This window comes from Thioclava pacifica DSM 10166, assembly GCF_000714535.1.
Lineage (GTDB): Bacteria > Pseudomonadota > Alphaproteobacteria > Rhodobacterales > Rhodobacteraceae > Thioclava > Thioclava pacifica.
On record NZ_AUND01000042.1, the window covers coordinates 1 to 53,879 of the forward strand.

Consider the following 53,879-nt stretch of genomic DNA (forward strand, 5'->3'; position numbering starts at 1 on the left):
ACACCACCCGGTGGGACACTGCTGAGCTACAAAGGCCACCACTAAGGAAAGGCCGGATATAACTAAAGACCCGATGCCGATTCCACCGTTCGCATAAAACAGGAACTTGTTTTGATTTGAATTACAGACTGGGCAGATTTTTGCGCCGTCAGAAATCTGCTCACCACAAGCGTGACAGGTTTTTTTCATAACCACACAGTCGCTTTCTGATGTTTGTGAACCTCGGTTCTTGTTCACAAACGGAACGTTGAATAGGGACAAAAAAAGCACAAACATCTCTGGCTGTATAGGCTCGCCTTGGAGCCGGTGTGCGCGGCGAAAAGAAGATTTCTGCTGTGCGTGCAGCGAATCACCGCTTTCCGCCCGGCGCGCCGAGGCCCTCGCGCTTGCAGTGAGAATTGAGCATCTGCGGCGAAGGTCAGCTTAGTCCGCATAGCCGACATTCCACGCACCCCAACCAAAGAAAAAGGGCCCTGCCGGACCCCTTTCCGTCACTCCGCTCCACCACCCTTTCAGGCGACGTTTTCCAGCACCGCTTCGGGCGTCACACCCAGCGCGTGGCACACGTCGCGGGTCAGGCCGGGGCGGTTGAGCGTGTAGAAATGCAGGTCTTCCACGCCGCCCTCGATCAGCTTGTCGCAAAGCTCGGTGCACAGCGCGGTGGCCAGAAGCTGCTCGCGCCCGTCGCGGACCGCGGCCTCGAAGGCTTCCTCGACCCAGGCGGGGATGGAGGTGCCGCAGCGCTGGGCGAAGTTCTTAGCGCCCTTCCAGGACTGGATCGGCAGGATGCCGGGGATGATCTTGGCGGTGATGCCTTCGCGCTCGCAGGCATCGCGGAAGCGGAAGAAGGTCTCGGCCTCGAAGAAGAACTGGGTGATCGCCGAGGTCGCGCCCGCCTCAACCTTGCGCTTGAGCCAGCGCACATCGGCCAGCGGGTCGGCGGCTTCGGGATGCGGCTCGGGATAGGCGCCCGCGCGGATCGTGAAGCGGCCATCCTCGGCCAGCGCCTCGATCAGCTCGACCGACGACGCAAAGCCCTCGGGATGGGGAACAAAGCCTTTGGCGCCTTTCGGCGGATCGCCCCTGAGCGCCACGATCTCGGTCACGCCCACTTCGGCATAGGAGTTCACGATCTCCATCGTCTCGGCGCGGGTCGCCTCCACGCAGGTCAGGTGGGCTGCCACGTTGAGCCCGTAATTCTTGTGGATCGTGCCGACCGCCTCATGGGTCAGCTTGCGCGTCGTGCCGCCCGCGCCATAGGTCACCGAGACGAACTCGGGCTGCAGCGGCGCCAGAACCTGCGCGGTTTCCCACAGCCGGAAGGACGCGTCGAGCGTCTGGGGCGGGAAGAATTCGAAGCTGACCTTGGGCGTCGTCATGGGAATATGTCCTTTCGTTCGCTCTCTTGTGCCAGATCGGGCTTTGTGAGACAAACTCATAATCCTCAAAATGGTTATGAGTATAACTACAAGATGCATCTCGAGTTCCGGCACCTGCGCACCATCAAGGCGATTCACGATGCGGGCGGGCTCGCGAAGGCGGCGGATGTGCTGCACATAACACAATCGGCGCTGTCGCATCAAATCAAGGGACTGGAAGACCAGACCGGGGTGGAGCTGTTCGTGCGGCGCTCGAAGCCGTTGAAGCTGTCGGCGGCGGGGATGAAGCTGTTGCGGCTGGCCGAGCGTATCCTGCCCGAGATCGCCGCGACCGAGGCCGAGTTCGAGGCGCTGCGCTCGGGCCGTGCGGGGCGGCTGCATATCGCGATCGAATGCCATGCCTGTTTTGACTGGCTCTTCCCGGTTTTGGAGCGATTTCGCCATGCCTGGCCCGATATCGACGTGGATATCCGCCCCGGTCTGGCGTTCAAGGCGCTGCCCGCGCTTGCGCGCGAAGAGGTCGATCTGGTGATCTCTTCCGATCCCGAAGAGATCGAGGGCGTCACTTTCAACCCGCTCTTCGATTATGCGCCGACCTTCATCGCCGCCGCCAACTCGCCGCTGGCCGCGAAACCCTTTATCGAGGCCGAGGATTTTGCCGACCAGACGCTGATCACCTATCCGATCGACCGCGGCCGCTCGGATATCTTCACCCAGCTTCTCACGCCCGCGCGGGTCGAGCCGAAAGCCGTGCGGCAGGTGGAGCTGACGGCGGTGATCCTGATGCTGGTCGCCTCGAATCGCGGCGTGGCGGTGCTGCCCGACTGGGTGCTGCGCGAGGTGAAGTACCAGCCCGATTACATCACCCGCCCGGTGACCGAACAGGGCCTGACCAAGCGCCTCTATGCGGCAACGCGCACCGAAGACGCCACACAACCCTTCATGGCCCATTTCCTGCGCCTTGCCCGCACCGAACCGGTGAAACTTCAGCGCGCCTGAGGCGTCTTTCCGATCCAAGTATCTCGGGGGCGCTCGTCGCAAACGGGGCAGCGCCGCTCCGCAGACGCCAGCCTGCGCCAAAGCCCTTGGATTTTCCGCTCAACCCCTGTAAGGCAGCCGCTTGAAACGCGAAGGAGCCCTAAGATGCAAGGCAGCGCAAACCTCAACCTGATGATCAAGGCCGCCCGCAAGGCAGGTCGCTCGCTGGTCAAGGATTTCCGCGAGGTCGAAAACCTTCAGGTCTCCTCGAAGGGGCCGGGCGACTTCGTGTCGAAAGCGGACCGTGAAGCCGAGAGCATCATCAAGGAAGAGCTGCGCACGGCACGCCCCTCCTATGGCTGGGTCGGTGAGGAAACCGGCGAGGAAGAGGGCGAGGACCCGACGCGCCGCTGGATCGTCGACCCGCTCGACGGCACCACGAATTTCCTGCACGGGCTGCCGCATTGGGCGATCTCGATCGCGCTCGAGCATAAGGGCGAGGTCGTCGCGGGTGTCATTTTCGACGCCGCGAAAGACGAGATGTATTACGCCGAGAAGGGCCTTGGCGCTTTCATGAACGAGACCCGTCTGCGCGTGTCGGGCCGCAACCGGATGATCGAGTCGATCTTCGCGACCGGCGTTCCCTTCGGTGGCAAATCGACGCTTCCGGCGACGCTCCAGGACCTCGCCAAGCTGATGCCGCAATGCGCAGGTGTGCGGCGCTGGGGCTCGGCGGCGCTTGATCTCGCTTACGTGGCCGCGGGCCGCTACGAGGGCTACTGGGAGCGCGGATTGAATGCCTGGGATATCGCGGCCGGCCTGATTCTGGTGAAGGAAGCCGGTGGCTTCGTCGAGGCTGTTCGCGAAGGGCGTTCGATCCTCGAATCGGGGTCCGTGATCGCGGCTAATGCCGAGATGTTCCAGCCGCTCGCGAAAACGATCCGCGCAAACGACTGATATTTATCGGCTTTCTTGCATCCTTCGGAATGCATGCGAGCATGTTCACTTTTCGTTCATCCGCCTGTGCCAGCCTGATCGTGCTGCCATAGGAGGGATGCTGCCATGTTCCACCAGTTTCACCGGACCGACCCGGTCCGCCGTTCGTTCGATGCGTCTTTGGGTGCAAGCTTAGCGCCTGCGCCAATGGAACGGGTGCTTGACGACCTGCACAGGGCGTCTGCCGATCTCGCCCATGCCGAAGCTGCCGAAATCATCGCGCGGCATCGTCTGGGTCAGCTCGACGAGATGATTGCAGGCTGTGAAGACGACGCGGCCATGGTCGATGCCGAGACAGCGCAGGCCTTGATGGGCGCGGCCGAAGGTCTGCGCGAGGAACGCGACAGCCTCGTAGCGACCTTGCCGCTGGAGCTGGGCTTTCACGCCGACCGGCGCGATGCGGCCAGTGCCCAGATCCAGGCCGCCCAGCGCAAGCTGCGCACCATGATGCAGATGCCCGAGCATTTCGGCTGCCTCGCGGAAGATCGCGAACTGCTGGCCCAGGCGCGCGAGGCCGTGCGCCTCGACGCCCGGATGCTGGCCGACAGCGCACGGCAGGAGGCGCGGGCGCGCGTCAGCGACGGGCTGGCGGCGATGCCGCTGACGCCGCATCCGCAGGGCGATCTGCTGAGCTCGGTCGCAGGCGCGGCGCGCCGCCTCGTCGATGAGGCCCGGGACCGCTCTTGTTGAACGTCAGTCGCGCTTGGGAATGTTCAACCCGCGCTGGACAGCCGGGCGCGACAGGAAACGATCGAGATAGGCCGGGACGTTTTTCAGATCGTCCCAACCGGTGATCTCGGTGGCGTTGTAAACCTCCCGAAGTGTGCGCAGCCAAGGGCAGATCGCGATATCGGCGATGGTATAGTCCCCCACGATCCAGTCGCGCCCCTCAATCGCCCCGTCGAGCACTTTGAGAAGCCGCGTGACCTCGGCGCGGTACCGCTCTTTCGGACGTGGATCCTCGATCTCGGAGCCCGCGAATTTGTGGAAGAAGCCGAGCTGGCCGAACATCGGGCCGATTCCGCCCATCTGGAACATCAGCCATTGCAGCACCTCGTAGCGCTGCGCCTGCGGGTAAAACTGCCCGGTCTTCTCGGCAAGATAGATCAGGATTGCCCCGCTTTCGAAAAGCGGCAAGGGCTGACCGTCGGGCCCGTCGGGGTCGATGATCGCAGGGATCTTGTTGTTCGGATTGAGCGAAAGGAATTCCGGCGTCATCTGGTCGTTCTCGCTGAACCGTACGAGATGGGGCTCATAGGGCAGACCCGTCTCCTCGAGCATGATCGACACTTTCACCCCGTTTGGCGTCGGCAGGGAATAGAGCTGGATCACGCCGGGATCGGCGGCGGGCCAACGGCGGGTGATCGGAAATTGCGACAGATCGGACATGGGGCCTCCTGAATTTGCATCACCCAAGCAAATTTTCCCCGTAACGAAAAGGTGCCGCAGCGCGCAGCCCATGATACGCTCCTCACATCGCATCGTACGAACTGCAAATTGGGGGCAGCGAATGATTCAAGAGTTCAAGGATTTCATCGCCAAGGGCAATGTCATGGACATGGCCGTCGGCATCATCATCGGCGCGGCCTTCACCGCGATCGTGACCTCGCTGGTGGGCGATCTGATCAACCCGATCATCGGGGTGATCACGGGCGGGATCGATTTTTCGAACCTGTTCGTCAATCTCGGCGAGGGCGAGTTTGCCTCGCTTGCCGCCGCGCGCGAAGCCGGAGCGCCGGTCTTCGCCTACGGGGCTTTCATCACGGCCGTGATCAATTTCCTGATCATCGCCTTCGTCGTGTTCCTGCTGGTCAAAATGGTCAACCGGATCAAGGCTGCGGCGGAAAAGCCTGATGACGTGGCGCCCGAGGTGCCGACCGGCCCGAGTGAGCTGGACGTGCTTCTCGAGATCCGCGACGCGCTCAAGAAATAAAGCGTCAAACAGATGGAAAAGGCCCGGGTATCTCCCCGGGCCTTTTGCTTTGCGGTCGCGGCCGGTTTACTCGGCTGCGTGCAGCAGCGTCTGCGTTTCATTGAGCGGCAGATCGAGCGCCTCGGCCACCGCCGGATGGGTGATCATCCCGGCATGAACGTTGAGGCCCGCGGCAAGATGCGGGTCTTCGGCACAGGCTCGCTCCCATCCCTTGTCGGCAAGCGCGATCAGGAAGGGTTGCGTCGCATTCGACAGGGCCTTGGTCGAGGTGCGCGCCACCGCGCCCGGCATGTTGGCCACGCAATAATGCATCACGCCATCGACCTCGAAGACCGGATCGTCATGGGTGGTAGCGCGCGAGGTCTCGGCGCAGCCGCCCTGGTCGATCGCGACATCGACGATCGCAGCACCCGGCTTCATCGTCTTGAGCATCTCGCGGGTGATCAGCTTGGGCGCGGCCGCACCGGGGATCAGCACCGCGCCGATGACCATGTCGGCGCTCGCGACGAGCGCCTCGGTCTCGGCTTTCGACGAAAAGGCGGTGTGGAAGAGGCCGCGGAACGTGTCGTCGAGATAGCGCAGGCGCGGCAGAGACTTGTCGAGCACGGTCACATCCGCGCCCATCCCAGCGGCCACGCGCGCGGCATTGGTGCCCACGACACCGCCGCCGATCACCACGACTTTCGCAGGCGCCACGCCCGGCACGCCGCCCATCAGAACGCCGCGCCCGCCATTCGCCTTTTGCAGTGTCCAGGCGCCCATCTGCGGCGCAAGACGGCCCGCGACCTCGGACATCGGTGCCAGAAGCGGCAGGGTGCCGTCCTTCGCGGTCACGGTCTCATAGGCGATGCAGGTCGCGCCGGATTCCATCAGGTCCTTCGCCTGCGCCTCGTCGGCGGCGAGGTGAAGATAGGTGAAAAGGATCTGGCCCTTGCGCAGCATCTTGCGCTCGGAGGCCTGCGGCTCCTTAACTTTCACGATCATGTCGGCCTCGGCGAAGACGGTCGCCGCATCGGCCACGATTTTCGCGCCCGCCGCCTCGTAGTCGCTATCGGCAAAGCCCGCGCCCATACCGGCCCCGGCCTCGATGATAACCTCATGGCCGTGGGCCACGGCTTCGGCGGCTGCCGCCGGGGTCAGCCCGACCCGAAATTCCTGTGCCTTGATCTCGCGCACCGATCCGATCTTCATCGCGTTTCCTCCTCAATGCGATTGGAACGTCCTGACCCCAGTATCGGGTCCGTCACGTGCAAGTGCTTTGCCAATTCGCGATTGCTGCCGAGGGCTTGCGCCCGTATCTTCGAAGAAATGGCCCTAAACCGACAGGAAATTGCATGAGTGACAAGCTGGACGCGACGGATCGTCGGCTTTTGACGGTGTTGCAGAAACAGGGGCGAATCTCGAATGCCGAACTGAGCGAGAGGGTGAACCTCTCGCCCTCGGCCTGTCACCGGCGCGTGCAGCGGCTCGAGGAAGAGGGCTATATCCGCGATTACGTGGCGCTCTTGAATCCACGCAAGCTGGGGCGGACCACGACTGTCTATGTCGAGATCAAGCTGTCGAGCCAGGCCGACGAGGTTCTGGACGCGTTCGAAGCGGCAGTGCGCAAGGTGCCCGAGGTTCTGGAATGTCACCTGATGGCGGGGGCGGCGGATTATCTGCTGAAGGTCGTGGCCGAGGATGCGGAGGATTTCGCGCGGTTGCATCGGGCGAAGCTGGCGAACCTGCCGGGGGTGGCGCAGATCCAGTCGAGTTTCTCGCTCAAATGCGTGCTTTCGACGACGGCGCTGCCAGTCTAGCTGCGCCAGAACCGGGGCAGGAACACCACGAGGATCGCGAGCATGCCGATCCGGCCGAGTAGCATCGCCAGCGTCATCAGCCAGGTTGCGGCATCGTTGAAATCGACCATCGTTCCGGTGCGATCGGTCAGCGGCCCGATGCCGTAGCCGATATTGCCGAGCGCGCCCCAGGTTGCAAACAGTGCCGAGACGAAATCGGCCCCCGTCATCGAGATCCCGACGGAGATCACCCCGAGGGCGAGGATGTAGCCCGTGAAATAGAGAATGAGCGAGGACAGCACGTCCTCTTCGAGCAGCTTGCCGCCAAGGCGCGGCAGGATCACGCGGTGTGGCGCGTGCAACCGGCGGACGGCGGTGCGGATCACCGCGCCGAGCGCTTGCCAGCGAAAGACCGAGAGCGCGCCCGAGCTCGATCCGGTGCAGCCGCCGATCAGCCCGACCCAATAGGCCAGTACCACCGCGAAGCTGCCCCAGTTGGCGACATTCGCGGTGCCGAAACCCGTTCCGGTCATGATCGACGAAAGGTTGAAGGCGGCGGAGCGGAAGGTCGGCTCGATGCCCTTCGGGTCGTGGGTGTAGCGCCAGAGCAGAAGAGCTGCGAGCGCGATGGAGAACCAGCGCAGGAAGGCGTGGATCTGCGGGTCTTCCCAGAACGGGCCGAGATGACCGTGGCCCAGCTGGACGTAGCGGATGAACGGGAGCGCCGATCCGAGCATGAAGATCACGCCCGCATATTGCGCCGCGGGTGAGAAGCTCGCGAAGGAGGTGTCGTGGGTGCCGAAGCCCCCCGTCGCGATCGTCGCCATCGCGTAGCAGATCGCATCAAAGGGGCTCATTCCGGTTGCGGCGTAACTGAGCGCGCAGGCGGCGGTCAGCGAGAGATAAACCCACAGGAGCGAGCGCGCGATGTCGCCCGCGCGCGGCATCACCTTGCCGAGCGTGTCGAAACCTTCCGTCTGGAAATAACGCATGCCGCCGATGCGCAGCACTGGCAGGAAGATCATCGCGACGAAGGCGATCCCGAGCCCGCCGAACCAGTTCAGCATGCCCCGCCAGAGGAGGACCGAGCGCGGCATGTCGTCGAGATCGGAAAACACGGTATAGCCGGTGGTGGTGATCCCAGAAGCGGCCTCGAAATAGGCGTCGGTCCAGCTGGCATTCGGCGCGCCGTCGATGAAGGGCAGGCCCGCGAAGAAGGGCAGGCCGAGCCAGATCGCGGCGGTCAGCAGATAGGCCTGTCGGGTCGTCAGCCCGCCGGTGCGCTCGCCCTGGGTGGCCAGTGCGAGAAGCGTGCCCGTGAGGGTGGTCTCGATCGCGGCCTCGAAGAATTCGCGCCAGTTTCCCGAACCATCCAGCAGGTCGATCCCGGTCGGGACAAGCATCGAGACCCCGAGCGCCGCGAGGATCAGGCCGAAGAGGTGAAGAACGGGCCGGAAATCGGACATGGGTGTGAGCGGATCCAGCCAGGGCGATCGGTGATTGCCGGTAGGGTAGGGGGCTTGCGGCGCAAGGCAAGTGCAATCTGGTGTCGCAGGCTCTGGCCCCGAGAAACCAAAAACCCCCGCGGCCAGGCCTCGGGGGTCATCGGTGCGGGCAAGCCCGCCAGCATTTTCAGGCGCCTTTGCAGACGCGGAGCGGTGCGCTTAGAGCGCGCCTTCGCGCTGAGCCTTCTTACGTGCCAGTTTACGGGCACGGCGGACGGCTTCGGCTTTCTCGCGCGCTTTTTTGACCGAGGGTTTCTCGAAATGCTGCTTGAGCTTCATTTCGCGGAACACACCCTCGCGCTGAAGTTTTTTCTTCAGAGCACGGAGCGCCTGTTCGACGTTGTTGTCGCGAACGCTGACCTGCATGTGGTGTCACCACCTTCCTAAGTTAGAGTTGCAGTTGCTTGCAGGAGCGCTCCATATAGAGGCCAAAAGGCGGTTTGTCTACCGCCCAAACCGGAGGAAACGCGATGAAAAATGACCATCTCGACATGGACCGCGCCCGATCCGAGCTTTTGGCGGCGATCAAGCCGCATGTGCCCTTCGATGGCTGGTCGGAGCCTGCATTCAAGGAAGCTGTGGCCGATCTGGGCCTCGATCGGGGGCTGGCGCGGGTGATCTGTCCGCGCGGCGCGGTCGATCTGGCGGTGGCCTATCACCGCGAAGGCGATGCGGCGATGCTCAAGCGGCTGGAAGAGACGGACCTGTCGGGGCTCAAGTTCCACGAGCGAATCGCGACGGCAGTGCGGTTCCGGCTGGAGGCGTCCGATCCGGAACTGGTGCGCCGGGGGGCGGCGATCTTCGCGCTGCCGCAAAATGCCGCGACCGGGTCGAAGCTGATCTGGGAAACGTGCGACAAGATCTGGAACGTGCTGGGCGATCAGAGCCGCGACTATAACTGGTACACGAAACGAATGACGCTATCCGGGGTCTATTCCGCGACCGTGCTCTACTGGATGGGCGACGAGAGCGAGGGCCATGCCGATACCTGGGCCTTCCTCGATCGGCGCATCGAAGGCGTGATGCAGTTCGAGAAGGTGAAGGGGGCGGCGATGAAATTGCCGCTCTTGCCGAAGATCCTGAGCGGTATCCGCGCGCCGAAGGGCATGGACGATATGCCGGGCAAGGAGGCGCATTGATGGACGCCTTCGAAATGCCGACCGAGATGCGCTGTATCGAGATTTCCGAACCCGGCGGGCCCGAAGTACTGATCGAGGCGCGCCGCGCCGTGCCTGTGCCGGGGCATGGCGAGATCCTGATCGAGGTGGCCTATGCCGGGGTGAACCGCCCCGATGCGCTGCAACGCGCAGGCGCCTACAAGGCGCCGCCGGGCGCCTCCGATCTCCCCGGGCTGGAATGTTCGGGGCGGGTGGCGGCGCTTGGGCCGGGGGTGACGGGTTGGGCTGTGGGCGATCAGGTTTGCGCGCTGCTGCCCGGCGGCGGGTACGCGGAGTTCGTGACCTGCCCGGCCGAACATGCGCTGCCAGTGCCCGCGGGGCTCGACCTGAAATCGGCGGCCTGCCTGCCCGAGACCTGCTACACGGTCTGGTCGAATGTGGTGATGCGCGGGGGGCTGAAGGCGGGGGAGAGGTTCCTCGTGCATGGCGGGTCCTCCGGCATCGGCACCACCGCGATCCAGATCGCGAAAGCGCTCGGCGCGCGGGTCTTCACCACGGCGGGCAGCCCGGAAAAATGCGCAGCCTGCGAGGAGCTGGGCGCGACCGCGATCAACTACAAGACGGGCGATTTCGTGGATGTGCTGCGCGCTGAAGGCGGCGCGAACCTCGTGCTCGACATGGTCGGCGGGTCTTACATCGCGCGCAATATCAAGGCGATGGCCGATGACGCGCGGATGGTCTTCATCGCCTTTCTCGAAAGCCCCAAGGCCGAGATCAATTTCGCGCAGGTGATGCTGCGGCGACTGACGATCACCGGCTCGACGCTGCGCCCGCAATCGGATGCGGCCAAGGCCGAGATCGCGCGGCAGCTTCTGGCGCAGGTCTGGCCTATGGTAAATGCGGGCAAGCTGCGGGTGATCCATGACAGCACCTTCCCGCTAACGGAGGCCGCAGCGGCCCATGCGCGGATGGAAAGCAGCGAACACATTGGCAAGATCGTGTTGGAGGTGAAGGGCGGCTGAGCTTTTCGCGAGCGCCCGCAATCCCCATATATCAGGGACAGGAACCGGAAAGGAGACGACCATGAGTAAGGGTACGTTCGAATTTTTCACCGGCTATCCCACCGATGTTCTGGCCTTCGAGGCCGTCGGCGAGATCGACGCCGAAGCCTATGAGACGCAGCTGATCCCGGCGGTCGAGGCGAAGATCGCAGCCGAGGGCAAGGTCAAGCTGCTTTACGTTCTGGGCGATCGCTTCGAGGGCTTCACGATGGGCGCGGCCTGGGATGATACCAAGCTGGGGCTGTCGCACTTGGGCGATTTCGGGGCTCTGGCGCTGGTGACGGATACCGACTGGATTCGGCACGGGATGAAGATCTTTGCGCCGCTCGTGCATGCGCCGCTGCGGGTCTTTCACGTCGCGGAGCTGGAGGAGGCGAAGGCCTGGATCCGCGAGATCGGCCGTCCGGCGGAAGACCATTCGCATGATGCGGCGGCGGAGCGGAAGCTCTCGACGCTGGAAGACAAGATCCCGCCGGGCGCCTGAGCCTCAGCGCACCTTTTCCATCAGCGCGTCGGGCATGCGGCAATCGCGGATCGTGTCGGCCCCACATTTGCGCGGCTCGAGATCCTTGGTGAGGCAGATGCGGGCCTCCTGAATGCGGCCCGCCTTGCAGGTGATGGTGATCTCGTCGGCATCCAACCCCGGATTGGCCTCGAGGAAGGCCTGCTCGACCACCTTGGCGGGCAGCTTCACGTCGCGGTCGAGATGGGCGAGCACATCGGGGATCTTGATGCTCTCATAAGCGCGGCGCTCGAGCGCGAAGTAATCCGCCGCCGACAGGCCCGAGCAGCGCCCGTGCTTCTTCCACTCATACCACGCCAGGCCCGGCGCGCCGGTCAGGTCCTCCATCGCGGCCGTCTGCTGGCGCGAAGGGTCGCGATGCGGCGTGCGGCAATAGCTGGGCCAGCCGCTTTCATATTGGGGCCAGAGCCCGTGCAGGACGAAGGAATAGTCGTGCTTGGGGTCACATTGCGGGGAGTTGCGCGCGTCGCCTTCCAGCGCGCACCATGTCGGCGACCAGCTGAGCGACAGAACGTAATAGTCGAAATCGCCCGCGCGCTCGCCTTCGGCATGGGCGGGAGCGAGCGAAAGCGCGGCAAGCAGGGCTGCGGCCAGAAGGCTCAGACGAGTCATTTTCTCTTTTCTCCCGACGCGCGATTGACTATATGGGGCCGCAATTCCCCTTCCAGAAATGGACCGCGGCAGGGAATTCCCGCGCCGCAGCCGATTTCTCGGCCCGGGAGAGATATGTAAAGGATGGCTGCAATGACGAACAAGCCCCTGATGGCAAAGGCCACCGCCGTGTGGCTGGTGGACAATACGACGCTCAGCTTCAAGCAGATCGCGGATTTCTGCGGGCTGCACGAGCTGGAAGTGCAGGGCATCGCCGATGGTGACGTGGCCACCGGCGTGAAGGGCTTCGACCCGGTCGCTTCGAACCAACTCGATCAGGAAGAGATCGACAAGGCCGAGAAAGATCCGCTCCACAAGCTCAAGCTGAAGTTCAACAAGGCCGCTCTGGGCGAGGACAAGCGCCGTGGCCCGCGCTACACGCCGCTCTCGAAGCGTCAGGACCGTCCGAATGCGATCCTGTGGCTGGTGAAATTCCACCCCGAACTGGCCGATGCGCAGATCGCGCGTCTCGTCGGCACCACCAAGCCCACGATCCAGTCGATCCGCGAGCGCACGCACTGGAACATCCAGAACATGACCCCGATCGACCCGGTCGCGCTGGGTCTGTGCCGCCAGTCGGAACTGGACATGGAAGTGCAGAAGGCCGCGAAGAAGTCCGCCGCCGAGGGTGTGATGAGCGATGACGAGCGTCGTAAACTCGTTTCGACCGAGCAGTCGCTTGGGATGCCCGACGAGCCGCGCCTGCCCTCGGCCATCGCGGGCCTGGAGAACTTCACCTCCTCCGATCTGCGCGAAGAAAACGACGAAGACGACAAGCAGGATTACTCGGACGCGGACAGCTTCTTCAACCTGCCCGACAACGACGAGGATGACGAGGACGACGACAAGTAAGTCGCCTCGGCAAACCGTGATCAGGGCCGCACCTCCGGGGGCGGCCTTTTTCGTTGGCGCGCTCTGGACAGGGTCGGTGCGTGGCGCGATGCTCGCGCGGGAAAGAGTGGAGGAGCACATGCCGGATTTCGCGATCTATCCGAGCCTGAAGGGCAAGAGCGTCATCGTCACCGGGGGCGCCTCGGGGATCGGGGCGCTGATCGTCGAAAGCTTTGCCGCGCAAGGCGCGCGGGTCGGTTTCCTCGATCGCGATGCCGATGCGAGCGCAGCGCTCGCGGGGCGTCTCGATGGGGTGGCGTTCGAGCTGTGCGATCTGCGCGACATCGCGGCGATGAGGACGGCCCTGGAAGGTTTGCGCGCCAAGATCGGCCCGGCCGATGTGCTGGTGAACAACGCCGCACGCGACGATCGCCACGACTGGCGCGAGATCGACGCGGAATATTGGGACGAACGGCAGAACACCAACCTGCGCCACATGTTCTTCGCGATCCAGGCCGTCGCACCGGACATGATCGCGAAAGGGGCGGGGTCGATCATCAATATGGGGTCGAACTCCTGGTGGGAGGCGGGCAGCGGCTTTCCGGCCTATGCGACGGCCAAGGCCGCCGTGCACGGCCTGACACGGACGATGGCACGCGAGTTGGGCGGGCACCGCATCCGCGTCAACACGGTCGTACCCGGTTGGATCATGACGGATCGGCAAAAGACGCTCTGGGCCACGCCCGAAGCGCTGGAGGATCAGCGGCGCAAGCAATGCCTGCCCGATCTGATCCAGCCCGAATACGTGGCGCGGATGGTGCTCTTCCTCGCCTCGGATGACGCGGCGATGTGCACGGCGAACAATTACATGGTCGAGGCGGGCTCGATCTAACCGGCTTTGGACGCGTCGGGCTCGGGGTCTTCGGGCTCCGACAGGTCGATCGCAGACAGCTCGGTTTCGAGGAATTTCTCGAAGGCGTCGAAATCGACCGGCTCGAACTGACCGAAGCCCTGGATCCATGTCGTCGCCGCCGCCATCGCGATCGGTTCGAGCTTGCACCACTTCACCCGGCCACGCTTTTCCTGCGAGATCAGCCCGGCATTGGTGAGGATCGTGAGGTGCTTCGACACGGCGGCAAGCGACATCTCGAAGGGCTCGGCCACATCGGTCACCGCCATGTCATCCTCGAGCAACATCGTCAGGATCGCCCGCCGCGTCGGGTCGGCGAGGGCGGCGAAGATCGCGTCGAGAGAGGGCGGGGTGGGCGGTAGCATGGCCAAGTGATGGGGCTTCCGTTGAAAAACGTCAACCGATCGGTTGAATATGGCTTTGCTCGCATTTGCGTGAGCTTTGCGCAGGGCTGGAATCACGGCGTTTTTCAAAAACATTCAATTTCAATGGCTTAGATGATCAAAAAGGTGATCCATACGGAATTGACTCGCAAGGGGGGCGCAGCTATCACGGCTGAGACCTGAGTGGGGGCCGAACCATGCCTGATCACCGCTCCGACGAGCCCGATCCCGAACGCCTCGCCGCGTTGGAGAAACGGCTGTCTGAGGTGAGAAAGTCGCAGGAGCCGCCTCCGCAACGTGCCGATCATCATCTGTCCCAGGCGAATATGGCCTGGCGTATGGTGATCGAAATGGTTTCGGGGCTGGGGATCGGCTTCGGCATCGGATACGGGCTTGATGTGCTGCTTGGCACGATACCCTGGATGATGGTGCTGTTCACGCTTCTCGGTCTCGCGGCGGGGGTGAAGGTGATGCTTCGCTCTGCCAAGGAAATGAACGAAGAGCGTGCGGCCGAGATGGCCGATGAAGAGGAAGACGAACGTGGCAACTCTTGAACAGGAAATGCGCAGCGAACTGGTTTTCCACCCGATGGACCAGTTCATCGTTAAGCCTCTCTTCGGGGAGGGCCCTGTCCACTGGTACACGCCCACGAATGCGACGCTGTGGATGGCAGTCGCCGTGGTCGCGATCTTCTTCATGCTGGTGATCGGGACCCGTGGTCGTGCCGTGGTGCCGACCCGCGCCCAGTCGATCGCGGAGCTGTCCTACGGCTTCATTCACAAGATGGTCGAAGACGTGGCCGGCAAGGACGCTCTGAAGTTCTTCCCCTACATCTTCACGCTGTTCCTGTTCATCGTCTTCTCGAACTTCCTCGGCCTGCTGCCGCGCGCCTTCACGACGACCTCGCATATCGCGGTGACCGCGGTGCTCGCGCTGATGGTCTTCGTCACGGTGACGGTTGTTGGTTTCGTCAAGAACGGTGCGGGTTTCCTGAGCCTGTTCTGGGTGTCCTCGGCGCCGCTCGCGCTGCGTCCGATCCTCGCGATCATCGAACTGATCTCCTACTTCGTGCGCCCCGTCAGCCACTCCATTCGTCTTGCGGGCAACATGATGGCCGGCCACGCGGTTATGAAAGTGTTCGCCGCCTTCGCGCCGCTGATCCTGTTCTCGGGCGTCGGCATCGCCGTCACCCCGCTGTCGATCCTCGCGATCACCGCGATGTACGGGCTCGAAGTTCTCGTGGCCTTCATTCAGGCCTATGTCTTCACGATCCTGACCTGCGTCTACCTGCGTGACGCACTGCACCCGGCACACTGACGGGACAACGGATCGAACCGCTTCACAAAAGTTTCTGCCACTTCCAACCTCAAGGAGTACGACAATGGAAGGCGATATCGTTCAAATGGGTGCTTACATCGGCGCTGGCCTGGCCTGCATGGGCATGGGTGGCTCGGCTATCGGTGTGGGCAACGTTGCCGGCAACTTCCTGTCGGGCGCTCTGCGCAACCCCTCGGCGGCCGCTGGCCAGACCGCGACCCTCTTCATCGGCATCGCTTTCGCGGAAGCGCTCGGGATCTTCTCGTTCCTCGTCGCGCTGCTGCTGATGTTCGCCGTCTGATCCAACACGCTTTTCCTTGAGGGCGGGTGGGCTCATTCGGAGCCCATCCGTGACCCAAAAGGGGATTTGTGATCAGGGTCGAGGGACGACATGGCAAGCGAAACGCAAGATATGGCGCACGCAGCCGCTGATGCGGCCCATGGCGCTGCAGGTGCTGCACATTCCGCTGACGCGGGCGGCATGCCTCAGCTCGACTTCTCGAGCTTCCCGAACCAGATCTTCTGGCTTCTGGTCGCTCTGGTCGCGATCTACTGGCTGCTGTCGCGCATCGCGCTGCCCCGGATCGAGGCGGTCCTCGCCGATCGTCAGGGCACGATCGCGGGCGACATCGCCGCAGCCGAGGATTTCAAGCGCAAGGCCGAAGAGGCCGAAGCTGCTTACGAGAAGGCGCTGGCCGATGCCCGCGCCAAGGCTCAGAAGATCGCCGGTGAGACCCGGGCCGAGATCCAGAAGGACCTCGACGCCGCAATCGCCAAGGCCGATGCCGAGATCGCGGCCCGTTCCGCGGAATCGGAAGCCCGTATCGCGGAGATCCGCGACGGTGCACTGGCTGCGGTCGATCAGGTGGCCAAGGATACCGCTGGCGAAATCGTCGCGGCGCTTGGGGGCAAGGCGGATGCCAAGTCCATCAACGCGGCTGTCGATACGCGGCTGAAAGGGTAAGATGATGAAGAAACTTTCGCTTCTCCTCCTCCCGCTCGCCGTTGCCCAGCCCGCATTCGCGGCTTCGGGTCCGTTCTTCTCGCTGTGGAACACGAACTTCATCGTGACCATCGCCTTCATCCTCTTCGTGGGGATCGTCCTGTGGGCGAAGGTTCCGGGGACGCTGGGCAAGATGCTCGACAAGCGCGCGGACAATATCCGTGGCGACCTCGACGAAGCCCGCAAGCTGCGTGACGAAGCGCAGGCGATCCTGGCAAGCTATGAGCGCAAGGCGCGTGAAGTGCAGGGCACGGCCGATGAGATCGTCGCCGCCGCCAAGCGCGACGCGGAAGCCGCGGCCGAGAAGGCCAAGGAAGATCTGAAGGTCTCGATCGAGCGCCGCTTGAAGGCCGCTGACGAGCAGATCGCCTCGGCTGAGGCCCACGCGCTCAAAGAGGTCAAGGATCGCGCCGTTTCGGTCGCCGTGGCCGCCGCTGGCGAAGTTCTCGCCAAGCAGCTGACCGCCAAGGATCGTGCCGCGATGATCGACACCTCGCTGGGTGAAGTCGAGCAGCGTCTCAACTGATCTTCCCCGAACGGGTAAGTTACGAAAACCCCGGTCCGCGTGGCCGGGGTTTTTGCTTGGGTGGGGACGTGCCGAAGGTGTTCCGCCCGACGCGACGCTCTGGGTCGTGGGGCCGCTAAAGGCGCGGGGGCCGTCCTATCGCATGACCTTGTGCTGAAGCCGCAGCTTTGCGGTCGCCTCATTGCGCTCAGCGCGGCGCATTGCGGCCATTTCTTCCTCGACGAAATCCATATGCGCGGCAACCGCCTTACGTGCGCCAGAGGGATCACGGCGCTGGATCGCGTCATTCATCGCGCGGTGCTGGTCGAGCAGCTTGTCGCGCGTTGCCCGGTTCCGGAACATGATGGAGCGGTTGTAGAACACGCCTTCGGCCAGAAGGTCGAACATGGCGCGCATCATGTGGATCATGATGACGTTGTGGCTCGCCTCGATGATCGCCATGTGGAACTGCGCGTCGAGCTGCGCTTCCTCGGCCGGGTTGCGCTTGCTATGGGCGGCTTCCATCTGCTCGAAAAGCGTCTGGATCACTTGCAGATCGGTGGCCGAGCCGCATTGCGCGGCACGTTCGGCGGCAAGCCCCTCCATGTCGCGGCGAAACGAGATGTAATCGAACAGTGCCTGATCATTGCTCGCGAAGAGCCGGATCAGAGCGGGCGAGAACGCGGAGTCGAGCACATCGGCCACGAAGATCCCCGCACCGGCGCGCGTCGTCAGCAGCCCGGCATCCTGCAACTCGGAAACAGCCTCGCGCAAGCTCGGGCGCGACACGCCGAGACGGTCGGACAGCTCACGCTCGGAGGGGAGGCGCTCACCGGGGCGCAGGATCCCTTGCAGGATCAGCTCCTCGATCTGGCGTACGACCGCGCTGGCAAGCTTCTCGGATTCGATCTTCTGAAACGGCATTTCCCCCTCCATGTGGTCAAGATGTATGACCAGAGAGGGGGGCAGGCAATAAAAAAGGCCGGGTTTCCCCGGCCTTTCGAGTTTCGTGCGATACCGTTACTGGGTGGCGCGGATGATGAATTCCACGCGGCGGTTCGCCTGACGGCCTTCGGCGGTCAGGTTGCTCGCGATCGGCTGGTCCTCGCCGCGCCCGGTCGGCACGACGCGGTAGCTTGGCACACCCGCATTCACGAGGATATTCGCAACCGATTGGGCACGCTGGCGCGACAACCGCATGTTGTAGGCCGCGTCGCCGGTGTTGTCGGTATGGCCGATGACCTCGACGGTGGTGTTCGGGTAGCGGTTGAGGCTGCCCGCCAGCGTGTAGAGGTCGCGCTGCAGGTCGGGGCGCACGGCGGAGCTGTCGGTGGCGAAGAGCACGTCTTGCGGCATCGTCACGATCAGCTGGTCACCCGAGCGCACCACGCTGACGCCATTGGTGGTCAGGTCGCGGCGCAGCTCTGCCGCTTGCTTGTCGAGCTGGCTGCCGATGGCGCCGCCGATCAGGCCGCCGACGATGGCGCCCGCAGCCGCCTTGGTCAGCTTCTCGTCGCCCTTGCGGGTCGCGCCGATCGCGCCGCCGATCAGTGCGCCGGTGATGGCGCCGGCGTTGCGGTTCGCGTTGGGGTCGGATTCGTTGGCCGGGACGCAGGCGCTCAGCGCGATTGCGGCGGCGGCCCCCAGCAGGATGGTCTTGGTCTTGAGAAGGGTGGTCATTGCTCTGTCTCTGCCTTGTCTCATCGCCTCCCTCAGAGGCTTGCGCAGAGCATACGCCTAATTTTCGCGCTTGTTCCATCGTGATTTCAGGCCGCGCGAATTTCCGCCCATCACGTTTCGGGCAAGAGCTTGCGCGCTCAGCGTTCGGGCTGTGCCTCTGCATCGGCCCGCGCAGCCTCCCAGCCGAGAATCGCGCGTTTGACGCCGAGCCCCCAGTGATAGCCGCCGAGCCCGCCGGATTTGCGCAAGGCGCGATGGCAGGGGATCAGGAAGGAAATCGGGTTGCGTCCGATCGCGGTGCCGACCGCGCGCACTGCCCTGGGGTTGCCGATCGCTTCGGCGATGTCGGAATAGGTGGTGACATGGCCGGTGGGGATGGCGAGCAGCGCCTCCCAGACCTTGATCTGAAAGGGGGCTCCGATCAGCGTCAGTCGTGCCTCGCCGCGTCGCGCGAAAGCGGCCTCGACCCAGGGGCGTATCGGTTCGGGATCTTCGGTGAAGCGCGCCTCGGGCCAGCGGCGTGCGAGATCGTCGAAGGCCTCGCGCTCGCCCATCTCGGCCGCGAAGGCCATGCCGCAAAGCCCCTGATCTGTCCCCATCGCGATGGCGGGGCCGAAGGGGCTGTCGAAGCGGCCCCAGCGGATCGTCACCCCTTCGCCGCCGCGTGCGAAGGCGCCCGGTGTCATCGCCTCCCAACGCAGTACAAGGTCATGGAGCCGCCCCGTGCCCGACAGGCCCGCGCGGTCGGCGACCTCCTCGAGGGGCAGGCGGCGGCTAAGCAAATCGCGGACGAAATCGAGTGTGAGATATTGCTGGTAGCGTTTCGGCGAGACGCCGACCCAGGCCGAGAAGAGCCGCTGGAAATGCGCGGGGCTCATCGAGAGCCGCTCTGCCAGCGCATCGAGGGAGAGCGCCTCGCCCTCGGCCTGTGCCGCGTCGATCTCGGCCAAAGCGCGGGCGATGACCTGATAGTGATAGCGCGCGGAAATGTCGTCCTGTGCGGTCATGGTCGGGCCTTTCTGTTGACCCGATCCTAGGCCGGTGAGTGGCTTTTCGCGACCCGAAAGCTGCGCATCTAGGCGGCAAGCCCGACGCACTTGTCATCATTGAGGTGCAAGATCGCCTCCAGTTCCCAGGGGGCGAGCCAGCTGCGCGCGGCCTGACGATGCAACGCGCCGAGTTGCGGGCCCAGATCGGTGCGGATCTCGGGCGGCAGGAGCGAGAGATAGGCGCGATCAGCATGGACCGAGCCGAGCCAGAGCCCGCCTGCGGAGATGACCTCCGGCGCATCGAACAGGAGCGAATAGAGCACATGGCGGTCCGCCGGAGCGGCAGGCGTCAGCATGCGGGCGGGGGCGAGCATTTCCGACGCACCGAACCACAGATCAAGCTGGGCACTGGCCAGCAGAAGCCCGGTTGTCGGGCTCACCAGCAGGGCCTGATCGGGTTGCGTCGCTCCAAAGGCGTCCATCGCGATCCGGCGTGGGCGACAGATTTCGGGCGCGTCCACGGGCAGGACATGCTGGCCCAGCCAGAGCAGCGGCTGATAACCGTGATCGCGGGTCAGAACCCTGTCGCCGGAGCGCAGCCAGTCGACCGGCTGGGGACCGGCCTCGGTGGCGACCATCGTGCCCGCGCCGAGGCCAGGAATCGCGGCGGCTTCGTCCGGGCTGGCCTCGCGCCCGGCGGCCCAGTCGGGCTGCGCGACGGGATAGCCATGGCCGGGTTCGAGCCAATCTGACGGGATGAAGAGCATCAGTTCCCCGCCGATTTCGATCCGGTCGAGGCGGATTACATGTTCGGGGCCATCGAGGATCACCGGCAGGTCTGCACCCAAGGCGCCTTGCGCGATCTCGCGGCCCGCCGGGTCGATCAGCCGGACCTGTGTGCTGCCCGGCGGCCCGGCGACGATGCGCCACAGATCCATGTCATGGTCGAAATCCGGCGCCAGCCGCCAGCAATTGCGGACCCAGTCATGTTGAAGACTGCCCGGCGGGTAACCGAATTCCATTGCGCCCATCCCTTTTTCCATCGCCGTCACTTTCGCGCGGGCTAGGCAAAGAGGCGGTTAATTCGACCCCGACCAATTGCCGTCAATTTTCACCAATTCCGCCGTGACGGTGGGCCGCTCTTGCCCTCCGCGTGCGCGAGGGGCAAAAGAGCGCATGGTCAAGCAGTTCGATTACGCCACGATGAAAGAGGTCTTCGCCCGGTTCGAAGCCTCCGAGCCCCACCCCAAGGGAGAGCTCGAGCACGTCAACGCCTATACGCTGGTCGTCGCCGTCGCGCTGTCAGCGCAGGCGACCGATGCGGGGGTGAACAAGGCCACGCGCGGGCTGTTCGCCGTGGCCGACAGTCCCGAGAAGATGCTGGAGCTGGGCCTCGAGGGCGTGACCGAGCATATCAAGACGATCGGGCTGTTCCGGCAGAAGGCGAAGAACGTCATCAAGCTCAGCCAGATCCTCGTCGATCAATACAATGGCGAGGTGCCGTCCTCGCGCGCGGCGCTGCAATCGCTTCCGGGCGTGGGGCGCAAGACCGCCAACGTGGTGCTCAACATGTGGTTCGGCCATCCCGCGCAGGCGGTCGACACGCATATCTTCCGCGTCGGCAATCGCACTGGCATCTGTCCGGGCAAGGATGTCGATGCCGTCGAGCGTGCCATCGAAGACAACGTCCCCGTCGAATACCAGCGCCACGCGCATCACTGGCTGATCCTGCACGGCCGTTACATCTGCGTGGCGCGCAAACCCAAATGTCAGGCCTGCCCGATCCGGGACCTGTGCCAGTTTGAGGAGAAAACCCTTTGAAACAGTATCAGGTCGTCGGCATCGGCAATGCCGTCGTGGACGTGATCGCGCAATGCGATGACAGCTTTCTTGAGCATATGGGCATCGAGAAAGGCATCATGCAGCTGATCGAACGCGAGCGCGGCGAGACGCTTTACGGCGCGATGAAAGAGCGCACGCAGGCGCCGGGCGGCTCGGTCGGCAATACGATCGCGGGGCTGGGCAATCTGGGGCTGACGACCGCCTTCATCGGGCGGGTGCGCGACGATACGCTGGGGCGGTTCTACGAGGCCGCGCTGCATGGCGAGGGCACGGATTTCCCGAACCCGCCGGTGAAGGCGGGCGAGCTGCCGACCTCGCGTTCGATGATCTTCGTCACGCCGGATGGCGAGCGGTCGATGAATACCTATCTGGGGATCTCGGCGGAGGTCTCGACCGAGGATGTGAGCCTCGATGTGGTCGAGAATACGCAGGTGCTGTTCCTCGAGGGCTATCTGTTCGACAAGGACCACGGCAAGGCCGCGTTCCTGAAGGCCGCGCAGGGTTGTCACCGGGGCGGCGGCAAGGCCGGGATCGCGCTGTCGGACCCGTTCTGCGTCGATCGTCACCGCGCCGATTTCCGGCGTCTGGTGCGCGACCAGATGGATTACGTGATCGGCAACCAGCACGAATGGGAATCGCTCTATCAGACCGATCTGGAGTCGGCGCTGAAACAGGCGGCCGAGGAGTGCGAGATGGTGGTCTGTACGCGTTCGGGCGATGACGTGGTGCTTATCCGCGGCGAGGAGCGGGTGAGCGTGCCGGTCAAGCGCGTGGTGCCGGTGGATGCGACGGGGGCGGGCGATCAGTTCGCGGCCGGGTTCCTCTATGGCTACGCGACGGGGCAGAGCCTCACGACGGCGGGTCGGATGGGTTGTGCTGCGGCGGCCGAAGTGATCGGCCATTACGGCGCACGTCCCGAGGTGGATGTGAAGGCGATCTTCGCGGGCCAGGGCCTCATCTGAGCCTAGGTCGGGCGCGCCCGCATCAGGGCGCGCCGAGGAGCCTTAGCGCATCAGCAGCATCGGCCCGAGCGGGCGCCCTGCGAGGATATGCAGGTGGTAATGCGGCACTTCCTGCACGCCGTTCTCGCCTGCATTGGTGATGCCGCGGAAGCCATCGCCGCCATCGCCCGGACCCGCGCCGATCATCTTGCAGATCTCGGCCACGGCGCGGTGGAAATCGACGATCTCGGCATCGCTCGCCTCGGCGCAGAAATGATCGAGCGCGACGTAGGGCCCTTTCGGGATCACCAGGATATGCTCGGGCGCTTTGGGCGCGATGTCACGGAAGGCCAGCGTGTGCTCGGTCTCGAGAACGGTCTGGTTCGGGATCTCGCCGCGCAGGATTTTCGCGAAGATGTTCTGGTCGTCATATTGATAGGGCATGGCGGGTCTCCTCAGTCGCGGAAGATGTAATCGAGCTCGGCCAATTCCTGCGCCATATCCGAGGGGATGTCGAGCGCATGGGCCAGCGCGCGGGCGTTGTCCTCGAGATCGCCGCCCTCGCGCAGGAGCGCGTAATTCTCGAACTCGGCATCGCGGATCTGTTCGGACTCATGGGCGAGATCGGCGCGGATCGTGGGCAGGATCTTCTCGAGCACATGGGGCGGCGTGTTCTCGCCCGCAAGCCCGACGCGCTGCGCATGGCCTGTGAGATAGTCATCCGAGAAGTGGCATTCGATTTCGAGCAACCGGGTCTGGCAGCGATCCGAGACGAAATCCTTGATCACCGGCAGCGATGCGGGATCGACGCAAAGCACCATCCGGTCGGCCTTGTGATAGTCGAAGAGCATCCGCATCAGCGCCCGGCGGTGGCGATTGCGTTTTTCCTGACTCGTCTCGATTCCGCCGAGATCGGGCAGCGGGCCCATTTCGTTGAAGACATAGTCCAGCGCAGGGACATGGCTGCGTTTGCGCAGCTCGGCCAGCAGGCGTTTGGCGACATGCCACTTCTTGCAGATCACGAGGATCAGCGTGCGCTCGCGGCCAAGCGTCGCCTCCGCCTCCCAGAAGCGCGGGGCAAAGCGGCGCCCGATCCGTCCGCGCGCGGTGAGGAACCGATGCAGCTCGCGCCCCTCGTTCGAGATCGCGAAGTCCTTGCCCTCCTCCTGCCAGAGCGCCCCCAGGCGGGCCTTCAACTCGGTCGCCTCGGGGCTGATCTTGCGCGCGAAAAGATAGTCCTGCGACAGCAGAAGGTCGTAATGGTCGTTATAGAAATTCGCCGGCATCCCGTAATCGGTGAACATCAGGAAGGTCAGCGTGCGGGTGCGGATCTCGTTTTCGGGCACTAGATGACGCACGATGGTCTGGAAGAAGGTCTCGTCCGGGATCCATGTGGTGCGGAAGAAGCGCATCACATCGGGGCGGTCCTTGATGAAATCGAGTACCCATTCGATCGTACGTCGGCGCAGACACCACCATTGCGAGCCGATCATCATTTGCAGATCCGAGGGCACCTCGCGCGCGAGGTTGAAGCGCTTTTGCACCTCGTAGGTGAAATAGAACCGCTTGGGCTGGGTGCGTTCGTTGAACCAGTGGCGATAGATCAGCCGGTCTTCCTTCATCCCGGTCTTGATCCAGCCCGAGCTGTGGAAGTCGAAGCTCTCGATATAATCGACATCCTCGGCATCGAGGAAGCGATGCGCATATTCGGCCGATTTGATCTGCATGCAATCGCCCGAGAGCATGTAGAAATGGGTGGCGCGGGGAAACTCCTCTTCGGCAGCTTTTACCGCTTCGAGCGTGGCCGCGACGAGGCTCCACGCGCCCCATCCGCATTTGATACGCTTCTTCGCAAAGGTCACGTTCGGGTTGTCATCGAGCGCCTCGCGCAGCATCGCGTAATGGGCGGGTTTGGCGCGGGCGTCGAAATGGATCGCCACGTAATCACCCGTCGCGGTCAGCCGCTCGGCCTGGGCGATGATGCCTTCGGGATCTTTGTGAGTGAGCAGAATGAAGGCGATTCGGGCCATGAGGGAAACGATGCGGCGGCTCTTGTGGCGATTATCCGTCTTGTTACCGTCAATGTACGTTGAAAAGACAGGATTTCTTTGCTCTTTAGGGCATATTTATTACGACTGCGCTACCCGAGCCTGATCAGGGCGCTCTTGGAGGACGACGAATGGGATTTCCCGGAACCTGGATGACCGAGAGCGAAAGCGTCGTCTATCGCGTGGTGCCCAAATGTGCTTGCTCCTCGATCGGCCAGATCATGTTCTACTCCGATCACGGCCGGTTCTTCGATGGCGATATCCACGATTCCAAGGCGGGCCTGCACAAGTGGTCGCAGGAAGAAAGCCAGAAGCCGATCTCCGAGAATGTCAGCGCGCATAAGAGCTACGCCTTCACCTGCGTGCGCAATCCCTATCAACGCATCCTGTCGAGCTTCTTCGACAAGATCGCGGGTATCCAGCGAAACGGCAAACGCTATCGCGGCAATCTGGTGCCGCAACTGATCCAGAAATACGGGATCGAGGTCGGCTCGCCGGAGGATGATTTCGACTTCGACCAGATCGCCTCGTTCCGCCGCTTTCTGCTGTTCGCGCGCGACACGATCCGCTGGCGTCGCCCGATGGAGCCGGACATTCACTGGTCGGCCATGTCGGGTCATATCTCGACCTTCATCGTGAACGGTGGGCGCTACGACAACATCTTCTTCACCGAGAAATTCAACGAGGGGATGCAGTCGGTGCTCGACCATATCGAGACGCCGGTGAAGGTCGATCTGGCCAAGGTGCCGCGGTTCAACGAATCCGAGGGACACGGGCCGAAGCGCGCGCACAAGGTGAGCGACTATTTCGACGACCTGTCACGCCACCTGATCTGGGAAATCTACAAGAAGGATTTCCAGCTGTTCCAATACGATTTCGACGATCCGGACAACAAGCTGCCGATTGGAGAGGTCGATCTGGACGAAGTCCACGCCAAGCTGGGCGACTGATTACCAGCGCTTCAGGGCGTCCTCGTCCTCATCCTTCGCCGCGACCCAGGAGGTGCCCTCGGGCCCGTGTTCCTTCTTCCAGAAGGGCGCGCGGGATTTGAGGTAATCCATCAGGAATTCGGCCGCCTCGAAGGCCGCGACCCGGTGGCGGGCTGCAGTGGCGACCATCATGATCTGCTCGCCCACGCCGAGCCGTCCGTGGCGGTGGATGACGATGACATCGGCCAGTTTCCAGCGCTCGATCGCCTCTCCCACGATTTTCGCGATCGCACGTTCGGTCATGCCGGGGTAATGCTCCAGCTCGAGCGCGTCCATCGCACCGGTGTCGTCGCGCACGATGCCGGTGAAGCTGACGACCGCGCCCACATCCTCGCGCCCGGTGCCGAAACCGGCCATCTCGGTGCCCAGATCGAAGGGCTCGGTCTGAACCGAGATCTTCATCTCAGCCTCCCGTCATCGGCGGGAAGAAGGCCACCTCGCGCACGCCCGCAAGCGGTGCGTCGAACTCGGCCAGATCCTGATCGAGCGCCACGCGCAACGCAGACAGATCGGCAAAGGCCGCCTCGTAGCGCGGCTCGCGGGCCTTCAACTCCTCGATCAGATCGGCAACCGTTGCGGCTTGCGTCTCGACCGTTTCGCGCGGCAGGCCAATCCGTTCGCGCACCCATGCGAAGTAGAGAACGTCAATCATGGCCCGGCTCCTTCAGATAGGGCAGGGCCTTGCGGAAATAGTCCCAGCCGGTGATTGCGGTCAGGATGGCGGCGATCCAGATCAGCGCGAGCCCCACATGGGTCGCGATATCGGCGAGGCTCGCCCCCGTCGGGATGTCGCCTTCTCCTGCGCGCGGCGCGCGGCCCTGTTCGAGATAGGCGAGCCCCGTTCCCAGGAACAAGACGGCGATGGCGACCATCTGCGCGGTCGTCTTCCACTTCGCGAGCTTCGTCACCCGGAGCCGCCCGGCATCCGCACCCAGAAACTCACGCAGCCCGGAGACGAACACTTCGCGGAACAGGATCACGGTGGCGGGCAGGATCAGCCAGGGGTTCATTCCCGAATAGCCCGTGAGCACCACCAGCGCGATCACCACCATCGCCTTGTCGGCGATCGGGTCAAGCATCGCACCGAACTTGCTCTCCTGTTTCCACAGGCGGGCGAGATAGCCGTCGAACCAATCCGTGATCGCCGCGCCGATGAACAGCGCCAGCGCGAACCAATCGGCCCAGGGGCGCGAGAAATAGAGGAACATGACCGCCACGCCGGGGGCAGCCAGGAGCCTGAGCACGGTCAGGATATTGGGAAGGGTCCATCTCATGTGAGGCAACCTAGCGGCGCGGTTCAAAAAGCGGAAGAGGGCGCGTTAACGGGTCGCGGGGTCGCGATAGTCATGGGTCCTGCCGTTTCGGTCGGTGACGCGCCAATGGCCGGGGGTGTCGGCAGGGGTGAAATGGTCTGCGGTGATCGGCACCTTGCCATGCCCGCCAGGGATGTCGAGGACGTAGGCGGGGATCATCGTGCCCGAGCAGCGGCGGCGCAGCTCGGCCATCAGGGCGCGGCCCTCCGCGATGGTCGTGCGGAAATGCGAGGTGCCGCGCGCGAGGTCGCAATGGTGCAGGTAGTACGGTTTGACGCGGAGCTTGGTGAGGGCGCGGAACAGGGTTTCCAACGCATCGGCGCTGTCGTTGATCCCGCGCAGCAGAACCGTTTGCGAGAGCATCGGGATGCCGTGATCCACCAGCCGCGCGATGGCGGCGCGGGCGGCGGGCGTGAGTTCCTGCGCGTGGTTGGTGTGTAGCACGATCCATGCGGTGGGGGCCGCGCGAAGGATGTCGCAAAGCGTCTCGGTGATCCGCTCGGGGGCGACGACCGGCACGCGGGTATGCAGCCGGATCTGGTCGAGATGCGGGATCGTCGAGAGGCGTTCCAGCACTGTAGCCAGTCTGCGCGTGGAGAGCGTTAGCGGATCGCCCCCGGTCAGGATCGCCTCGCGAATGGCCGGGGTCGCGGCGATGTAGTCGAGCGCTGCGGTGAGTTGATCCTCGGGCAAAGGCCCGGTCTCGCCCACCGTCTCGCGGCGGAAGCAGAAGCGGCAATAGACGTCGCAGGTCTTGGTGATGTGCAGAATGACCCGGTCGGGGTAGCGATGGGTCAGCCCCGGCACGGGCGCATGCGCGTCATCGCCGATCGGGTCTTCCAGCTCTTCGGGGCGGGTGATCAGCTCTGCCGCCTGCGGCACGAATTGCGCGGCGACCGGATCGGCGGGATCGGCCATCGCTCCGCGCATCTCGGGGGTGACGCGGATGCGGAATTCCTCGGCCACGCGCTCCAGATCGGCGCGGGCCTCGGGTGCGGTCAGCCCCTCGCGTTCCAGATCGTCCACGCGGGTAAGCGCGCGGGGGTGGCGGCTGTGATCGGTCATCTCAGCCCTTCTCGTTGAAGAAATTGTGGATCGTCTCGGCCATCGCCTCGGAGATCCCGTCGACCTCCATCAGGTCGATGGGTGCCGCGCGGCTCACTGCCTTGGCCGAGCCGAAATGCGCGAGCAGCGCACGTTTGCGCGCCGCCCCGATGCCGGGGATTTCATCCAGCGGGTTTGCCATCTGCGCTTTGGCACGCTTTGCGCGATGCGTGCCGATGGCCCAGCGGTGCGCCTCGTCGCGCAGGCGCTGGATGTAGTAGAGGACCGGCGATTGGCGCGGCAGCGCGATCGGGCGCTGCCCGGTGCGGTGGAACTCTTCCTTGCCGTGGTCGCGATCCACGCCTTTCGCGACACCCACCATCGCGATGTCGCTCACGCCCATCTCGTCCATGATCTCGCGCACCGCCGAGACCTGCCCTGCGCCGCCGTCGATCAGAAGAAGATCGGGCCAGGCGTCGGTCAGGCGCTCGGGGTCTTCCTTTAGAAGCCGCGTGAAACGGCGGGTCAGCACCTCTTTCATCATCCCGAAATCGTCGCCCGGCGTCAGCTCCGTGTTCTTGATGTTGAACTTGCGATACTGGCTCTTGATGAAGCCCTCGGGGCCAGCCACGATCATCCCACCCACGGCATGCGCGCCCTGGATATGCGAGTTGTCGTAAACCTCGATGCGTTGGGGCGGCTTTTCCAGCCCGAAGGCCTCGGCCACGCCCGCCAGCAGCTTCGCCTGTGCCGCAGATTCGGACATCTTGCGGCCAAGGCTCTCGCGGGCATTGCGCGCGGCGTTTTCGACCAGTTCGGCCTTCTCGCCCCGCTGCGGCACGGCGATCTCCACCTTGCGCTCGGCGCGTTCGGATAGGAACTCGGCCAGCAGATCCTCGTCCTCGACGGGATGAGAGAGCAGCAGCAGCTTCGGCGGCGGGCGGTTGGTGTAGAACTGCGCGATGAAGGCCTGCAGGATCTCGGGCGCTTCGGCCCCGGAGCCAGTCTTTGGATAAAAGTCGTGATTGCCCCAGCTCTGGTTCGCGCGGATGAAGAAGACCTGAACGCAGGCCTGCCCGCCTTCGAGATGCAGCGCGATCACATCGGCTTCGGGCACAGTGCGCGGGTTGATACCCTGGCTTTGCTGCACATTGGTCAGCGCCTTGATCCGGTCGCGCAGGGCCGCTGCGCGTTCGAACTCCATCTCGTCCGAGGCCTTTTGCATCTGCTCGGCCAGTTCGCGCTGGATCGTGGTGGATTTGCCTTGCAGGAAGCGCTTCGCATCCTCGACCAGTTCGGCGTAATCGGCTTCGGAGATCTTGCCGACGCAAGGCCCCGAACAGCGTTTGATCTGGTATTGCAGGCAGGGCCGGGTGCGGCTGTCGAACATCGCGTCGGAACAGTTGCGCAGCAGGAAGACCCGTTCGAGATGATTGAGCGTGCGGTTCACCGCGCCGGCGCTCGCGAAGGGGCCGAAGTAATGGCCCTTCTCTTTGCGCGCGCCGCGATGCTTCTTGATCATCGGGAAGGGATGGTCGGTCGCGATCAGGATATTGGGGAAGCTCTTGTCGTCGCGCGCGAGCACGTTGTAGCGCGGCTTGAGCTGCTTGATCAGGTTCTGTTCGAGCAGCAGCGCCTCGGTCTCTGTCCGGGTCGTCAGGAACATCATCGAGGCGGTCTCGAAGATCATCCGCGCGATCCGCGCCGAGTGGCCCGAGGGCCGCGCATAGTTCGACACCCGCGCTTTAAGGTTGCGCGCCTTGCCGACGTAAAGCACCTCGCCCTTCGCGTTCAGCATCCGATAAACACCGGGCGATCCATCGAGCCGCTTGAGGTAATCCGCGATCAGCGCATGGCCGGTCAGCCCGTGCTGCGGGCGCGTCGCCGGCGGCGCGCTGAGGATTTCCTTACCCTGATGGTGGTCGTTCATAAGCAGGCTTCGATTCTCGGTTCTGGCTGCAATCTTACCCGCTCGGGTTCAAGAGGAAACATGTCCACCAAATCTGGGGATAACTCTGTTGGCAAATATGTGGGACAGGGGGCTTGGGCCTTAATATAAAGGATACTAACCGATCTGCCTATTTTTTGAGCGACGTTTTAACCCGTTGTTTTCGTTAAGTATTTTTCCCGACATTTGGCAAGCCATTGAAAGGATTAAGACTTTTGTAACGGGTTTGTTACGGTCCCTGCGGGGGTGCACAACTTTCCGTTGGGTTAGCGCCAGAGGCTTATTCCGGGCCGAGAACGTCGGGGGTTTTCCAGCCGTGATGCTGCCCGCCATCGACGCAGATCAACTGCCCGGTGACGGCCGGTGCATCCATGAAATAGCCAAGTGCTGCGCAGATATCTTCGGGGTCGGCGCCGCGCTCTAGGATGGTCGCGGCGCGCTGACGGGCGAAGTGGCTTTCCGACTGGCGCGCGCCTTGTAACGTCGGCCCCGGCCCGATCGCGTTCACCCGGATATCGGGGGCGAGCGCCTGGGCGCCGGTCTGGGTCAGCGTCCAGAGCCCCATCTTCGCCAGCGTGTAGGTCATGAACTCCGGCGTCAGCTTGCGAACCCGCTGATCGAGCATGTTGAGAACCAGCGCCTGCGCTTTCGGCTCGCCTTTCGAGCGATCCGCCTTGGGTGCCTGCCGGGCGAAATGCTGGATCAGCACGAAGGGCGCGCGCAGGTTCGAGTTGAAATGCCGGTCCCAGCTTTCGCGGGTGGCGCTGAGAATCGTGTCGTATTCGAAGATCGAAGCGTTGTTGACCAGCAGGTCGAGCGGCCCGCCGAGGGCCTGCGCGGCACGTTCGACCAGCCCGGACATCTGCGCCTCGTCCAGAAGATCGGCCTGCACGATCTCGGCGCGCACGCCTTGGGCGCGGGCCTCGGCGGCCGTGTCCTGTGCGGCCTCGTCCGAACCGTGATAATGGATCGCGACGTCGATCCCGCGCCCTGCGAGATAGAGCGCCATCGCACGCCCCAGACGTTTCGCGCCACCGGTTACGAGGGCTCGTTTCATACGTGGCCTCCAACGAAAAGCAGAACCATGTAGATCAGATAGGCCGAGGTGAAGCCGACGCCAATCCAGCGCCCGATCACGCGATTGCCGAAGATGAAGGGCGCGAGCAGGATCGAGGCGCCCAGCATTACCCAGAGGTCGAAGCGCTGCATCTGCTCGGGCACCGGGATCTGCCCAAAGAGGCCCGCCACGCCGATGATGCAGAGCAGGTTGAAGATGTTGGAGCCGACCACATTGCCAAGCGCCACATCGGCGCGGCCCTTGGTGGCGGCGGTGATCGAGGTGGCAAGCTCCGGCAGCGAGGTGCCAAGCGCCACCAGCGTCAGGCCGATCACCGTATCCGAGACCCCGAAGGTGCGTGCGATATCCGAAGCGCCGTCGACCAGCCAGTCGGCGCCCAGCGGCAGCCCCGCGAGCCCCGCCACGATGAACAGGGCGACGCGCCACGTTGGCATCTTGGGATCGACGCTTTCGATTTCCTCGTCAGGATCGCGATTGGCGCGATGGGCCAGCGCGTCGCGGATCTGGCGGAACAGGATCACGCCGAGCCCCGCGAGCAGCAGCAGCGCATGCGGCCAGCGGATCGGCCCCATGAAGCAGACGAGGATGAAGAGCACCGTCGCCCCCATCATCAGCACGAAGCTCTCGCGGGTGTCGTGCTCGTCGGTACGGATCGCGGAAATCATCGCGGGTAGGCCGAGCACGAGCAGGATGTTGGCGATGTTCGAGCCCACGACATTGCCGAGCGCGATGGTCGGTGCGTGATCGAGTACGGCGGCGACCGAGACCATCAGCTCGGGCGCGGAGGTGCCGAAGGCCACGACCGTCAGGCCGACGATCAGCGCCGGGATGCCAAGCCTGAGCGACAGCGCCACCGCCCCTTTGACCAGCAGGTCACCAGCCACGACGAGCAGCACAAGCCCCGCAGCAATCTCGCCGAAATCCCAGATCATCCGCGACGCCCTGTCTTGTTCTTGTCGGTTTTGCAGGGGCAGGGGCCGCGCCCGATCTTGAGACGGCCGCAGTCAGGGCATCGTTCGCTGACGCGCGCCGGCCCCTTGCGCCCCGGGAGGCGCAGCTTGCCGAACATGGCGAGCACCGCCATGACGACGAGGAAGAGGGTCATTCCCTTGATCAGCATCGCTTACAGCCCGTAGCGCGACCAGAGCGCGCGCTCTTCGGCGGTGTCGATCAACGCGGCGGCCGTGGCCGCGCCCAGCTCGCCGCCCATCTGCGCGCCGAAGCGGCGGAAGAGGGAGCGTTTCGGGGCGTAGGGCACGATACGGACCTTCTCGCCGTAAAGCTCCTTCAGTTTCGGCACCGCATGGCCGATCCCGTCGATCAGTCCGGTCTCTTCGGCCAGGGCCTGACGGCCCGTCCAGATATCGCCGGTGAAGAGATCGCGATCCTCGGGCAGTTTCGCGCCGCGCCGGGACTGCACATGCTCCTTGAAGCTGACATGCATATCCTCGAGCAGCTTCTTCAGCCGCGCGACGTCTTCTTCCTTCTCGGGGCGGAACGGGTCCATGAAACTTTTCGAGCCGCCCGCCGTGTGGACGCGGCGTTCAATGCCGTAGCGCTCGATGAACTGATCCAACCCGAAGCCCGCCGAGATCACCCCGATCGAGCCCACCACCGAGGTCGGATCGGCCCAGATCTGATCGGCCGCGCAGGCCAGCCAGTAACCGCCCGAAGCGGCCACGTCCTCGACGAAGGCGTGGACGGGAATGTTCTTTTCGTCCGCGAGCCTGCGGATGCGCCCCGCGATCAGCGCTGATTGCACGGGCGAACCGCCGGGCGAGTTGATCAGCAGCGCCACCGCCGCAGGTTTGCCCCGCGCAAAGGCGCGCTCTATGATCGGAGCCATCGCGGCGTCGGACAGGCCCGGCGCGCCGGGGCGCGAAATGCCAATGGCGCCGTGCAGGCGGATCACCGCGACGAAGGGCGTTTTCTTGACGAAGGGGAGGCGTTGGATCAGGCTCATGGGAAGGGATGTAGAGGCTCACCCCCGCCCGCGCAAGCGCAGCGATGACGGTTCCTGCCCGCGCCTGTTCGCGATTGAACCAGTCGTGACTTGCGAGCCGCGCCATGCTCGCCCCAGTATCGGGGCAGGGAGGACGACATGACGAAAGATGACAGGCTGGACGCGATCCTTGCCGCCCATGCAGGCCGCGAGGGCGCCCTGCTGCCGATCCTGCATGATGTGCAGGCCGAATTCGGCTGTGTGCCCGCCGATTGCTACCAGCCCATCGCCGATGCTTTGCGGCTGAGCCGGGCGGAGGTCGCGGGCGTCGTCTCCTTCTACCACGATTTCCGCGACGCGCCTGCGGGCAGGCATGTCATCAAGCTCTGCCGCGCCGAGGCCTGCCAGTCGATGGGCGGGGCCGAAATGATCGCGCGGCTGGAGCGCGCCTTGGGCATGAAACTTGGCGAGACGAAGGGCGATGTGACGCTTGAGGCGGTCTATTGCCTCGGGCTTTGCGCCTGCGCGCCCGCGGCGATGGTGGATGACCGACTTGTGGGGCGTGCGAGTTCCGAGCGGATCGAGGCTCTGGTCGCGGAGGTCTCGGCATGAAAGTCTGGGTTCCCTGCGATGCGGCTTCGGTCGCCTGTGGTGCCGATGAGGTCGCGGCGGCGATTGCCTCGGCGGCGGGCCTGCGCGGCGAGAGTGTCGAGATCATCCGCAACGGCACGCGCGGGATGATCTGGCTGGAACCGCTGGTCGAGATCGAGCGCGACGGCCTGCGCCACGGCTTCGGCCCGATGGCGCCCGAGGACGTACCCGCGCTGTTCGAGGGGGACGAACATCCGAAAGCTCTCGGTCCGGTCGAGGACATCCCCTTCTTCGCGCAACAGACCCGCCTGACCTTCGCGCGCTGCGGGCGGACCGATCCGCTCTCGCTGGCCGATTACGAGGCGGGTGAGGGCTGGCAGGGGCTCCGCCGCGCTCTGGATCTCGGGGCTGAGAAGACCGTCGAGGAGGTTACGGCCTCGGGCCTTCGTGGTCGTGGCGGCGCAGGCTTCCCCACGGGTATCAAGTGGAAGACGGTCGCGGGGGCCGAGGCCGCGCAGAAATACATCGTCTGCAACGCGGATGAGGGCGATAGCGGCTCTTTCGCGGACCGGATGCTGATGGAGGGCGACCCGTTCTGCCTGATCGAGGGCATGGCGATTGCCGGGCTCGCGGTGGGGGCCACCAAGGGCTTCATCTATATCCGCTCGGAATATCCCCATGCGATCCGCACGATGGGCGCGGCGATCAGGGCGGCGCGTGAGGCGGGGATCATCGGCGACAGCCTGATGGGGCAGGGGCCGCGCTTCGATCTGGAGGTGCGCGTCGGCGCGGGCGCCTATATCTGCGGCGAGGAAACCTCGCTTCTCAATTCGCTCGAAGGCAAGCGCGGCATGGTCCGCGCCAAGCCGCCGCTGCCTGCGCTCGAAGGGGCGTTCGGGATGCCGACGGTGGTGAATAATGTCCTGTCGCTCGCCGCCGTGCCGTGGATCCTGACCCATGGCGGCGCCGCCTATGCCGAGTTCGGGCTTGGCCGCTCGCGTGGGACGATCCCGATCCAGATCGCGGGCAATGTCAGACATGGCGGGCTGTTCGAGACCGGCTTCGGGGTGTCGCTTGGCACGCTGATCAACGAGATCGGCGGCGGCACCGCCTCGGGGCGACCGTTCAAGGCGGTTCAGGTGGGCGGGCCGCTCGGCGCCTATCACGGGCCGGACGATTTCGATCTGCCGGTCTGCTACGAAGCCTTCGCCGAGCAAGGTGGCCTCGTGGGTCATGCCGGGTTCGTTGTTCATGACGACAGCGCCGACATGCTCGCGCTCGCCCGTTACGCGATGGAGTTCTGCGCGATCGAGAGCTGCGGGAAATGCACGCCCTGCCGGATCGGCGCGGTGCGTGGCATGGAGACGCTCGACCGGGTGGCGGCGGGCGACCCGGCGGCGATCGAGCTGCTGCACGAGCTTTGCGAAGTGATGGAGAAGGGCTCGCTTTGCGCGATGGGGGGCTTCACGCCCTACCCGGTGCGCTCGGCGATCCGGCTCTTCCCGAAAGAATTTTCGCGCGCACAGGAGGCTGCGGAATGAAGGATCTCATCATCCCCGACGGCATTCACGGGCCGAAACTCTCCGATATGGGCACGCCCGCGAAGAAGGGCGCGCCGGTGACGCTGGTGATCGACGGCATGGACGTGACGGTGCCCGAGGGCACCTCCGTGATGCGCGCGGCCGCCGAGGCCGGGATCACCGTGCCGAAGCTCTGCGCGACCGACATGCTCGAGGCCTATGGGTCGTGCCGTCTTTGCGTGGTCGAGATCGAGGGGATGCGCGGCACGCCCGCCTCCTGCACGACGCCCGTGCGCGACGGCATGGTGGTGAAGACCCAGACCGAGCAATTGCAGCGTCTGCGGCGCGGGGTGATGGAGCTTTATATCTCGGATCACCCGCTCGACTGCCTGACCTGCGCGGCCAATGGCGATTGCGAATTGCAGGACATGGCCGGGGCCGTGGGCCTGCGCGAGGTGCGCTACGCGCCGGGTCAGAACCATGTCGAGACGCGTGCGGCCGAGGGACCCAATCCGCTCTACATCCCGCGCGACGATTCCAATCCCTATTTCTTCTACGATCCCTCGAAATGCATCGTCTGTATGCGCTGTGTGCGGGCCTGCGAGGAGGTGCAGGGCACTTTCGCGCTGACCGTGGACGGGCGCGGCTTCGACGCGCGCATCTCGACCGGAACAGACGATTTTTTGAACTCCGATTGCGTGAGCTGCGGCGCCTGCGTGCAGGCCTGCCCGACCGCGACCTTGCAGGAAAAGACCGTCGAAGAGATTGGCACGCCCGAGCGCGCCATCATCACCACCTGTGCCTATTGCGGCGTGGGCTGTTCCTTCGAGGCGCAGATGCGCGGCGATCAGCTGGTGCGCATGGTGCCGTGGAAGGATGGCAAGGCGAACCGGGGCCATTCCTGCGTGAAGGGCCGCTTCGCTTGGGGTTATGCGAACCACGGCGACCGCATCCTGCATCCGATGATCCGCGAGAGCATCACCGATGCGTGGCGCGAAGTCTCGTGGGAAGAGGCGCTCGATTTCGCGGCCAAGGGGATCAAGGCGGCGCAGGCCAAGCATGGCAAGGACAGCGTCGGCGTCATCACCTCCTCGCGCTGCACGAACGAGGAAACCTTCCTCGTGCAGAAACTCGCCCGCGCGGTGATGGGGACGAACAACACCGACACCTGCGCCCGCGTGTGTCATTCGCCCACCGGCTATGGGCTCAAGCAGACCTTCGGCACTTCGGCCGGCACGCAGGATTTCGACAGCGTCGAGCAGGTGGATTGCGCGGTGGTGATCGGGGCGAACCCGACCGATGGCCACCCGGTCTTCGGCTCGCGCCTGCGCAAGCGGCTGCGGCAGGGGGCGGGTCTGATCGTGATCGACCCGCGCCGCATCGACCTTCTGGAAAGCGTGCATATGGGCGAGGGCATCCACCTACCGCTGCGCCCGGGCACCAATGTCGCGGTGCTGACCGCGCTGGCCCATGTGATCGTCACCGAGAAGCTCTATGACGAGGCTTTCATCCGCGAGCGCTGCGATTGGGAGGAATGGTCGGACTATGCCGAGTTCGCCGCCGATCCCGCCCATTCGCCCGAAGCCGTCGAAGCGCTGATCGGTGTTCCGGCCGAGACCCTGCGCCAGGCGGCCCGCACCTATGCAGCCGCACCGAACGGGGCGATCTATTACGGGCTGGGCGTGACCGAGCATAGCCAGGGCTCCACCACCGTGATCGCGATTGCCAATCTCGCGATGATGACCGGCAATATCGGGCGGCCTGGCGTGGGCGTGAACCCGCTGCGCGGCCAGAACAACGTGCAGGGCTCGTGTGACATGGGCTCGTTCCCGCACGAACTGCCGGGCTATCGCCATGTCTCCGACGATGCCGCGCGGGCGGTTTTCGAGACCGAATGGCACACCACGCTCGACCCCGAGCCGGGGCTACGAATCCCGAACATGCTCGACGCCGCCGTGGCGGGGGATTTCAAGGCGATCTACATTCAGGGCGAGGATATCCTGCAATCCGACCCCGACACTCATCACGTCGCCGCGGGCCTCGCCGCGATGGACTGCGTGATCGTGCATGACCTGTTCCTGAACGAGACCGCGCGCTACGCCCATGTGTTCCTGCCGGGTTCGACCTTCCTCGAAAAGGACGGGACCTTCACCAATGCCGAGCGCCGGATCAACATGGTGCGCAAGGTCATGGCGCCGAAAGCCGGGCTCGCGGATTGGGAGGCGACGCAGGCGCTGGCGAATGCGCTGGGCGCAGGGTGGAGCTACACGCACCCCTCGCAGATCATGGCCGAGATCGCCCGCACCACGCCCTCTTTCGCGGGTGTGACCTATGAGCTGATCGACCGCATAGGCTCGGTGCAATGGCCTTGCAACGAGACCCATCCGCAAGGCTCTCCGGTGATGCATGAAGACGGGTTCGTGCGCGGCAAGGGGCGGTTCATCCGCACGGCCTATGTCGCGACCGAGGAGCGCACCGGGCCGCGCTTCCCGCTGCTGCTGACCACGGGGCGGATCCTGTCGCAATATAACGTGGGCGCGCAGACAAGGCGGACCGAGAATTCCGTCTGGCATGATCAGGACCTGCTGGAGATCCATCCCCACGACGCCGAGCAGCGCGGCATCAACGAGGGCGACTGGGTGCGGCTGGCCTCGCGCTCGGGCGAGACGAGCCTGCGCGCGACGATCACCGACCGGGTCTCGCCCGGCGTGGTCTACACGACCTTCCATCATCCCGACACGCAGGCCAATGTCGTCACCACCGACAATTCCGACTGGGCGACGAACTGTCCGGAATACAAGGTGACGGCGGTGCAGGTGGCGCTCTCGAACGGGCCGTCGGACTGGCAGGAACTGTATGAGGCGCAGACGAAACTGACCCGCCGCGTCGAGGCTGCCGAATGACGGCGAGCGGCTGGCGATTGCCGGATGGGGCAGAGGTGCGGCTGGCCGAGGAAGTGCCGGTCGCGCTGTCCTTCGACGGGGTGACGCAGGCGGTCATGATGGCGACCCCCGCCCATCTCGAAGAGTTCGCGCTGGGCTTCGCCTTGTCCGAGGGGCTGATCGCGGACGCGGCCGAGATCACCCGTCAGGAGATCGAGACGACCGAAGCCGGGATCGAGGCCCGCAACTGGCTCGCCGCCCCGGCAGGCGCGCGTTTTGCCGAGCGCCGTCGCGCCACGATGGGGCCGGTGGGCTGTGGGCTCTGCGGGATCGAGCAGCTCGAACAGGCGCGTCGGCCCTTGCCGACCGTGCGCGCGCCGCGATGGAGCCTGGCACCCGAAGAGGCAGAAGAGGCGCTCGCGGCGCTTCGGGGCCACCAGCCACTTCAGGACGAAACCCGTGCGGTCCATGCCGCGGCCTTCTGGTGTCCGGGCCAGGGCCTGATGCTGTGCCGTGAGGATGTGGGTCGTCACAACGCGCTCGACAAACTGATCGGAGCGCTGATCCGGCAGAAGATCGCGGCAGCGAGCGGCGCTTTGGTGATGACCTCGCGCCTCTCGGTCGACCTGATTCAGAAAGCCGCGACCGTGGGCATTCCCGTGATCCTTGGCCCTTCCGCCCCGACCGCGCTGGCAGTCAGCGAAGCCCGCGCGGCAGGGCTGACGCTGATTGCGCGCGCCCATGGCGGGCTTGCCCTTTACACTGCACCCGAGGAGGCCCCGGCATGAACCCCGACAAGCTTGCCCACATGGCCAATCAGATCGCACGGTTCTTTGAGAGCCAGCCGGGCGATCAGGCGCAGGCGGTCGCCGATCACATCAACGCCAATTGGGCACCTGCGATGCGAGACACGTTTCTTGCCCATCACGCGGGGCAGGATTTGCACCCGCTGGTGAGCGCGGCGCTCCCCGAGATCCGCGGCAAGGGCTGAGTGCTGCAAAGGGGTGTTGGCCCGCGGCTGCGCTGCTTCCGCGATGTCGCGTGCCGCACTGGAGACTGCTCAGAACAGGCTGCCCTGATCCGGGCCCGGATCGGATTTCTTCGAGGCTTTCGCCCGTGAGGGAGGCGTCGCGGTGCCGCCGCCGCCAGGGATCACCGCGAGGCGGCCATCGGAGAATTCGATTTCGAGGCCGGGCTGTTTCGCGGCCATTTTTTCGCTGGTGACGACGCCGTCGGGGCCGCGCACAACCGCATAGCCGCGCTTGAGCGTTTCGGTATAGCCCAGCGTCTGGCGCATCCGGTCGAGCCGGTCGAGCTGGTCTTCGAGCGCATCAAGCCGGGTGCGCGGCGCACGCGCGAGGCGTTCGCTCAGCGCTGAGAGGCGTTGAGCGCCCTCGCGATTGCGCCGCTCAGCCTCGCCGATCATGCGCTGGCGCGAGCTGTCGAGCCGTTTCGAGAGTTGCTCGAACTCTTGCCGCGCACGGCGCAGACGCGTGGCGGGGGCCGGGGCGAGCCGGGTGGCGAAGCCGTCGATTTCGCGGGCGCGGTCCCGGATGAAGCGACGCAGCAGGTTCGGCGAGATCTGCGCGGCGAGCGGGGCGAAACGGCTGTTCTTGCGCAGCACCAGCGTGCGCAATGCGGGCCCGAGCCGCTCCGACCACATGTCGAAGCGTTGGCGCGCCGGTTGGGTCAGCGTCTCTGGACGGCCCAGTCCGCGCGCAAGATCGCGCAGTCGCTGGTTGCGCTGGTCGATGCGTCCGCGCGCGGCGCGCATCATCCGGGTTTGCGCCTCCGACAGCCACGCCGCCAGTTCGGCGCGCACCGGTACCGCCATTTCGGCTGCCGCCGTGGGCGTGGGCGCGCGCCGGTCCGAGGCATAGTCGATCAGGGTCGTGTCGGTCTCGTGGCCCACGGCCGAGATCAGCGGGATCGTGCTCTCGGCCGCTGCGCGCACGACCTCTTCCTCGTTGAAGCCCCAGAGGTCCTCGATCGAGCCCCCGCCACGGGCGACGATGATCAGGTCGGGGCGCGGGATCGGCCCGCCTTTTTCCATCGCGTTGAAGCCCCGGATCGCGCGGGCGACCTCGGGGGCGCAGGCCTGGCCCTGCACCGCCACCGGCCAGATCAACACGCGGCGCGGAAAGCGGTCGCGCAGCCTGTGCAGGATGTCGCGGATCACCGCGCCCGAAGGCGAGGTCACGACGCCGATCACCTCGGGCAGCCAGGGGAGCGGCTGCTTGCGGCTGGCATCGAACAGCCCTTCGGCCGCGAGTTGCTTGCGCCGCGCTTCGAGCATCGCCATCAGCGCGCCTGCGCCAGCGGGTTCGACCTCATCCACGATCAGCTGGTATTTCGACTGGCCGGGGAAGGTCGTCATCCGGCCGGTTGCGATGACCTCCATCCCCTCTTCGGGGCGGACCTGCATCCGTGCGACCTGCCCTTTCCAGCTGACGGCGGCGATTACAGCGCGGTCGTCCTTGAGGTCGAAATACATATGCCCCGAGCGCGGCATCGACACACGCCCGACTTCGCCGCGCACGCGCACGCGTCCGAACTCGCCTTCGATCACCCGCTTCACCGCCCCCGAAATCTCGGAGACCGTGTAATCATGCGCATTCGAGCCGTTATCGTCTTCCAGAAGGTCCATCGCCACCTTGCCTCGCAATGGAGCGCAGCTTAGAAGGCGCAAACGGCAAGGCCAAGGGGGCGAGCGATGAACATTCTGGTTCTGGGCGGCGGCGGGCGCGAACATGCGCTGGCCTGGGCGATCAAGCAAAACCCGAAATGCGACCGACTAATTGTCGCCCCGGGCAATGCCGGGATCGCGCAGATCGCCGAATGCGCCGATATCGACCCCTCTGACGCGGCGGCGGTGCTGGAGATCTGCGAGGCCAACGCGGTGGATTTCGTGGTCATCGGGCCCGAAGCGCCGCTCGCGGCGGGCGTGGCCGATGCGCTGCGGGCGCAGAACATCCTGACCTTCGGCCCCTCGGCTGAGGCAGCAAAGCTGGAGGCCTCCAAGGCCTTCACGAAAGAGATCTGCGATGCCTGCGCCGCGCCCACGGCGGCCTATGCGCGCTTCACCGAGGCCGATGCCGCGAAGGACTATGTGCGTGCGCAAGGCGCTCCGATCGTGGTGAAGGCCGATGGTCTGGCGGCGGGCAAAGGCGTGATCGTGGCGATGACGCTCGATGAGGCATTGGAGGGCATCGAGGAGATCTTCGGCGGCGCCTTCGGGGCGGCCGGTGCGGAAGTCGTGATCGAGGAATTCATGGAGGGCGAGGAAGCCTCGCTCTTCGTGCTCTGCGACGGAACGGACATCCTCGCGGTGGGCGGTGCGCAGGATCACAAGCGCGTCGGCGAAGGCGATACCGGGCCGAACACGGGCGGCATGGGCGCCTATTCCCCCGCCCCTGTGCTGAGCGCCGAGATCGAAGCGAAAGCGCTCGAAGAGATCGTGCGCCCGACCGTGGCCGAGATGGCGAAGCGCGGCACGCCGTTTCAGGGCGTGCTCTATGCCGGGCTGATGATCAAGGACGGCCAGCCGCGACTGGTGGAATATAACGTGCGCTTCGGCGATCCCGAGTGCCAGGTTCTGATGCTGCGTCTGGGCGCACAGGCGCTCGACCTGCTTCTGGCCTGCGCCGAGGGGCATCTCGGCGAGGTGCAGGCGCAATGGGCGCCCGATCACGCGATGACCGTGGTGATGGCGGCTAAAGGTTATCCCGGCGCCTACGAGAAGGGCTCGGCGATCCGTGGGCTCGATGCGCTGCCCGATGACAGCGCACATATGGTCTTCCATGCGGGCACCTCCTCGAAGGATGGGCAGATCGTTGCGACCGGCGGGCGGGTTCTGAACATCACCGCGCGCGGAGCGACGCTCCAAGAGGCGCGTGACCGCGCCTATGCGATGGTCGATGCGATCGATTGGCCGGAAGGCTTCTGCCGCCGCGATATCGGCTGGCGCGCGCTGTGATCTGAAAGGGGAGGGGGCGCTGCCCCCGCTGACTTGCGGTCAGCTCCCCCGGGATATTTCAAGCAGTTGGAAACGAAAGACGCCCGGCTCGAGCCTCAGAGGGGAGGGCAAGCCGGGGCTTTCCAACTGCGCGGTCATCGGCGTCCCCGCCTGTACCGCAGATCCATCCTTGGCAGATCGAGGTTAAGAAACCTTTTCGGTTTTCCAATTGCTCGAAATATCCCGGGGGAGTCCGAAGGACGGGGGCAGCGCCCCCTTCGGTGGGAGTTTCCCAATTTACGCGGAAGAGTCAGAAGGTGTGCAGTGGCAGGCACCGGCCCCAAGCGGTTTCGCTCCGAAATCCAACGGGTTGCACGGCGATCGAGGCCTGTCGGGTCGCTTTGATCAAGGTCAGGCGGAAATTGACAAGCGTGGCGAATTTGTTGGCGTCAGAGCTTACGCGTTTCACAGTCCAGCCGTAGGTCGTCCGCTTGGGATTGTCGACGAGGATCTCGACCTGTTGTGGGGGCTTCTTGAAATAGGCGAGGAAGGGATCCATCACCTGCCAGTCCGCGCCGGGCTCCCGATAGATATCGACCGTTCCGGGCGTGCTGTTCGACAGATAACCCGTGCGAAATTCGCAATGCAGGGCCACGGTCCCTTTCGGCACAACGATATTGGCGTTCTTGCCCTGCGCGCTCGTCGCGAGGGAAGCGACAATCAGGGGGATGGTCAAAAGGAGATGGCGCATTGAATTCCTCACAATCAAATGGGGCGGCGCACCGCCCCAAAATCATGCGGTTCAACGCCTATGGTTAAAACAACTCGCTGCCCTCACGGGCGGAAACTTCAAGCAAACCCATAACATAGCCGGCGACGGAGCGGAAAGACACAAGTGAGATGGTGTCCGAGTCCGAGCGCCAGAAGGCCGCGGCCACTTGGGCTGTGCGCGAGCGGCGGATCTCGCCCGTGGGCAGGGTCGCGATATCGGCGGGCGACAGTTTCATCACCACCTGATCGGCCTTCTCGCCACGGATAGTGAACATCGCGCGGGCATCGGAGACATTGACGACCAGCGCGTGCTCGCCCGAGAGCGCCGTGGAGAGGCGCTCAGTCAGCGCAGGCGCCTCGTCATGCGCACAGATCAGCAGAAGCTCGTCCGGGCTCATCCAGGCGATCGAGCGGCCCTCGACCGTCTCGATCCGGCGCGCATCCGGCACGGGCAGGCCCTCGGCCTTAAGCGCCTTGGCGAGCCCTTTGGAGCCCAGATCGCAGCGGATGGTGATCATGCCCACCAGACCGGTCTCGGCGACGGTGGCGAAGCCTTCATGGGTTTCGCCCTGAAGGGCGCTGACAGCATCAGACATTCTGCTTCTCCCCGTCCTTGTCGTAGAAGACCGGATCCACGATCCGCACCTTGATCATCGCGTCGCTCTCGCCGGTGAACTCGATCTCCTCGCCCATCCGGTCGGGACCGTTGAGCACCAGACCCATCGCGATCCCCTTGCCGATCGTTGGCGAGTAATAGGTCGAGGTCACACGGCCCTGGGTTTTGCGCTGCCCGTTGGCGTTGAACCCTTCGGCGGGCGCGTGGCTGCCATCGGGGATCACCGAGCCGTCGAGCGTCTCGAGACCCACCAGCTTCCAGCGGTTCGGGTCGGTCATATGTGACCGCTCCTGCGCACGCTTGCCGAGGTAGTCGGTCTTCTTCTTCGAGATCGCCCAGTTCAGGCCCAGATCCTGTGGGATTACCGTGCCGTCGGTCTCGTCGCCGATCATGATGAAGCCCTTCTCGGCGCGCATCACGTGCAGTGCCTCGGTGCCGTAGGGCATCACGCCAAGCGCCTCGCCCTCGGCCATCAGCGTCTCCCAGAGCGCGAGGCCCTGAGAGGCGGGCACGGCGATCTCGTAGCTGAGTTCCCCCGAGAAGGAGATGCGGAAGATGCGCGCGTCGAACGTGCCCAGCTTGCCCTCGGTCCATTGCATGAAGGGCAGCGTCTCCTTGCTGACATCCATGCCGCCCAGACGTTCGAGCAGATCGCGTGCCTTCGGGCCGACCACGGCGATCTGCGCGAATTGCTCGGTCAGGTTGGCCACATAGACCTTCCAGTCCCACCACTCGCATTGCAGCCAGTCTTCCATCCATCCGTGGATGCGATCCGCCCCGCCCGAGGTGGTGTGGCAGAGCCACGTGTCCTCGGACAGACGCGCCACGACCCCGTCATCCATCAGGAAGCCGTTCTCGTTGCACATCAGCCCGTAGCGGCATTTGCCCACCGGCAGGGTCGACATCATGTTGGTGTAGAGCATGTCGAGGAATTTCCCCGCGTCCGGCCCTTTCACCACGATCTTGCCCAGCGTCGAGGCGTCGAGAAGCCCGACATTCTTGCGGGTATTGGAGATCTCGCGATTGACCGCGTTGCGATGGGTCTCGCCACTGCGCGGGTAGCAATAGGGACGACGCCAGTGGCCGACGGGCTCCCAATGCGCGCCCTTGGCCTCGTGCCAGGATTGCATCGGCGTGCGGCGAAGCGGCTGGAACAGCTCGCCCTTCGCCTCCGCCGTCACGGCACCCAGCGAGATCGGCGTATAGGGCGGGCGGAAGGTGGTCGTGCCCGTCGCGGGGATCGGCTGGCCAAGCGCATTGGAAAGCACCGCGAGCCCGTTGATATTGCTGAGTTTCCCCTGATCGGTCGCCATGCCGAGCGTGGTATAGCGCTTGGTGTGCTCGACCGACTCGTAGCCCTCGCGGGCTGCCAGTTGCACATCCGAGACCTTCACGTCGTTCTGATAATCGAGGAAGCTCTTGAAGCGCAGCGCATCGGGGGCGCCTGCGGGCATCATCCAGACCTGCGCGAGCGGCGCCTCGTCCTCGGAGACCGCGCCGATACCCAGACCGCCCATCGTCTCGGGCAGGGTCAGATCGCCATTGGCGGCACCAACGACCGTGGCCATCGCGGAGCCATCCGCGCCGGTGGGCGGACGCGCCGCGTCGGGGCGGAACATCGCGCGGTCGTCGTCCCAGGTCAGCTTGCCGCCGCAATGGGACCACAGATGCACGACCGGCGACCAGCCGCCCGACATCGCGACGCAATCGCAGGCGATCGTCTCGACCGCACCGCCTTCGCCGGCCTGCGCGCAGATCTCGACGCCGGTCACATGCTTGCGGCCCTGCACCTTCGCAATGCCGCGCCCTTCGAGCACGCGCACGCCGCGCGCTTTCACCGCCTGCGGCAGCGCACCATGCGTTTCCTCGCGCGCATCGATCACCGCCGAGACCGTCAGCCCCGCATCGAGGATCGCCAGCGCCGTGCGATAGGCGTCGTCATTATTGGTCACGATCACCGTGCGATCGCCGGGCGAGACCGCCCAGTTCACGATGTAATCGCGCACCGCCGAGGCCAACATCACGCCGGGCACGTCATTGCCCGCGAAGGCCAGCGGGCGTTCGATCGCGCCGGTCGCGGTGATCGTGTGACCCGCGCGGATGCGCCAGAGACGGTGACGCGGACGGCCATCGCCGGGGGTGGTGTCGGCGAGGTTTTCGTAGCCGATGACATAGCCATGATCGTGCAGGCCCGCCGCCATCAGGCGGGTGCGCATCGTGACATTCTCCATCGAGGACAGTTCGGCCAGTGCGCTGTCGATCCAGTCCTGCGCATCGTGGCCGTCGATCTGACCGCCATCGACGGGCGTGCGCCCGCCCCAGTTCGGGGTCTGCTCGATCAGCCAGACGCGCTTGCCCGCGCGGCCCTCCTTGAGCGCTGCGGCAAGACCCGCCACGCCGCCGCCAACGACGAGCACGTCGCAATGGGCATAGACCTGTTCGTAGCGATCGGGATCGGCCTCTTTCGGCACGCCGCCGAGACCTGCGGATTTGCGGATCACCGGTTCGAACAGGTGTTTCCACGCCGCGCGCGGGGCCATGAAGGTCTTGTAGTAGAAGCCTGCGGGCAGGAATTTGTAGAAGGTGTTGTTGATCTCGCCGATATCGAACTCGAGGCTCGGCCAGTGGTTCTGGCTGGTGGTCTCGGCGCCCTCGAACAGCTCGGTCGTGGTGGTGCGTTGATCGGGCTCGAACCGCGCGTTACGACCGAGGCCCACGAGCGCGTTCGGCTCTTCTGCGCCCGACGCCACGATGCCACGCGGACGGTGATACTTGAACGAGCGGCCCACCATGACCTGACCGCCGCCCAGCAGGGCCGAGGCCAGCGTATCGCCCGCAAAGCCGCGCATCGGCTTGCCGTTGAAGGTGAAGGCGAGCGGTTTCGCGCGGTCGATCAGACGGCCGCCCTTGGAAAGACGCGTGCTCATTTATAGCCCTCCCAGTCGGGGCGTTTCGCTTTGATCTTCGCGATCACATCGGCGGGCGGCTCGGAGGTTTGCGCCTTGTAGGTGGCGAAAACCTCGAGCGTGTTGGTGTCGCGGGCGGCGAGGAACCACTTGCCGCAGCCATAGGCATGCCGCCAGCGTTCGAAATGGACGCCCTTGGGGTTCTTGCGGGCGAACAGGTAGCCCTCGAAATCGTCATCGCTGGAGCCCGGCCCGAAGCGCTTGAGATGCGCTTCGCCGCCCGGGGCGAATTCGGTTTCTTCGGCGGTGACGCCGCAGCAGGGACAGGTGAGGGTCAGCATGTCGGAGGCACCTCTTGGTGGAGAGCGCCGGGGGTTTTGCACCCCCGGACCCCCGCAGGATATTTGGAGCAATTGGAAGCGGTGCGGGCAGCCATCAGTGCGCCACCCCGGCGGCGACGCTTTCGTCGATGAAGCGGCCTTCCTTGAAGCGATCGAGGCCGAATTCGTCGGTCAGCGGCGAGTGGCCGCGCGCGATCAGCTCGGCCATGGCAAAGCCCGAGCCCGGGATCGCCTTGAACCCGCCCGTGCCCCAGCCGCAATTGACGAAGATGCCCTCGACCGGCGTTTTCGACAGGATCGGCGAGCGGTCGCCGGTCATGTCCACGATGCCGCCCCATTGGCGCAGCATCTTCAGGCGCGAGATGATCGGGAAGGTCTCGACCAGCGCGCGGGTGGTTTCCTCGACATGGTGCCACGAGCCGCGCTGGGTGTAGTTGTTGAAGCCGTCCGTGCCGCCGCCGATCACCATCTCGCCCTTGTCGGATTGCGACATGTAGCCGTGCACGGTGTTGGCCATCACGACCACGTCCATGCAAGGTTTGATCGGCTCGGAGACCCAGGCCTGCAGCGCCACGCTCTCGATCGGCAGGCGGAAGCCCGCCATCTCGGCCATGACCGAGGAGTGCCCCGCGACGACGATGGCGAGTTGCTCGCAGTCGATCTCGCCCTTGGAGGTCGAGATGCCCTGCACCTTGCCGCCCTCGGTGCGCACGCCGGTCACTTCGCATTTCTGGATGATGTCCATGCCCATCGCCGAACAGGCCCGCGCATAGCCCCAGGCGACCGCGTCGTGGCGCGCGGTGCCGCCACGCTTTTGCAGCAGAGCGCCGAGCACCGGGTAGCGCGGCCCTTCGATATTGATGATCGGCACCAGATCCTTGACCTGCTGAGGCCCGATCCATTCGGTGTCGATTCCCTGCAGGCGGTTTGCGTGCACCGTGCGCTTGTAGCCGCGGACCTCGTGCTCGGTCTGGCCCAGCATCAGCAGACCACGCGGCGAGAACATCACATTATAGTTAAGATCCTGGCTCAGATCCTCATAAAGCGCGCGGGCCTTTTCGTAGATCGCGGCGGAGGGATCCTGCAGGTAGTTCGAGCGGATGATCGTCGTGTTGCGGCCGGTATTGCCGCCGCCCAGCCAGCCTTTCTCGATCACCGCGACATCGGTGATGCCGTGGACCTTGCCGAGATAGTAGGCCGTGGCGAGCCCGTGGCCGCCTGCGCCCACAACGATAACCTTGTAGCGTTTCTTCGGCTCTGGCGAGCGCCAGGCGCGCTCCCAACCGCTATGATAGCGCAGCGCCTCGCGTGCGACGGCAAAGATTGAATAGCGTTTCATGTCCGCGCCCCCGGGCTGGTGGTTGACCGACTCTCCCCACCCTTGTGATGGACCGGCCCGGCGGGTGAAAGCCCCCCTGTTGCGGCATCGCAGGGAAAAAAGCGACATACGGCTGCGACATCGGGTTCCATTCGCGCGCTTGACCCTTTCGGCTGTCGCCCAAAGCGCCTAAATGGGGGCGAAGGAAGAGGAGACGCCATGCTGTTCTGGATCATTGCCGCCGCGCTCGTAGCGGTCATCGCACTGTTGTTTGCACTCGCCCTGTGGCGCGGGCGCGAAGATGACGACATGGCACCGGCTGCCTCCTACGACGTACAGGTCTATCGCGATCAGCTGCGTGATCTTGACCGCGATGTGGAACGCGGCGTGACTTCGCGAGAAGAGGCGGAGCGCGCCAAGTTGGAAATCTCGCGCCGGATGCTCGAGGCCGATCGCAAGGCGCAGGCTGGCTCGGATCTGTCGATGGCGCCGAAAGCGGCGACGATTGCGCTGGTGATTGGCGGGGCCGTGATTTTCGGCGGAGCATTCTGGCTTTACGGGCGCATCGGGGCGGAGGGTTATGAAGATCAGCCGCTCGCAATGCGGTTCCAGAATGCCGACAAGCTCTATGACAGCCGCCCTTCGCAGGAAGAGGCCGAGAAGATGGCCAAGGCGCGTCAGCTCGACCAGCCTCAGTCCGATCCGAAATTCGCCGAATTGATGCAGCGGCTGCGCGATGCGGTCGCGAAAAATCCCAACGATCCGAAAGGGCTTGAGTTGCTCGCGCGCAATGAGGCGGCGATGGGCAATTTCGATGCGGCTTGGAAGGCGCAGCAGCGTCTTGTTGCGCTCAAGGGCGATCAGGCGAGCGCGGACGATTATGCGCAACTCGGAGAGCTCATGGTTGTTGCGGCGGGTGGTTTGATCACCTCCGAGGCGGAGAAGACCTTCGCATCGGCGCTTCAGAAAGATCCCAAGAACGGGCTGTCGCTTTATTATGTCGGGCTGATGATGGCGCAGAATGCCCGCGGCGATCGGGCGTTCCGGATCTGGGACGGGCTGTTGCGCAATTCCGAAAACAGCGACCCTTGGGTGCCGATGATCCGCCAGAACATCAACGAGTTGGCTTGGCTTGCAGGCGAGAGCGATTACACGCCGCCGATGCCGCGCGGGGTCGGGCCCAGCCAGGCCGATATCGCGGCCGCCGCCGACATGACCCCGGCCGAGCGCCAGCAGATGATCCGCGGCATGGTCGAGCAGCTCAACGACCGGCTCGCGCAGGAGGGCGGTTCGGCCGACGATTGGGCGCGGCTGATTTCCTCGCTGCGGATGATCGGCGAGGTGGATCGCGCCGATGCGGTCTATGGCGAGGCGAAGGGCAAGTTCGCCTCCCGACCCGAGGATCTCGCGAAGATCGACGCGGCGCATAAGGCGCCCGCTGGCAAGGCGTTGCAGGATGAGGGTGGCGCTCCGGCGGCTCCGGCGCAAGCCGCGCCGATGATGCCGGGCCCGACCGCCGAGCAGATGAAGGATGCGGCCTCGATGAGCCCCGAGGATCGTCAGCAGATGATCCAGGGCATGGTCGATGGGCTGTTTGACCGGCTGACCACCGAGGGCGGCACGCCGGCGGAATGGGCGCGGGTGATCTCGTCGCTGGCCACTCTGGGTGAGGTCGATCGCGCCAAGGAAGCCTGGGGCGAGGCGCAGCAGGCGCTGGCCGATGACCCTGATGCGCTGGCGCAGGTTCAGCTCGCGGCGCAGCGCGCCGGTGTGGCCGAATGATCTGTGACACGATGGAGGCGCTGGCCGAGGCGTTGCCGCGCGCGGGCGCGGTGGCGGGTCTCGACCTGGGCACAAAGACCATCGGCGTCGCGGTGTCGGACGGGCTGCGCTCGGTCGCGACGCCGCTCAAGACGATCAAGCGGCGCAAGTTCGGGCTCGATGCCGAGGCGCTTCTGGCGATCGTGGCCGAGCGCGACCTGAAGGGGCTGATCCTGGGTCTGCCGAAGAATATGGACGGTACGGAAGGGCCACGCTGTCAGGCGACGCGGGCCTTTGCACGCAATCTCGAGAAGCTCACGGATCTGCCGATCTCCTTCTGGGATGAGCGGCTTTCGACCGTTGCGGCTGAGCGTGCGATGCTTGAGGCGGACATGTCGCGGGCCAAGCGCGCCGAGGCGATCGACCACGTTGCGGCAGGGTTCATTCTGCAAGGCGCGCTCGACCGGCTGCGCTATCTGGGGGCGGCATGAGCGAGCAGGATACCCCGCGGGCTGGTGACGAGCTGTGGAAGCGCGCCGAGATCGAGAGCCCTTGCGTAAAGCTGTGCCAGATCCATCCCGAGGAACGTCTTTGCGTGGGCTGCCTCCGCACGCTTGAAGAGATCGGCATGTGGTCGCGCATGACACCCGAGGCACGGCGCGCGGTGATGGAAGAGCTTCCGAGCCGTGCCCCGCGTCTGCGTAAGCGTCGTGGCGGCCGGGCGGCGCGTCAGGGCGGCTGATTGTGCGGGCCGTGCGCGGCCCCCGGCCATTCTGGTCAGATATCGTTCCAGATCCGTGCAGGTCTCAGGCCACGAGCTCCTCGATCGTGGCGCGCCGGATGCAGTATTCGCCTTGCGCCGAGCAACTCTGGTTTCGGCCGGTCCGCTTCGCGGTGTAGAGCGCGCCCTCGGCGCGGCCGAGGGCGGCATGAATATCAGCCTCCTGCGAGGGGTCGATGGCGGAATAACCGATTGAAACGGTGACGTGAAACTGCGCCCCCTCCAATGCGAGCGGATCCATCGCCGCAACGGCGCGCTGGATCAGGGTCGCGTGGCGCTCGAGCGTCTTGTCATCGGCCTCGGCGGTCAGGATCAGGAACTCGCCGTCGCCCCAGCGCGTGACGGGCACCTCCGCAGGAAAGAGCCTGTTCAAGATCTCCGCCAGCCAGATCAGAACGCGATCCCCCTGTGCATATCCGAAGCGCTCGTTGATCGCCTTGAGATGATCCACGTCGACGAGGATTGCCCCGCCAAATGGATCGGTGTCGGAGAGGATGTCGCGCAATCCCTGTCGGCTGAGCGCACCGGTCAGGGGGTCATGTTTGGTGACCCGCTCGATCCGGCGTGCGTCGGTGTTGATCTGACGCCCCAAGAGCAAGAGGAGGCCGACGAAAAGCGCGCTGAAGGAAGAAAACAGCAATTGAAGGGCGAAGATGCCGCGAGGATCGGGGTGCTGAATTTCGATGAAGACCACGCCGCCGATGAAGGGCGCCGCCACTGAGACGAACAGCAGGGCGCGCATCGCTATTCCGTGGCTGCGATGCGAAAAGAAGGGCCGCAAATAGCCGTTTTTACGCAGCAGCAGGCTGACACCGGCCAGAGCAAATAAAAGCGAGCCGAGCGAGGCCATGGAGAACTGCCCGTGAAACAGCAGGATTCCGAAACCGAACTGGTAGATCACGAAAATCCCCAGGCAGAGCGCGCCGAAATAGGCGAGAACCCCCGCGCCGAGGCTGGAGGGGGCGAGAAACATGGCCAGATGAAGCGAGAAGAGTCCCATCGCGGTTTCGACGGAGAGGCGCCCGTTGAAATGATATCGGTCGTTCAGGCTTTCGACGACCTCGGAGGTGACGAGGCGTGGCCAGCCTGGAATGAATGCCTCGATCAGCCTTTCGGCCATGAAGCACAGTACGACGATCTGTTGCACCCGAAGCCAGTAGGGCGGGGCGAGAGGGCGACCAGACTGCACGAGCAAGCTGATCGCGATGCTGAGATATCCCAGAGCGGAGAACGGATGAAGCGCGGGCGCGCTGGTCTCGGCAGACACGAGAAAGTTGTGAGCGGTACCCGCCACAATGATAAGCCCCATCACCAGGGCGATGATGCGAACGCCGTCCAGGCGATCCTGTTGCGCGCAATTCGACAGCATTCGGTCTGCCCCCTTTTCAGACCCCTTTCGGGGATGCTTGCGGGCAGACTAGGGCGGGGAGGCTTTCAGCCGCGTTAACATCCGCGCAGGATCGCGATTTTCCGGCTCAGGCGGCGAAGACGAAGCAGCGGTCGCGGCGGATCATGAGCCACATCGGCGTGCCGGGTTTGGGAAGGAAAACATTGGGCACGCTGGCGCGCAGGATCGAGCCGTCGAACTCCATCCGGAACTCGACAAGGCTCTCGCGGCCGAGGAAGCGGGCGCGTTCGACGATGCCGCGCGCGGGTGTGCCGTCCTGCGGTGTGGGGTTGGGGCCGCGCCCTGCGCGATCGAAGTCGATCTTGAGGTGCTGGGGGCGGATCACGATGTCGATCTCGGTTCCGTCCGCATGGCCCGGGGTCAGGAAATCACCGAAGGGCGTCGGGGTGAGTGCGCCCTGCACGCGCCCCTTCAACACGTTGATATCGGAAAAGAAAGCGGCTGCCGCGCGGTCCACCGGCGCGTTGTAGAGATTGTAGGGCGCGCCCCGCTGCACGATCTTGCCCGAGCGCATCAGCAAGATCTCGTCGGCCATGCGCATCGCTTCATGCGGCTCGTGCGTGACAAGCAGAACGGCCGTACCTTCGTCTTTCAAAAGCGCCAGCGTATCGTCGCGGATATCGTCGCGAAGACGCTCATCCAGACCGGAGAAGGGCTCGTCCATCAGCAAGATCCCGGGGCGCGGGGCCAGCGCGCGTGCCAGGGCCACGCGCTGCTGTTCGCCGCCCGAAAGGGCATGCGGGTAGCTGTTCGCATGGCGCGTCAGGCGGACCTTGCCGAGCAGTTCCTCGACGCGGGCGCGTTTCTCCGCGGCGCTGCCCTTGAGGCCAAAGCCCACGTTCTCGGCTACGGTGAGATGGGGAAAGAGCGCGAAGTCCTGAAACATCAGCCCGATCGCGCGACGCTCGGGCGGGACCCGAAACACGGTGTCACAAATCAGCTTGCCGTCGACGAAGATCCGGCCCGCGTCTTGCATGTCCACGCCCGCGATCATGCGTAGCGTCGTGGATTTGCCGCACCCGGAAGGGCCGAGCAGGCAGGTGACTTGTCCCGCCGGGATCGAGAAGGAGACATCGTCGACCACGGGCTGGCCATCGAAGACCCGCCGCAGCGATTGCACCTCGAGGCGCGGTGGGATCGGGGTTGCGCTCACGTCGTTTAATCTCGATTAAAACACTCGGACATTTGGGGCGGGGATACCAGCCCCCCGCCTCTCATGCAAGCGCGCTCAGATCGAGATATTGTTGGCGCCGCCGTCAAGCATCACGTTCTGGCCGATCATGAAGCCGGCATGGACCGAGCACATGAAAGCGCAGGTCGCGCCGAACTCCTCGGGCGTGCCGTAGCGGCGGGCGGGGATGGTGGCGCAACGCTCGGCTTTCGCCTCCTCGAGGCTGATCCCCTTCGCTTTCGCAACGCCCGTGTCGAGCGAGATCGCGCGGTCGGTGGCGTGGATGCCCGGCAGCAGGTTGTTGATGTTCACGCCATGCGGGGCGACCTGACGCGCGGTGCCCGCGACGAAACCGGTGAGGCCGGAGCGCGCGGCGTTCGACAGACCCAGCGCAGAGATCGGCGCGCGCACCGATTGCGAGGTGATGTTGACGACGCGGCCCCAGCCGCGCTCGATCATGCCCGGAAGCGTTGCCTGCATCATCGCGATCGGGGCCAGCATGTTCGCATCGAGCGCCTTGATGAAATCTTCGCGCGACCAGTCGGTCCACATGCCCGGGGGCGGCCCCCCCGCATTGGTCACGAGGATATCCACCGCGCCTGCCGCGTCGAGCACGGCCGCGCGGCCTTCGGGGGTGGTGATATCGGCGGCGACGGGAATGACCGAGACGCCGGTCGCAGCCTCGATGTCATTGGCGGTCGCGGCCAGCGCATCGGCACCGCGCGCATTGAGGACCAGGTCGACCCCCGCCTCGGCCAGCGCCATCGCGCAGCCCCGCCCGAGCCCTTTCGAGCTTGCACAAACGATTGCCTTGCGGCCTCTGATCCCGAGATCCATTTCGCGCTCCTCTCCTGTCAGTCCGGCCGCGGCCGGGTTTGGCTGCACAATAGCTTGCCCCGCCCGGGCGGCAAGCGCATCCATGCACAGGCGCTTGCATGCAACATTGCTTGACCCTGGGGCGGGCAGGGCGGTAAGCGAAGACAAATACCCACGCAGGACGCCCGAACGGGCGAGGGGAGCGCGCGTGACGAAGCCCAGCCAGACCGTCCATGTCTTCGACGCCGAGGATATCTGGGTGACTTCGGGCGCCAATCAGGGCGACGGGCTTGGGCCGGCGGAGACCTGCGAACCGGGCGATATTTACCAGCTCGACCGTCAGGCCATGCCGCGCAA

Annotated in this window: 60 protein-coding genes (1 of these 60 running past the window's edge); 28 read left to right on the forward strand and 32 right to left on the reverse strand. The window is 64.7% G+C overall.

Features of this window, described 5'->3' with window-relative positions; translation table 11 throughout:
* Both TP2_RS18800 and metF read right to left on the reverse strand, forming a co-directional pair.
* Positions 1-276: hypothetical protein (locus TP2_RS18800; protein ID WP_206198359.1), on the reverse strand; the 276-nt coding region annotated here is incomplete at its 3' end.
* A gap of 236 nt (positions 277-512) precedes the next feature.
* Positions 513-1,379, reverse strand: a complete 867-nt coding sequence (gene metF, locus TP2_RS17200; RefSeq protein ID WP_038080061.1) for a methylenetetrahydrofolate reductase [NAD(P)H] — start codon at positions 1,377-1,379, stop codon at positions 513-515.
* 93 nt (positions 1,380-1,472) lie between these two features.
* Here metF and TP2_RS17205 point away from each other — a divergent pair, with 93 nt between their 5' ends.
* The 3 genes from TP2_RS17205 (at position 1,473) to TP2_RS17215 (ending at position 4,043) form a co-directional block, all read left to right on the forward strand.
* Positions 1,473-2,378, forward strand: coding sequence for a LysR family transcriptional regulator (locus TP2_RS17205; RefSeq protein ID WP_038080063.1), 906 nt, complete (start codon positions 1,473-1,475; stop codon positions 2,376-2,378).
* 144 nt (positions 2,379-2,522) lie between these two features.
* Positions 2,523-3,314, forward strand: a complete 792-nt coding sequence (locus TP2_RS17210; protein ID WP_038080064.1) for an inositol monophosphatase family protein — start codon at positions 2,523-2,525, stop codon at positions 3,312-3,314.
* A 105-nt stretch (positions 3,315-3,419) separates the two neighbouring features.
* Entirely contained in the window at positions 3,420-4,043 is a 624-nt protein-coding gene (locus TP2_RS17215) for a hypothetical protein (protein WP_157617164.1), read from the forward strand.
* 3 nt (positions 4,044-4,046) lie between these two features.
* On the opposite strand, the gene TP2_RS17220 is transcribed toward TP2_RS17215, so the two are convergent.
* Positions 4,047-4,742: a glutathione S-transferase family protein gene (locus tag TP2_RS17220; RefSeq protein ID WP_038080066.1), complete on the reverse strand. Its 696-nt coding sequence runs from the start codon at positions 4,740-4,742 to the stop codon at positions 4,047-4,049.
* Positions 4,743-4,863: 121 nt separating this feature from the next.
* Here TP2_RS17220 and mscL point away from each other — a divergent pair, with 121 nt between their 5' ends.
* Positions 4,864-5,286: a large conductance mechanosensitive channel protein MscL gene (mscL, locus tag TP2_RS17225; protein WP_038080067.1), complete on the forward strand. Its 423-nt coding sequence runs from the start codon at positions 4,864-4,866 to the stop codon at positions 5,284-5,286.
* 66 nt (positions 5,287-5,352) lie between these two features.
* On the opposite strand, the gene ald is transcribed toward mscL, so the two are convergent.
* Positions 5,353-6,477 (reverse strand): alanine dehydrogenase, encoded by a 1,125-nt coding sequence (gene ald / locus TP2_RS17230; protein WP_038080069.1) that lies wholly within the window; start codon positions 6,475-6,477, stop codon positions 5,353-5,355.
* A 143-nt stretch (positions 6,478-6,620) separates the two neighbouring features.
* On the opposite strand from ald, the gene TP2_RS17235 reads away from it, so the two are divergent.
* Complete coding sequence (locus tag TP2_RS17235; protein ID WP_038080071.1) at positions 6,621-7,085, forward strand: Lrp/AsnC family transcriptional regulator; 465 nt, start codon at positions 6,621-6,623, stop codon at positions 7,083-7,085.
* Here the strand turns inward: TP2_RS17235 and TP2_RS17240 are convergent.
* Complete coding sequence (locus TP2_RS17240) at positions 7,082-8,530, reverse strand: TrkH family potassium uptake protein (protein ID WP_038080073.1); 1,449 nt, start codon at positions 8,528-8,530, stop codon at positions 7,082-7,084. The two genes, TP2_RS17235 and TP2_RS17240, sit on opposite strands and share 4 nt — an antisense overlap.
* Before the next feature lie 198 nt (positions 8,531-8,728).
* Positions 8,729-8,935, reverse strand: coding sequence for a 30S ribosomal protein S21 (rpsU, locus tag TP2_RS17245; RefSeq protein WP_011748553.1), 207 nt, complete (start codon positions 8,933-8,935; stop codon positions 8,729-8,731).
* 104 nt (positions 8,936-9,039) lie between these two features.
* Between rpsU and TP2_RS17250 the strand changes: the two genes are divergently transcribed.
* The 3 genes from TP2_RS17250 (at position 9,040) to TP2_RS17260 (ending at position 11,232) form a co-directional block, all read left to right on the forward strand.
* Positions 9,040-9,708, forward strand: a complete 669-nt coding sequence (locus tag TP2_RS17250) for a COQ9 family protein (RefSeq protein WP_038080075.1) — start codon at positions 9,040-9,042, stop codon at positions 9,706-9,708.
* A 14-nt stretch (positions 9,709-9,722) separates the two neighbouring features.
* Positions 9,723-10,709, forward strand: coding sequence for an NAD(P)H-quinone oxidoreductase (locus TP2_RS17255; protein WP_038080291.1), 987 nt, complete (start codon positions 9,723-9,725; stop codon positions 10,707-10,709).
* Positions 10,710-10,770: 61 nt separating this feature from the next.
* On the forward strand, positions 10,771-11,232 hold the full coding sequence (locus TP2_RS17260) for a SpoIIAA family protein (protein WP_051692825.1): 462 nt from the start codon (positions 10,771-10,773) through the stop codon (positions 11,230-11,232).
* A 3-nt stretch (positions 11,233-11,235) separates the two neighbouring features.
* Here the strand turns inward: TP2_RS17260 and TP2_RS17265 are convergent, their stop codons facing one another.
* The gene (locus TP2_RS17265) at positions 11,236-11,883 is read right to left on the reverse strand and encodes a ribonuclease T2 family protein (RefSeq protein WP_051692827.1); all 648 of its coding nucleotides are present in this window, start codon (positions 11,881-11,883) and stop codon (positions 11,236-11,238) included.
* Between the two features lie 132 nt (positions 11,884-12,015).
* Here TP2_RS17265 and TP2_RS17270 point away from each other — a divergent pair, with 132 nt between their 5' ends.
* Positions 12,016-12,774: a DUF1013 domain-containing protein gene (locus TP2_RS17270; RefSeq protein ID WP_038080077.1), complete on the forward strand. Its 759-nt coding sequence runs from the start codon at positions 12,016-12,018 to the stop codon at positions 12,772-12,774.
* A 118-nt stretch (positions 12,775-12,892) separates the two neighbouring features.
* Positions 12,893-13,645, forward strand: a complete 753-nt coding sequence (locus tag TP2_RS17275) for an SDR family NAD(P)-dependent oxidoreductase (protein ID WP_038080079.1) — start codon at positions 12,893-12,895, stop codon at positions 13,643-13,645.
* Here TP2_RS17275 and TP2_RS17280 read toward each other — a convergent pair.
* Positions 13,642-14,028 carry an ArsR/SmtB family transcription factor gene (locus tag TP2_RS17280; protein ID WP_038080081.1) on the reverse strand — a complete coding sequence of 129 codons (387 nt, stop codon included), beginning with the start codon at positions 14,026-14,028 and terminating at the stop codon, positions 13,642-13,644. The genes TP2_RS17275 and TP2_RS17280 overlap by 4 nt on opposite strands.
* A gap of 215 nt (positions 14,029-14,243) precedes the next feature.
* Between TP2_RS17280 and TP2_RS17285 the strand changes: the two genes are divergently transcribed.
* The 5 genes from TP2_RS17285 (at position 14,244) to TP2_RS17305 (ending at position 16,892) form a co-directional block, all read left to right on the forward strand.
* Positions 14,244-14,600 carry an AtpZ/AtpI family protein gene (locus tag TP2_RS17285; RefSeq protein WP_038080083.1) on the forward strand — a complete coding sequence of 119 codons (357 nt, stop codon included), beginning with the start codon at positions 14,244-14,246 and terminating at the stop codon, positions 14,598-14,600.
* 7 nt (positions 14,601-14,607) lie between these two features.
* The gene (locus TP2_RS17290) at positions 14,608-15,363 is read left to right on the forward strand and encodes a F0F1 ATP synthase subunit A (protein ID WP_038080085.1); all 756 of its coding nucleotides are present in this window, start codon (positions 14,608-14,610) and stop codon (positions 15,361-15,363) included.
* A 64-nt stretch (positions 15,364-15,427) separates the two neighbouring features.
* Positions 15,428-15,664, forward strand: coding sequence for a F0F1 ATP synthase subunit C (locus TP2_RS17295; RefSeq protein ID WP_038066250.1), 237 nt, complete (start codon positions 15,428-15,430; stop codon positions 15,662-15,664).
* A 90-nt stretch (positions 15,665-15,754) separates the two neighbouring features.
* Entirely contained in the window at positions 15,755-16,327 is a 573-nt protein-coding gene (locus TP2_RS17300; RefSeq protein WP_038080088.1) for a F0F1 ATP synthase subunit B', read from the forward strand.
* 4 nt (positions 16,328-16,331) lie between these two features.
* Positions 16,332-16,892: a F0F1 ATP synthase subunit B gene (locus TP2_RS17305; RefSeq protein WP_038080298.1), complete on the forward strand. Its 561-nt coding sequence runs from the start codon at positions 16,332-16,334 to the stop codon at positions 16,890-16,892.
* Positions 16,893-17,027: 135 nt separating this feature from the next.
* On the opposite strand, the gene TP2_RS17310 is transcribed toward TP2_RS17305, so the two are convergent.
* The 4 genes from TP2_RS17310 to TP2_RS18145 all read right to left on the reverse strand — a co-directional run bounded on the left by TP2_RS17310 (position 17,028) and on the right by TP2_RS18145 (position 20,562).
* A complete protein-coding gene (locus TP2_RS17310) occupies positions 17,028-17,795 on the reverse strand; it encodes a FadR/GntR family transcriptional regulator (protein ID WP_038080090.1) in 768 nt (255 codons plus the stop codon).
* Between the two features lie 96 nt (positions 17,796-17,891).
* Positions 17,892-18,551, reverse strand: a complete 660-nt coding sequence (locus TP2_RS17315) for a YiaD family glycine zipper/OmpA-like lipoprotein (RefSeq protein ID WP_038080092.1) — start codon at positions 18,549-18,551, stop codon at positions 17,892-17,894.
* 137 nt (positions 18,552-18,688) lie between these two features.
* The gene (locus TP2_RS17320) at positions 18,689-19,558 is read right to left on the reverse strand and encodes a methylated-DNA--[protein]-cysteine S-methyltransferase (RefSeq protein WP_038080094.1); all 870 of its coding nucleotides are present in this window, start codon (positions 19,556-19,558) and stop codon (positions 18,689-18,691) included.
* Positions 19,559-19,626: 68 nt separating this feature from the next.
* Positions 19,627-20,562 carry a Hint domain-containing protein gene (locus tag TP2_RS18145; protein ID WP_051692829.1) on the reverse strand — a complete coding sequence of 312 codons (936 nt, stop codon included), beginning with the start codon at positions 20,560-20,562 and terminating at the stop codon, positions 19,627-19,629.
* Between the two features lie 154 nt (positions 20,563-20,716).
* Between TP2_RS18145 and nth the strand changes: the two genes are divergently transcribed.
* Positions 20,717-21,361, forward strand: a complete 645-nt coding sequence (nth, locus tag TP2_RS17330) for an endonuclease III (RefSeq protein ID WP_038080096.1) — start codon at positions 20,717-20,719, stop codon at positions 21,359-21,361.
* On the forward strand, positions 21,358-22,344 hold the full coding sequence (locus TP2_RS17335; RefSeq protein WP_038080098.1) for an adenosine kinase: 987 nt from the start codon (positions 21,358-21,360) through the stop codon (positions 22,342-22,344). Before nth ends, TP2_RS17335 begins: the two co-directional genes overlap by 4 nt.
* A 42-nt stretch (positions 22,345-22,386) precedes the next feature.
* Here TP2_RS17335 and TP2_RS17340 read toward each other — a convergent pair whose 3' ends face one another.
* The gene (locus TP2_RS17340) at positions 22,387-22,767 is read right to left on the reverse strand and encodes an HIT domain-containing protein (protein ID WP_038080101.1); all 381 of its coding nucleotides are present in this window, start codon (positions 22,765-22,767) and stop codon (positions 22,387-22,389) included.
* An 11-nt stretch (positions 22,768-22,778) separates the two neighbouring features.
* Positions 22,779-24,353, reverse strand: coding sequence for a DUF5928 domain-containing protein (locus TP2_RS17345; protein ID WP_038080103.1), 1,575 nt, complete (start codon positions 24,351-24,353; stop codon positions 22,779-22,781).
* A 149-nt stretch (positions 24,354-24,502) separates the two neighbouring features.
* Here TP2_RS17345 and TP2_RS17350 point away from each other — a divergent pair, with 149 nt between their 5' ends.
* Positions 24,503-25,321, forward strand: a complete 819-nt coding sequence (locus TP2_RS17350) for a sulfotransferase family protein (protein ID WP_038080105.1) — start codon at positions 24,503-24,505, stop codon at positions 25,319-25,321.
* On the opposite strand, the gene TP2_RS17355 is transcribed toward TP2_RS17350, so the two are convergent.
* The 9 genes from TP2_RS17355 to TP2_RS17395 all read right to left on the reverse strand — a co-directional run bounded on the left by TP2_RS17355 (position 25,322) and on the right by TP2_RS17395 (position 32,706).
* Positions 25,322-25,762, reverse strand: coding sequence for a molybdenum cofactor biosynthesis protein MoaE (locus TP2_RS17355; protein ID WP_038080109.1), 441 nt, complete (start codon positions 25,760-25,762; stop codon positions 25,322-25,324).
* 1 nt (position 25,763) lies between these two features.
* Positions 25,764-26,012, reverse strand: coding sequence for a molybdopterin converting factor subunit 1 (gene moaD, locus TP2_RS17360; protein ID WP_038080111.1), 249 nt, complete (start codon positions 26,010-26,012; stop codon positions 25,764-25,766).
* A complete protein-coding gene (pgsA, locus tag TP2_RS17365; RefSeq protein ID WP_038080112.1) occupies positions 26,005-26,634 on the reverse strand; it encodes a CDP-diacylglycerol--glycerol-3-phosphate 3-phosphatidyltransferase in 630 nt (209 codons plus the stop codon). The genes moaD and pgsA overlap by 8 nt, the downstream gene beginning before the upstream one ends.
* 45 nt (positions 26,635-26,679) lie before the next feature.
* Positions 26,680-27,738: a lysine-2,3-aminomutase-like protein gene (locus TP2_RS17370; protein WP_038080113.1), complete on the reverse strand. Its 1,059-nt coding sequence runs from the start codon at positions 27,736-27,738 to the stop codon at positions 26,680-26,682.
* A 1-nt stretch (position 27,739) separates the two neighbouring features.
* Entirely contained in the window at positions 27,740-29,647 is a 1,908-nt protein-coding gene (uvrC, locus tag TP2_RS17375) for an excinuclease ABC subunit UvrC (protein WP_084714467.1), read from the reverse strand.
* A gap of 298 nt (positions 29,648-29,945) precedes the next feature.
* Positions 29,946-30,722 (reverse strand): SDR family oxidoreductase, encoded by a 777-nt coding sequence (locus TP2_RS17380; RefSeq protein ID WP_038080115.1) that lies wholly within the window; start codon positions 30,720-30,722, stop codon positions 29,946-29,948.
* Positions 30,719-31,675 carry a calcium/sodium antiporter gene (locus tag TP2_RS17385; protein WP_038080116.1) on the reverse strand — a complete coding sequence of 319 codons (957 nt, stop codon included), beginning with the start codon at positions 31,673-31,675 and terminating at the stop codon, positions 30,719-30,721. The genes TP2_RS17380 and TP2_RS17385 overlap by 4 nt, the downstream gene beginning before the upstream one ends.
* Positions 31,672-31,863, reverse strand: coding sequence for a hypothetical protein (locus TP2_RS18780; protein ID WP_038080118.1), 192 nt, complete (start codon positions 31,861-31,863; stop codon positions 31,672-31,674). Before TP2_RS18780 ends, TP2_RS17385 begins: the two co-directional genes overlap by 4 nt.
* Before the next feature lie 3 nt (positions 31,864-31,866).
* The gene (locus tag TP2_RS17395) at positions 31,867-32,706 is read right to left on the reverse strand and encodes a S49 family peptidase (RefSeq protein WP_038080120.1); all 840 of its coding nucleotides are present in this window, start codon (positions 32,704-32,706) and stop codon (positions 31,867-31,869) included.
* Between the two features lie 138 nt (positions 32,707-32,844).
* On the opposite strand from TP2_RS17395, the gene TP2_RS17400 reads away from it, so the two are divergent.
* From TP2_RS17400 to TP2_RS17420, 5 genes are read left to right on the forward strand one after another with little or no spacing between them, the layout of a single operon-like run.
* Positions 32,845-33,297: a formate dehydrogenase subunit gamma gene (locus TP2_RS17400; protein WP_038080122.1), complete on the forward strand. Its 453-nt coding sequence runs from the start codon at positions 32,845-32,847 to the stop codon at positions 33,295-33,297.
* Entirely contained in the window at positions 33,294-34,817 is a 1,524-nt protein-coding gene (locus tag TP2_RS17405) for a formate dehydrogenase beta subunit (RefSeq protein WP_038080125.1), read from the forward strand. The genes TP2_RS17400 and TP2_RS17405 overlap by 4 nt, the downstream gene beginning before the upstream one ends.
* Complete coding sequence (gene fdhF, locus TP2_RS17410) at positions 34,814-37,699, forward strand: formate dehydrogenase subunit alpha (protein WP_038080128.1); 2,886 nt, start codon at positions 34,814-34,816, stop codon at positions 37,697-37,699. Before TP2_RS17405 ends, fdhF begins: the two co-directional genes overlap by 4 nt.
* Positions 37,696-38,466, forward strand: a complete 771-nt coding sequence (gene fdhD, locus TP2_RS17415; RefSeq protein ID WP_038080131.1) for a formate dehydrogenase accessory sulfurtransferase FdhD — start codon at positions 37,696-37,698, stop codon at positions 38,464-38,466. Before fdhF ends, fdhD begins: the two co-directional genes overlap by 4 nt.
* Positions 38,463-38,669: a formate dehydrogenase subunit delta gene (locus TP2_RS17420; RefSeq protein WP_038080134.1), complete on the forward strand. Its 207-nt coding sequence runs from the start codon at positions 38,463-38,465 to the stop codon at positions 38,667-38,669. The genes fdhD and TP2_RS17420 overlap by 4 nt, the downstream gene beginning before the upstream one ends.
* A gap of 69 nt (positions 38,670-38,738) precedes the next feature.
* Here the strand turns inward: TP2_RS17420 and xseA are convergent, their stop codons facing one another.
* Complete coding sequence (gene xseA / locus TP2_RS17425) at positions 38,739-40,325, reverse strand: exodeoxyribonuclease VII large subunit (protein WP_038080137.1); 1,587 nt, start codon at positions 40,323-40,325, stop codon at positions 38,739-38,741.
* Positions 40,326-40,391: 66 nt separating this feature from the next.
* On the opposite strand from xseA, the gene purD reads away from it, so the two are divergent.
* Positions 40,392-41,654 (forward strand): phosphoribosylamine--glycine ligase, encoded by a 1,263-nt coding sequence (gene purD / locus TP2_RS17430; RefSeq protein ID WP_038080139.1) that lies wholly within the window; start codon positions 40,392-40,394, stop codon positions 41,652-41,654.
* Between the two features lie 289 nt (positions 41,655-41,943).
* Here the strand turns inward: purD and TP2_RS17435 are convergent, their stop codons facing one another.
* From TP2_RS17435 to TP2_RS17455, 5 genes are all read right to left on the reverse strand, one after another.
* Positions 41,944-42,384 (reverse strand): hypothetical protein, encoded by a 441-nt coding sequence (locus tag TP2_RS17435; RefSeq protein ID WP_038080142.1) that lies wholly within the window; start codon positions 42,382-42,384, stop codon positions 41,944-41,946.
* Between the two features lie 64 nt (positions 42,385-42,448).
* Positions 42,449-43,000 carry a sarcosine oxidase subunit gamma gene (locus TP2_RS17440; protein ID WP_038080144.1) on the reverse strand — a complete coding sequence of 184 codons (552 nt, stop codon included), beginning with the start codon at positions 42,998-43,000 and terminating at the stop codon, positions 42,449-42,451.
* Positions 42,993-45,947: a sarcosine oxidase subunit alpha family protein gene (locus TP2_RS17445; RefSeq protein ID WP_038080146.1), complete on the reverse strand. Its 2,955-nt coding sequence runs from the start codon at positions 45,945-45,947 to the stop codon at positions 42,993-42,995. The genes TP2_RS17440 and TP2_RS17445 overlap by 8 nt, the downstream gene beginning before the upstream one ends.
* Entirely contained in the window at positions 45,944-46,267 is a 324-nt protein-coding gene (locus TP2_RS17450; protein WP_038080148.1) for a sarcosine oxidase subunit delta, read from the reverse strand. Before TP2_RS17450 ends, TP2_RS17445 begins: the two co-directional genes overlap by 4 nt.
* Before the next feature lie 94 nt (positions 46,268-46,361).
* The gene (locus tag TP2_RS17455; RefSeq protein WP_038080151.1) at positions 46,362-47,606 is read right to left on the reverse strand and encodes a sarcosine oxidase subunit beta family protein; all 1,245 of its coding nucleotides are present in this window, start codon (positions 47,604-47,606) and stop codon (positions 46,362-46,364) included.
* Positions 47,607-47,804: 198 nt separating this feature from the next.
* On the opposite strand from TP2_RS17455, the gene ccmI reads away from it, so the two are divergent.
* The 3 genes from ccmI to TP2_RS17470 are packed head-to-tail and all read left to right on the forward strand — an operon-like array spanning position 47,805 to position 50,088.
* Complete coding sequence (gene ccmI, locus TP2_RS17460; protein ID WP_084714470.1) at positions 47,805-49,367, forward strand: c-type cytochrome biogenesis protein CcmI; 1,563 nt, start codon at positions 47,805-47,807, stop codon at positions 49,365-49,367.
* Positions 49,364-49,837, forward strand: a complete 474-nt coding sequence (ruvX, locus tag TP2_RS17465; protein WP_038080154.1) for a Holliday junction resolvase RuvX — start codon at positions 49,364-49,366, stop codon at positions 49,835-49,837. Before ccmI ends, ruvX begins: the two co-directional genes overlap by 4 nt.
* Complete coding sequence (locus TP2_RS17470) at positions 49,834-50,088, forward strand: DUF1289 domain-containing protein (RefSeq protein ID WP_038080157.1); 255 nt, start codon at positions 49,834-49,836, stop codon at positions 50,086-50,088. The genes ruvX and TP2_RS17470 overlap by 4 nt, the downstream gene beginning before the upstream one ends.
* A 64-nt stretch (positions 50,089-50,152) precedes the next feature.
* Here the strand turns inward: TP2_RS17470 and TP2_RS18150 are convergent, their stop codons facing one another.
* The 3 genes from TP2_RS18150 to TP2_RS17485 all read right to left on the reverse strand — a co-directional run bounded on the left by TP2_RS18150 (position 50,153) and on the right by TP2_RS17485 (position 53,543).
* Entirely contained in the window at positions 50,153-51,496 is a 1,344-nt protein-coding gene (locus TP2_RS18150; RefSeq protein ID WP_051692831.1) for a GGDEF domain-containing protein, read from the reverse strand.
* Between the two features lie 106 nt (positions 51,497-51,602).
* On the reverse strand, positions 51,603-52,688 hold the full coding sequence (locus TP2_RS17480) for an ABC transporter ATP-binding protein (protein WP_038080159.1): 1,086 nt from the start codon (positions 52,686-52,688) through the stop codon (positions 51,603-51,605).
* 75 nt (positions 52,689-52,763) lie between these two features.
* Positions 52,764-53,543, reverse strand: coding sequence for an SDR family oxidoreductase (locus tag TP2_RS17485; RefSeq protein ID WP_038080161.1), 780 nt, complete (start codon positions 53,541-53,543; stop codon positions 52,764-52,766).
* A gap of 187 nt (positions 53,544-53,730) precedes the next feature.
* On the opposite strand from TP2_RS17485, the gene TP2_RS17490 reads away from it, so the two are divergent.
* Positions 53,731-53,879, forward strand: partial view of a Hint domain-containing protein gene (locus TP2_RS17490; RefSeq protein WP_038080164.1) — the 5' portion only. The gene runs 835 nt beyond the window's last position; the window shows 149 of its 984 coding nt (coding positions 1-149); the start codon lies at positions 53,731-53,733; its stop codon lies off the right edge, out of view.

Excerpts from the sequence above, each read along its gene's own strand:
- metF (WP_038080061.1), bottom strand. The coding sequence starts at position 1,379 with ATGACGACGCCCAAGGTCAGCTTCGAATTCTTCCCGCCCCAGACGCTC.
- TP2_RS17205 (WP_038080063.1), top strand. The coding sequence starts at position 1,473 with ATGCATCTCGAGTTCCGGCACCTGCGCACCATCAAGGCGATTCACGAT.
- TP2_RS17210 (WP_038080064.1), top strand. The coding sequence starts at position 2,523 with ATGCAAGGCAGCGCAAACCTCAACCTGATGATCAAGGCCGCCCGCAAG.
- TP2_RS17215 (WP_157617164.1), top strand. The coding sequence starts at position 3,420 with ATGTTCCACCAGTTTCACCGGACCGACCCGGTCCGCCGTTCGTTCGAT.
- TP2_RS17220 (WP_038080066.1), bottom strand. The coding sequence starts at position 4,742 with ATGTCCGATCTGTCGCAATTTCCGATCACCCGCCGTTGGCCCGCCGCC.
- mscL (WP_038080067.1), top strand. The coding sequence starts at position 4,864 with ATGATTCAAGAGTTCAAGGATTTCATCGCCAAGGGCAATGTCATGGAC.
- ald (WP_038080069.1), bottom strand. The coding sequence starts at position 6,477 with ATGAAGATCGGATCGGTGCGCGAGATCAAGGCACAGGAATTTCGGGTC.
- TP2_RS17235 (WP_038080071.1), top strand. The coding sequence starts at position 6,621 with ATGAGTGACAAGCTGGACGCGACGGATCGTCGGCTTTTGACGGTGTTG.
- TP2_RS17240 (WP_038080073.1), bottom strand. The coding sequence starts at position 8,530 with ATGTCCGATTTCCGGCCCGTTCTTCACCTCTTCGGCCTGATCCTCGCG.
- rpsU (WP_011748553.1), bottom strand. The coding sequence starts at position 8,935 with ATGCAGGTCAGCGTTCGCGACAACAACGTCGAACAGGCGCTCCGTGCT.
- TP2_RS17250 (WP_038080075.1), top strand. The coding sequence starts at position 9,040 with ATGAAAAATGACCATCTCGACATGGACCGCGCCCGATCCGAGCTTTTG.
- TP2_RS17255 (WP_038080291.1), top strand. The coding sequence starts at position 9,723 with ATGCCGACCGAGATGCGCTGTATCGAGATTTCCGAACCCGGCGGGCCC.
- TP2_RS17260 (WP_051692825.1), top strand. The coding sequence starts at position 10,771 with ATGAGTAAGGGTACGTTCGAATTTTTCACCGGCTATCCCACCGATGTT.
- TP2_RS17265 (WP_051692827.1), bottom strand. The coding sequence starts at position 11,883 with ATGACTCGTCTGAGCCTTCTGGCCGCAGCCCTGCTTGCCGCGCTTTCG.
- TP2_RS17270 (WP_038080077.1), top strand. The coding sequence starts at position 12,016 with ATGACGAACAAGCCCCTGATGGCAAAGGCCACCGCCGTGTGGCTGGTG.
- TP2_RS17275 (WP_038080079.1), top strand. The coding sequence starts at position 12,893 with ATGCCGGATTTCGCGATCTATCCGAGCCTGAAGGGCAAGAGCGTCATC.
- TP2_RS17280 (WP_038080081.1), bottom strand. The coding sequence starts at position 14,028 with ATGCTACCGCCCACCCCGCCCTCTCTCGACGCGATCTTCGCCGCCCTC.
- TP2_RS17285 (WP_038080083.1), top strand. The coding sequence starts at position 14,244 with ATGCCTGATCACCGCTCCGACGAGCCCGATCCCGAACGCCTCGCCGCG.
- TP2_RS17290 (WP_038080085.1), top strand. The coding sequence starts at position 14,608 with ATGCGCAGCGAACTGGTTTTCCACCCGATGGACCAGTTCATCGTTAAG.
- TP2_RS17295 (WP_038066250.1), top strand. The coding sequence starts at position 15,428 with ATGGAAGGCGATATCGTTCAAATGGGTGCTTACATCGGCGCTGGCCTG.
- TP2_RS17300 (WP_038080088.1), top strand. The coding sequence starts at position 15,755 with ATGGCAAGCGAAACGCAAGATATGGCGCACGCAGCCGCTGATGCGGCC.
- TP2_RS17305 (WP_038080298.1), top strand. The coding sequence starts at position 16,332 with ATGAAGAAACTTTCGCTTCTCCTCCTCCCGCTCGCCGTTGCCCAGCCC.
- TP2_RS17310 (WP_038080090.1), bottom strand. The coding sequence starts at position 17,795 with ATGCCGTTTCAGAAGATCGAATCCGAGAAGCTTGCCAGCGCGGTCGTA.
- TP2_RS17315 (WP_038080092.1), bottom strand. The coding sequence starts at position 18,551 with ATGACCACCCTTCTCAAGACCAAGACCATCCTGCTGGGGGCCGCCGCC.
- TP2_RS17320 (WP_038080094.1), bottom strand. The coding sequence starts at position 19,558 with ATGACCGCACAGGACGACATTTCCGCGCGCTATCACTATCAGGTCATC.
- TP2_RS18145 (WP_051692829.1), bottom strand. The coding sequence starts at position 20,562 with ATGGAATTCGGTTACCCGCCGGGCAGTCTTCAACATGACTGGGTCCGC.
- nth (WP_038080096.1), top strand. The coding sequence starts at position 20,717 with ATGGTCAAGCAGTTCGATTACGCCACGATGAAAGAGGTCTTCGCCCGG.
- TP2_RS17340 (WP_038080101.1), bottom strand. The coding sequence starts at position 22,767 with ATGCCCTATCAATATGACGACCAGAACATCTTCGCGAAAATCCTGCGC.
- TP2_RS17345 (WP_038080103.1), bottom strand. The coding sequence starts at position 24,353 with ATGGCCCGAATCGCCTTCATTCTGCTCACTCACAAAGATCCCGAAGGC.
- TP2_RS17350 (WP_038080105.1), top strand. The coding sequence starts at position 24,503 with ATGGGATTTCCCGGAACCTGGATGACCGAGAGCGAAAGCGTCGTCTAT.
- TP2_RS17355 (WP_038080109.1), bottom strand. The coding sequence starts at position 25,762 with ATGAAGATCTCGGTTCAGACCGAGCCCTTCGATCTGGGCACCGAGATG.
- moaD (WP_038080111.1), bottom strand. The coding sequence starts at position 26,012 with ATGATTGACGTTCTCTACTTCGCATGGGTGCGCGAACGGATTGGCCTG.
- pgsA (WP_038080112.1), bottom strand. The coding sequence starts at position 26,634 with ATGAGATGGACCCTTCCCAATATCCTGACCGTGCTCAGGCTCCTGGCT.
- TP2_RS17370 (WP_038080113.1), bottom strand. The coding sequence starts at position 27,738 with ATGACCGATCACAGCCGCCACCCCCGCGCGCTTACCCGCGTGGACGAT.
- uvrC (WP_084714467.1), bottom strand. The coding sequence starts at position 29,647 with ATGAACGACCACCATCAGGGTAAGGAAATCCTCAGCGCGCCGCCGGCG.
- TP2_RS17380 (WP_038080115.1), bottom strand. The coding sequence starts at position 30,722 with ATGAAACGAGCCCTCGTAACCGGTGGCGCGAAACGTCTGGGGCGTGCG.
- TP2_RS17385 (WP_038080116.1), bottom strand. The coding sequence starts at position 31,675 with ATGATCTGGGATTTCGGCGAGATTGCTGCGGGGCTTGTGCTGCTCGTC.
- TP2_RS18780 (WP_038080118.1), bottom strand. The coding sequence starts at position 31,863 with ATGCTGATCAAGGGAATGACCCTCTTCCTCGTCGTCATGGCGGTGCTC.
- TP2_RS17395 (WP_038080120.1), bottom strand. The coding sequence starts at position 32,706 with ATGAGCCTGATCCAACGCCTCCCCTTCGTCAAGAAAACGCCCTTCGTC.
- TP2_RS17400 (WP_038080122.1), top strand. The coding sequence starts at position 32,845 with ATGACGAAAGATGACAGGCTGGACGCGATCCTTGCCGCCCATGCAGGC.
- TP2_RS17405 (WP_038080125.1), top strand. The coding sequence starts at position 33,294 with ATGAAAGTCTGGGTTCCCTGCGATGCGGCTTCGGTCGCCTGTGGTGCC.
- fdhF (WP_038080128.1), top strand. The coding sequence starts at position 34,814 with ATGAAGGATCTCATCATCCCCGACGGCATTCACGGGCCGAAACTCTCC.
- fdhD (WP_038080131.1), top strand. The coding sequence starts at position 37,696 with ATGACGGCGAGCGGCTGGCGATTGCCGGATGGGGCAGAGGTGCGGCTG.
- TP2_RS17420 (WP_038080134.1), top strand. The coding sequence starts at position 38,463 with ATGAACCCCGACAAGCTTGCCCACATGGCCAATCAGATCGCACGGTTC.
- xseA (WP_038080137.1), bottom strand. The coding sequence starts at position 40,325 with ATGGACCTTCTGGAAGACGATAACGGCTCGAATGCGCATGATTACACG.
- purD (WP_038080139.1), top strand. The coding sequence starts at position 40,392 with ATGAACATTCTGGTTCTGGGCGGCGGCGGGCGCGAACATGCGCTGGCC.
- TP2_RS17435 (WP_038080142.1), bottom strand. The coding sequence starts at position 42,384 with ATGCGCCATCTCCTTTTGACCATCCCCCTGATTGTCGCTTCCCTCGCG.
- TP2_RS17440 (WP_038080144.1), bottom strand. The coding sequence starts at position 43,000 with ATGTCTGATGCTGTCAGCGCCCTTCAGGGCGAAACCCATGAAGGCTTC.
- TP2_RS17445 (WP_038080146.1), bottom strand. The coding sequence starts at position 45,947 with ATGAGCACGCGTCTTTCCAAGGGCGGCCGTCTGATCGACCGCGCGAAA.
- TP2_RS17450 (WP_038080148.1), bottom strand. The coding sequence starts at position 46,267 with ATGCTGACCCTCACCTGTCCCTGCTGCGGCGTCACCGCCGAAGAAACC.
- TP2_RS17455 (WP_038080151.1), bottom strand. The coding sequence starts at position 47,606 with ATGAAACGCTATTCAATCTTTGCCGTCGCACGCGAGGCGCTGCGCTAT.
- ccmI (WP_084714470.1), top strand. The coding sequence starts at position 47,805 with ATGCTGTTCTGGATCATTGCCGCCGCGCTCGTAGCGGTCATCGCACTG.
- ruvX (WP_038080154.1), top strand. The coding sequence starts at position 49,364 with ATGATCTGTGACACGATGGAGGCGCTGGCCGAGGCGTTGCCGCGCGCG.
- TP2_RS17470 (WP_038080157.1), top strand. The coding sequence starts at position 49,834 with ATGAGCGAGCAGGATACCCCGCGGGCTGGTGACGAGCTGTGGAAGCGC.
- TP2_RS18150 (WP_051692831.1), bottom strand. The coding sequence starts at position 51,496 with ATGCTGTCGAATTGCGCGCAACAGGATCGCCTGGACGGCGTTCGCATC.
- TP2_RS17485 (WP_038080161.1), bottom strand. The coding sequence starts at position 53,543 with ATGGATCTCGGGATCAGAGGCCGCAAGGCAATCGTTTGTGCAAGCTCG.